General features: G+C 65.1%; 38 protein-coding genes and 1 tRNA gene. 18 read left to right on the forward strand and 21 right to left on the reverse strand.

Going from position 1 to position 50368, the window contains the following annotated elements:
- Positions 1-179: 179 nt before the first annotated feature.
- A complete protein-coding gene (locus ACF07D_RS15455; RefSeq protein ID WP_119276772.1) occupies positions 180-1130 on the reverse strand; it encodes an Lrp/AsnC family transcriptional regulator in 951 nt (316 codons plus the stop codon).
- Between the two features lie 207 nt (positions 1131-1337).
- Here ACF07D_RS15455 and ACF07D_RS15460 point away from each other — a divergent pair, with 207 nt between their 5' ends.
- Together ACF07D_RS15460 and ACF07D_RS15465 are read left to right on the forward strand one after the other, a co-directional pair.
- Positions 1338-2231 carry a nitrilase-related carbon-nitrogen hydrolase gene (locus ACF07D_RS15460; protein ID WP_391505504.1) on the forward strand — a complete coding sequence of 298 codons (894 nt, stop codon included), beginning with the start codon at positions 1338-1340 and terminating at the stop codon, positions 2229-2231.
- 81 nt (positions 2232-2312) lie between these two features.
- Positions 2313-3758 (forward strand): cytosine permease, encoded by a 1446-nt coding sequence (locus ACF07D_RS15465; protein ID WP_255809062.1) that lies wholly within the window; start codon positions 2313-2315, stop codon positions 3756-3758.
- 105 nt (positions 3759-3863) lie between these two features.
- On the opposite strand, the gene ACF07D_RS15470 is transcribed toward ACF07D_RS15465, so the two are convergent.
- The 3 genes from ACF07D_RS15470 to ACF07D_RS15480 form a co-directional block, all read right to left on the reverse strand.
- On the reverse strand, positions 3864-4862 hold the full coding sequence (locus ACF07D_RS15470) for a C-terminal binding protein (RefSeq protein ID WP_391505505.1): 999 nt from the start codon (positions 4860-4862) through the stop codon (positions 3864-3866).
- Complete coding sequence (locus tag ACF07D_RS15475) at positions 4859-6568, reverse strand: thiamine pyrophosphate-binding protein (protein WP_391505506.1); 1710 nt, start codon at positions 6566-6568, stop codon at positions 4859-4861. Before ACF07D_RS15475 ends, ACF07D_RS15470 begins: the two co-directional genes overlap by 4 nt.
- Positions 6569-6667: 99 nt before the next feature.
- A complete protein-coding gene (locus ACF07D_RS15480) occupies positions 6668-8173 on the reverse strand; it encodes a sodium:solute symporter (RefSeq protein WP_391505507.1) in 1506 nt (501 codons plus the stop codon).
- A gap of 164 nt (positions 8174-8337) precedes the next feature.
- On the opposite strand from ACF07D_RS15480, the gene ACF07D_RS15485 reads away from it, so the two are divergent.
- The gene (locus ACF07D_RS15485; RefSeq protein WP_391505508.1) at positions 8338-10026 is read left to right on the forward strand and encodes a PucR family transcriptional regulator ligand-binding domain-containing protein; all 1689 of its coding nucleotides are present in this window, start codon (positions 8338-8340) and stop codon (positions 10024-10026) included.
- Between the two features lie 37 nt (positions 10027-10063).
- Here the strand turns inward: ACF07D_RS15485 and ACF07D_RS15490 are convergent, their stop codons facing one another.
- Positions 10064-10696: a cyclase family protein gene (locus ACF07D_RS15490; RefSeq protein WP_391505509.1), complete on the reverse strand. Its 633-nt coding sequence runs from the start codon at positions 10694-10696 to the stop codon at positions 10064-10066.
- A gap of 157 nt (positions 10697-10853) precedes the next feature.
- Positions 10854-11801, reverse strand: a complete 948-nt coding sequence (speB, locus tag ACF07D_RS15495; RefSeq protein WP_119282026.1) for an agmatinase — start codon at positions 11799-11801, stop codon at positions 10854-10856.
- 128 nt (positions 11802-11929) lie between these two features.
- On the opposite strand from speB, the gene ACF07D_RS15500 reads away from it, so the two are divergent.
- Positions 11930-12511, forward strand: coding sequence for a helix-turn-helix domain-containing protein (locus ACF07D_RS15500; RefSeq protein ID WP_255809056.1), 582 nt, complete (start codon positions 11930-11932; stop codon positions 12509-12511).
- Here ACF07D_RS15500 and ACF07D_RS15505 read toward each other — a convergent pair.
- Genes ACF07D_RS15505 through ACF07D_RS15515 form a run of 3 tightly spaced genes read right to left on the reverse strand, consistent with a single transcriptional unit; the run spans position 12508 to position 15283 of the window.
- Positions 12508-13638, reverse strand: a complete 1131-nt coding sequence (locus ACF07D_RS15505) for an alcohol dehydrogenase catalytic domain-containing protein (protein WP_255809055.1) — start codon at positions 13636-13638, stop codon at positions 12508-12510. The two genes, ACF07D_RS15500 and ACF07D_RS15505, sit on opposite strands and share 4 nt — an antisense overlap.
- A gap of 2 nt (positions 13639-13640) precedes the next feature.
- A complete protein-coding gene (locus ACF07D_RS15510) occupies positions 13641-15116 on the reverse strand; it encodes a purine-cytosine permease family protein (protein WP_391505510.1) in 1476 nt (491 codons plus the stop codon).
- Complete coding sequence (locus ACF07D_RS15515; RefSeq protein ID WP_255809053.1) at positions 15113-15283, reverse strand: hypothetical protein; 171 nt, start codon at positions 15281-15283, stop codon at positions 15113-15115. The genes ACF07D_RS15510 and ACF07D_RS15515 overlap by 4 nt, the downstream gene beginning before the upstream one ends.
- Positions 15284-15500: 217 nt before the next feature.
- Between ACF07D_RS15515 and ACF07D_RS15520 the strand changes: the two genes are divergently transcribed.
- Entirely contained in the window at positions 15501-16430 is a 930-nt protein-coding gene (locus ACF07D_RS15520) for an Lrp/AsnC family transcriptional regulator (RefSeq protein ID WP_391505511.1), read from the forward strand.
- A 32-nt stretch (positions 16431-16462) separates the two neighbouring features.
- On the opposite strand, the gene ACF07D_RS15525 is transcribed toward ACF07D_RS15520, so the two are convergent.
- A complete protein-coding gene (locus ACF07D_RS15525) occupies positions 16463-17656 on the reverse strand; it encodes a dipeptidase (protein ID WP_391505512.1) in 1194 nt (397 codons plus the stop codon).
- A gap of 233 nt (positions 17657-17889) precedes the next feature.
- Positions 17890-19173, reverse strand: a complete 1284-nt coding sequence (tyrS, locus tag ACF07D_RS15530; RefSeq protein WP_391505540.1) for a tyrosine--tRNA ligase — start codon at positions 19171-19173, stop codon at positions 17890-17892.
- Positions 19174-19341: 168 nt separating this feature from the next.
- Here tyrS and ACF07D_RS15535 point away from each other — a divergent pair, with 168 nt between their 5' ends.
- Both ACF07D_RS15535 and ACF07D_RS15540 read left to right on the forward strand, forming a co-directional pair.
- A complete protein-coding gene (locus ACF07D_RS15535; RefSeq protein WP_119282021.1) occupies positions 19342-20046 on the forward strand; it encodes an ABC transporter ATP-binding protein in 705 nt (234 codons plus the stop codon).
- Entirely contained in the window at positions 20043-21401 is a 1359-nt protein-coding gene (locus ACF07D_RS15540; RefSeq protein ID WP_391505513.1) for an FtsX-like permease family protein, read from the forward strand. The genes ACF07D_RS15535 and ACF07D_RS15540 overlap by 4 nt, the downstream gene beginning before the upstream one ends.
- Positions 21402-21483: 82 nt before the next feature.
- On the opposite strand, the gene ACF07D_RS15545 is transcribed toward ACF07D_RS15540, so the two are convergent.
- The 3 genes from ACF07D_RS15545 to argF form a co-directional block, all read right to left on the reverse strand.
- Positions 21484-22137: a hypothetical protein gene (locus ACF07D_RS15545; RefSeq protein ID WP_391505514.1), complete on the reverse strand. Its 654-nt coding sequence runs from the start codon at positions 22135-22137 to the stop codon at positions 21484-21486.
- Between the two features lie 182 nt (positions 22138-22319).
- Positions 22320-23738, reverse strand: a complete 1419-nt coding sequence (gene argH, locus ACF07D_RS15550; RefSeq protein ID WP_391505515.1) for an argininosuccinate lyase — start codon at positions 23736-23738, stop codon at positions 22320-22322.
- Positions 23735-24661 (reverse strand): ornithine carbamoyltransferase, encoded by a 927-nt coding sequence (argF, locus tag ACF07D_RS15555; protein ID WP_119282017.1) that lies wholly within the window; start codon positions 24659-24661, stop codon positions 23735-23737. Before argF ends, argH begins: the two co-directional genes overlap by 4 nt.
- Positions 24662-24751: 90 nt before the next feature.
- Here argF and ACF07D_RS15560 point away from each other — a divergent pair, with 90 nt between their 5' ends.
- Positions 24752-25513 carry an HAD-IIB family hydrolase gene (locus tag ACF07D_RS15560; protein WP_391505516.1) on the forward strand — a complete coding sequence of 254 codons (762 nt, stop codon included), beginning with the start codon at positions 24752-24754 and terminating at the stop codon, positions 25511-25513.
- Between the two features lie 393 nt (positions 25514-25906).
- On the opposite strand, the gene ACF07D_RS15565 is transcribed toward ACF07D_RS15560, so the two are convergent.
- Positions 25907-27418 (reverse strand): malate:quinone oxidoreductase, encoded by a 1512-nt coding sequence (locus tag ACF07D_RS15565; RefSeq protein WP_119282015.1) that lies wholly within the window; start codon positions 27416-27418, stop codon positions 25907-25909.
- A 62-nt stretch (positions 27419-27480) separates the two neighbouring features.
- On the reverse strand, positions 27481-28803 hold the full coding sequence (radA, locus tag ACF07D_RS15570) for a DNA repair protein RadA (RefSeq protein WP_255809048.1): 1323 nt from the start codon (positions 28801-28803) through the stop codon (positions 27481-27483).
- A 94-nt stretch (positions 28804-28897) separates the two neighbouring features.
- On the opposite strand from radA, the gene ACF07D_RS15575 reads away from it, so the two are divergent.
- Positions 28898-28986, forward strand: a tRNA-Ser gene (locus ACF07D_RS15575).
- A 248-nt stretch (positions 28987-29234) separates the two neighbouring features.
- On the opposite strand, the gene ACF07D_RS15580 is transcribed toward ACF07D_RS15575, so the two are convergent.
- A complete protein-coding gene (locus tag ACF07D_RS15580) occupies positions 29235-29768 on the reverse strand; it encodes an FBP domain-containing protein (protein WP_391505517.1) in 534 nt (177 codons plus the stop codon).
- 94 nt (positions 29769-29862) lie between these two features.
- Between ACF07D_RS15580 and ACF07D_RS15585 the strand changes: the two genes are divergently transcribed.
- From ACF07D_RS15585 to ACF07D_RS15595, 3 genes are all read left to right on the forward strand, one after another.
- Positions 29863-30387 (forward strand): TetR/AcrR family transcriptional regulator, encoded by a 525-nt coding sequence (locus ACF07D_RS15585; protein ID WP_391505518.1) that lies wholly within the window; start codon positions 29863-29865, stop codon positions 30385-30387.
- Positions 30388-30539: 152 nt separating this feature from the next.
- A complete protein-coding gene (locus ACF07D_RS15590) occupies positions 30540-30794 on the forward strand; it encodes a hypothetical protein (protein ID WP_391505519.1) in 255 nt (84 codons plus the stop codon).
- Positions 30795-31052: 258 nt separating this feature from the next.
- Positions 31053-32546, forward strand: a complete 1494-nt coding sequence (locus tag ACF07D_RS15595) for a peptide MFS transporter (RefSeq protein ID WP_391505520.1) — start codon at positions 31053-31055, stop codon at positions 32544-32546.
- 147 nt (positions 32547-32693) lie between these two features.
- Here the strand turns inward: ACF07D_RS15595 and ACF07D_RS15600 are convergent, their stop codons facing one another.
- Positions 32694-41471, reverse strand: a complete 8778-nt coding sequence (locus tag ACF07D_RS15600; protein ID WP_391505521.1) for a VWA domain-containing protein — start codon at positions 41469-41471, stop codon at positions 32694-32696.
- A gap of 468 nt (positions 41472-41939) precedes the next feature.
- On the opposite strand from ACF07D_RS15600, the gene ACF07D_RS15605 reads away from it, so the two are divergent.
- The 4 genes from ACF07D_RS15605 to ACF07D_RS15620 all read left to right on the forward strand — a co-directional run bounded on the left by ACF07D_RS15605 (position 41940) and on the right by ACF07D_RS15620 (position 45985).
- Positions 41940-42395 carry a DUF3817 domain-containing protein gene (locus ACF07D_RS15605; RefSeq protein ID WP_391505522.1) on the forward strand — a complete coding sequence of 152 codons (456 nt, stop codon included), beginning with the start codon at positions 41940-41942 and terminating at the stop codon, positions 42393-42395.
- Positions 42396-42417: 22 nt separating this feature from the next.
- On the forward strand, positions 42418-43812 hold the full coding sequence (locus ACF07D_RS15610) for a bifunctional pirin family protein/GNAT family N-acetyltransferase (protein ID WP_391505523.1): 1395 nt from the start codon (positions 42418-42420) through the stop codon (positions 43810-43812).
- A complete protein-coding gene (locus ACF07D_RS15615) occupies positions 43797-44774 on the forward strand; it encodes a TIGR00730 family Rossman fold protein (protein WP_391505524.1) in 978 nt (325 codons plus the stop codon). Before ACF07D_RS15610 ends, ACF07D_RS15615 begins: the two co-directional genes overlap by 16 nt.
- 71 nt (positions 44775-44845) lie before the next feature.
- The gene (locus ACF07D_RS15620; RefSeq protein ID WP_391505525.1) at positions 44846-45985 is read left to right on the forward strand and encodes an AI-2E family transporter; all 1140 of its coding nucleotides are present in this window, start codon (positions 44846-44848) and stop codon (positions 45983-45985) included.
- A 58-nt stretch (positions 45986-46043) separates the two neighbouring features.
- Here the strand turns inward: ACF07D_RS15620 and ACF07D_RS15625 are convergent, their stop codons facing one another.
- On the reverse strand, positions 46044-46559 hold the full coding sequence (locus ACF07D_RS15625) for a CGNR zinc finger domain-containing protein (protein WP_391505526.1): 516 nt from the start codon (positions 46557-46559) through the stop codon (positions 46044-46046).
- A gap of 367 nt (positions 46560-46926) precedes the next feature.
- Positions 46927-47481 carry a purine-nucleoside phosphorylase gene (locus ACF07D_RS15630; protein WP_391505527.1) on the reverse strand — a complete coding sequence of 185 codons (555 nt, stop codon included), beginning with the start codon at positions 47479-47481 and terminating at the stop codon, positions 46927-46929.
- Between the two features lie 387 nt (positions 47482-47868).
- On the opposite strand from ACF07D_RS15630, the gene ACF07D_RS15635 reads away from it, so the two are divergent.
- Together ACF07D_RS15635 and ACF07D_RS15640 are read left to right on the forward strand one after the other, a co-directional pair.
- Positions 47869-48132, forward strand: coding sequence for a hypothetical protein (locus ACF07D_RS15635; protein WP_119282002.1), 264 nt, complete (start codon positions 47869-47871; stop codon positions 48130-48132).
- Between the two features lie 189 nt (positions 48133-48321).
- Complete coding sequence (locus ACF07D_RS15640) at positions 48322-48813, forward strand: S-ribosylhomocysteine lyase (RefSeq protein WP_391505528.1); 492 nt, start codon at positions 48322-48324, stop codon at positions 48811-48813.
- Between the two features lie 99 nt (positions 48814-48912).
- On the opposite strand, the gene ACF07D_RS15645 is transcribed toward ACF07D_RS15640, so the two are convergent.
- Positions 48913-50368, reverse strand: a 1456-nt coding sequence (locus ACF07D_RS15645) for an Ig-like domain-containing protein (RefSeq protein WP_391505529.1), incomplete at its 5' end; no start/stop codon positions are given.

A 50368-nucleotide genomic window follows, 5' to 3' on the forward strand; every position in this document is an offset into this window, starting at 1 on the left:
CCTGCGGTTCAAGTGGGGGTGTTGTGTGAGAGATCCTCGCCGCCAGTCGCGATTTCCGCGCCGGCCAACAGATGAATACATTACGCGGGAAACACACAACACACAAATCCATGCGGGGGCCGCGACCCGGATCCCTGTCACCGCGCCGATCCACCCAAACAGCCGGGCGTGTCACATCGCTACTCAACGCCGCCAGTCGACGTTTCGCTCACAACACTGAGCCTGTCGCCTTCGCCGTACTGCTCTTTGAGAACCCGCAAGTTGGCCCAACTCTCGACCGCGGTGATGCCAGGCTCCGCGCGCAGGGCATCGGTCACAGCGATGAGCTCCGTCGCAGACTCCCGCGAGAAGGTCGCGACGAAGTTGTAGCTCCCGACTGTCACAGCGAGAAACTCGGGCTCCAGGTCGCGGAGAAAGTGAAGCATCTCGCCCGTCGCGAGTCGGCTCCTGATTCCCATGCCGATAGATGGTGTCTCGCGCTGGTGATCTCTGACGGGCATCGCAACCACCTTCACGACGCCCGCACGCTTGAGTCGCTCAAACCTGAGGCGCGCACCTCCCGGCGACAGCCCCGCGGCCTCCCCCAGTTCGCGATAGCTCGCCCGCCCGTTGAGTTGCAGGTGGGCGATCACCGCGCGATCCTGACTGTCGACTTTGAAGTCAGTGTGGCCAGTTCGAAGCGGTGAGTAGCGATTTACCTCGATGCTCTCGTACATGTGCGTGCGCACACTGCGCACCCCCGGAATGCCCTGGATCGTCGCGAGTACGTCACTGAGATGCGGGTCGGCTCCGACCCTGACCTCCACGTCGATCGGAAACACCCCCGCGACGTCTGCGACAAAGCTCGACTCGGGCAGGGCGACAAGGGCCTGTCGCACAGGCTCCACCGCCCCCTCGACTGCGACCTGCAAGTACGCGAACCGTTCAAGCCCAAGCAGGTCAGGGCTGATCGACACCGTTAGTCGCAGCTCATTCGAATCGACTGCCTGCTGCACAACCTGGGTGACGAGCCGGCGCGTCACGCCAAGACTCGCGGCGATGCGCGAGTAACTCGCGCGGCCGTCCTCTTGCAGTGCCCGCAGGATCTCCCCGCGCAGAGCCAACGCCGCCTCACCGGTCACATCTGCCACGGTTGGCTCCCACTTCCATTCTCACTAAATTCGCAAATCATCACCGAACGTCGCTGACCTGGTCCAATTGCGTAGCCATTTGCTCGCTGTTGCGCTCAATACATCAGAGCGTACGCCATTGACGTGCATTTTCGCTCGCGCATCCTGTCTCCCCAACGTAGGCTACGAAGTCGCCCGCGTTTGCGGCACCCAACGAAGGGACTCGTCATGGCAGTGGTGGCATGTAGCCAATTCACCCCGGTACTCGGGGCGGTGCGCGAAAACGTCGATCGCTCACTCGAGCTGATCCGCGACGCAGCCGGCCGCGGTGCGCAGGTTGTGGTGCTTCCCGAGCTCGCAAACTCCGGCTACGTCTTCGCCGACACCGCCGAAGCGGCAGCCGCGAGCGAGCCTGCAACCGGTGAGACTGTCACCCGCTGGCGCGAGGCCGCGGAAGAGCTCGGCATCGTGATCGTCGCGGGCTTTGTAGAAGCGAACCCACATGGTGCCCCATACAACAGCGCCGCGCTTGTCATGCCGGGCGGCGACCCGGTGATCTACCGCAAGGCGCACCTGTGGGATCGAGAGCGACTGATCTTCACTCCGGGTGACGGCCTGCCGCCGGTCGTCGACACCCCAGCCGGGCGCATCGGAGTGATGGTCTGCTACGACCTCGAGTTCCCCGAGTGGGTGCGGATCGCCGCACTGCAGGGCGCCGACCTCATCTGCGCCCCGGTCAACTGGCCAACAGTGCAACGCCCCAACGGCGAGCGCCCAGGCGAGGTCGTTCGGGTGCAGGCAGAGGCGTCAATGAATCGTGTCGCCATTGCGGCGTGCGATCGTGGCGGCAACGAGCGCGGAGTCGAATGGTCGGGTGCCTCGGTCATCGTCGACGCAGACGGCTGGCCCCTCGCGCTCACCGAGCGAGCGGGCGACCGCCGCCGCGCGACAGCGCACCGCGCCGCAACCGACGACGCCGCAGCCGGTCCGGATCGCATCGACGCTCCGACGACCCTCTACGCCGACGTCGACCTTGCGGCAAGCCGGGTCAAGCGCATCGCAACGTACAGCGACGTCATCGCAGATCGTCGCCCTGAGCTTTACGAACGCTACACACACTGACCACGCGCCCCACGCGCCAACGGCCCGGGGCAGATCCCACTTCCCGCAACGATCGCGGGAAACCGATAGTTAAGGATAATGATGTCTTCAGACACTTCAACGCCACGCACGGGCGTGATCGAGACTCGCTCGATCGACGTCGTGCCGCTCGAGGAACGCCACGGCAAAGTCTGGCACCAGGGCCCATTCTGGTTCACCGGTAACTTCGTACTCACGACGATGGTCGTCGGGTTCACCGGGCCGAGCCTCGGGCTGAGCGTGTGGTGGACAGTGCTCGCGGTGGTGCTCGGCGCCGGCTTCGGCACGTTCTTCATGGCGTTCCACGCGAACCAGGGGCCCACGATGGGTCTCGCACAGATGATCCAGTCGCGCGCCCAGTTCGGTAGCCGCGGCGCTGTCGTACCGTTCATCGCGACGGTCTTCGTGTACATCGGATTCCTGGTGTTCGACACGATCCTCGTCACGCAGGGCATCGGCGTCTACTCCGAAGCGACGTGGTTCTGGTACCCGATCATCATTGCGGTCTCGATCGTCATCGCCGTCGTCGGGCACGATCTGCTGCACTTCATCCAGCGCTGGCTCACCTACGCGCTCGTCGCCGTGTTTGCGATCATCACTGTCTTCGCGATCGTGCACTTCACTCAGGCCCCCATTGATCCGGCCGCCGCCGTGGCGACCGCGGGATGGAGCACCTCAGCGTTCCTCATCCAGTTCTCGCTCTCCGCCGGCTACAACATCAGCTACTCCGTCTACGTCTCTGACTACACGCGCTACCTGCCGGTGAACGCCTCGGCCCCGAAGCTCATCTCCTCCGTCTACGCGGGTGCCGGGCTCTCTGCGATCTGGCTGATGTCGCTCGGCGCGGTGCTCGCGAGCTACATTCCGGGTGCGGATCCGATTGGCACCCTCCGCGAGGTCGGCGACATGATCGTGCCCGGGTTTGGCACAGTCGCGGTGCTTGTTTCGGTACTCGCGCTCGTGTCAATCATGGGCGTGAACGCATACGGCGCGATGCTTACGGGCGCGAGCGCAATCGACGGATTCACACCGGTGAAGCCGACAGTGAAGATGCGCGTCATCGCGCTCACCATCGTTGGCATCATCACCCTCGTCATCGCGCTCGCGATCCCCGACAATTACGTCGACAGCTTTAACAGCTTCGTCGGGCTCATGCTCTACTTCCTCGTGCCGTGGTCAGCGGTCAACCTCGTCGACTTCTACCTGGTCCGGAAGGGTCGCTACGCGCTGACAGACATTGTGAACCCGCGCGGCGGCGTGTACGGCAAGTGGGCCTGGCGCGGAGTCGCAGCCTACGCACTCGGCTTCGTCGCGATGATCCCGTTCTTCTCGCTCTCGTTCTACACGGGCCCAGTCGCGAATGCGCTCGACGGCGCTGACTTCTCGTTCGCGATCGGCCTCGTCGTCTCTGGCGTCTCCTACTACCTGTTCTCGCTGCGTCGCGACACGTCGGCCGAGGAGAAAGCGATCGCTCGGAGCCAGGAGGTCTTCGGCACCTGGCACCGCTAGGCCGGTGAGCAAGGGGGTCCGGCAGGAATTCGGGCCCCACGGAGTGGGCAGTTGTTGTCGCTTGCACGATCAGCAAGCGACAACAACTGCCCACTCCGTTTGGGGCTACTTCGCGCTCTTGAGCAGCGGCTCCGAATCGCGACCGGGCACTGCCGCTCGCGACGCGGTTCCGGTGCGCAGCCAGTCGAGCACGTTGCGCGCGGGGTCGAGCGTGTAGTGCTCGAGCGAACCGTCTGAGAGGAACGCGACGTGCGGGGTGACGATCACGCGCGGGTCGTTTCGCAGCGGGTGGTCGGCGGCCGGAGGCTCGCCGTGCAGCACGTCGACGGCCGCACCGCGCAGCTGGCACGAGTCGAGCGCCGCCGTGAGCGCAGCGGGATCAACGAGCTCACCCCGCGAAACGTTTACGAGGCTCGCCCCCGGTCGCATCGCAGCGAACGCGGCCGCATCGATCGCGCCGTGGGTGTCGGCTGTGAGCGGCAGATGCAGTGACAGCACATCCGACTCCGCGATGAGGGTGTCGCGATCCACGAGTTCGACGCCGTGCACGGGCGCACTCACGAAGGGGTCGTGCGCGATCACCCTGGCGAAGCTCGGGCCCGCGACCTGGGCGAGCCGCTGGGCGATGCGCCCGAACCCGAATAGACCGAGCGTGAGCCCGCTGAGCCGGCGCGGCACGGCGGTCACGTCGTCGGTCCAGCCGCCGGCTGCCGTGACCGCAACGCTGCCGCGCAGGTCGCGTGCGAGGGCGAGCATGAGCGTCAGCGCGTGCGCGGCGACCTCCTCGGTCGCGGCGTCCGTGAGGTTCACGACCCAGATGCCGCGCGCCTCGGCCGCCGCGCGGTCGATCATGTCGAAGCCAGCACTCATCGTCGCGATGAACCCGACGTTCGGCAGCCGTTCGAGGAGTGCCTCGTCGATCCGCGCGTATCCAACGACGAGCGCGACCGCCCGCTCGGCGCCCGCTGGAAGCTCCTGCGGTTCGCCCGCGCGCGAGGGGAGCTCTGCGAGAAGCGTCTCGCAGCCAGCGGCTTCGAGGAGCGCCCGGCCGGGCGCCGGGTCGAGGTCGGTTTCGTCGGTGAAGATGACAAGCGGCCGGGTCATGCTGCGGCCCCGTTCGCGCCGGTGAGGCGGTCGAGGTGCGTCGGTGCGAAGAGCTCAAGCACAGCAGGCAGCACGACGACCCGGGGGCCGCCGGCAGCGAGGGCGCGGGCGACTGTCGCCGGGGCGTCCTCGAGCGTCGTCTGCTCGGCCGGGATGCCGAATGACTCGGCGAGCGCGACGTAGTTGGGTCGGGTGAGCTCGGTCGCGGTTGCCGCGCCGAACGCGCCCTCCATGTACTCGCGCAGCACGCCGTATCCGCCGTCGTCGACGATGAGCCAGACGACAGGCAGGTCGTGCTGGGCCGCGACGGCGAGCTCGGCGATGCCGTAGAGCGCTCCGCCGTCGCCGGAGACCGCAAGGACGGATCCGGTCTCGCCATTGATCCTGCGCCCGAACGCGGCACCGAGCGCCGCGGGGAAGCCGTAGCCGAGCCCGCCAGCGCCCTGCGCAGACGCGAACTCGACGCCACGGGCGTCCCACGCCGACCACGCCCAGTAGGCGAGGATCGTCATGTCCCAGTAGACCTTCGTGTCATCCGAGACAGCCTCGCGCAGTCCGCGCACGAGCGCGATCTCGGCTTCGCGGCCCTGGCCTTCGACGCGGCTGAGCACGGTGCCCAGCAGCGATTCGATGCTCGCCGTCGCAGCCTGACGGCGCTCGGGCGTCGACTCGCGACCTGCCGCCGCCACCGCGGCGTCCAGGCTCGCGAGCGCGAGCTTCGCGTCGGCGTGGATCCCGATGCCTGGGTGGTTCGACCCCAGTTTGCCGAGGTCCGCTTCGATCTGGATCACGCGACCGTGGGGGCGGAACGTGTGGTAGTTGCTCGAGAGCTCGCCGACACCGCTGCCGACGATGACGAGCACGTCTGCGTGCTCGAGGAACTCGGTCGTCGCGATGTCTTCGATCCACCCCTGCGCGGAGAGCGGGTGCCCCCAGGGCAGCGCGGTCTTCCCGCTAAACGTCGTGATGACTGGCGCGTCGAGGCGCTCCGCGAGTGCTGCGAGCTCACGCTGGGCACCCGCGCGCACGACGCCGCCGCCGGCGAAAATCACCGGGCGCTCCGCAGCGGCGAGCACGGCCGCGGCGTGGGCGACAGTCTCGGTGATGGGCGCGAGCGGCGCGGGCGACTTCGCGAGAGTCGCGCCTGTGAGCACTGGCACGTCGTGCGCCGAGGCGAGCAGGATGTCCTGCGGTACCTCAACGAGCACGGGGCCCTGCGGTGCCGCGGCCGCGATCCGCCAGGCCTCGGCCATCGCGGTCGGGATCTGCGCCATCGTGCGAACTGTCACGACGTGCTTCACGACGCCACGGAACGACGCTGACTGCTCGGGCAGCTCGTGCAGGTAGCCGTGGCGACCGCCGCCGAGACCTGCAACTGGGATCTGGGCGCTGATCGCGAGGACCGGGATCGAGGAGGCCGCGGCCTCCTGCAGTGCCGCGAGCGAGGTGAGCGCGCCGGGGCCAGTCGAGAGCAGCAACGGCGCGACGTCGCCAGTCACGCGGGCGAGGCCGTCGGCCATGAACCCGGCGTTGTTCTCAACGCGGGCGCTGAGGTAGGCGAGGTCGGAGCGGCGGAGCGCGTCGAACAGGCCAAGCGCGTGCTGGCCAGGGAGCCCGACAACGCCGCGCGCGCCAAGCGCGATGAGCGTCTCAAGCACGACGTCGCCGCCGATGCGCTTGCCGGTGTCTGGTGTCTGAGTGGTCATTGGTTCCTCCGTAAGAACTGTGGTGAGCAGGCACTCAGGGGGAAGGGAACCGGTCCCGCGGGCGTGCCCTCCGCGGGACCGGTGAGGTGTTCTCGAGCGTTAGCGCTCGACGTCCGTGTAGACGACGTCGTTGACTGCGGTGCGGTCGTCGAGGCTCAGCCGGTGGGTCCACTCGTCGAGCACCTGCGGCGCGACGGGCTTCGTGCAGAGGCTCACGAAGACGTAGGTGACGAGGCTCGCAAGCAGGCTGAAGTAGATCGGCTCGTTCGCAAGGATGCCCCAGATGAACATCGAGACGACGACGGTCACGGTGCCGACGAGCATGCTCGCGAGCGCACCTGCGCGGGTCCCGCGCTTCCAGAACAGGCCGCCAACGATTGCGACGAGCAGGCCGCCTACGAGGATGTCGTACGCGATAGTGAGCGCCGCGACGACGTCACTGACAAGGGTCGAGATGAACATCGTGACGCCCGCGAGCACGAAGATCGTGACGCGGTAGCTCACGAGGCTGTCGCCTGCGACGTGCCCGTCCTCGATCTTCGCCTGCTTCGGCTTCATACCGAGCACGCGCCGCATTGCCGGCATGAGGTCGGACGTGAACACCGTCGCCGACGCGATGAGCGCCCCGCTCGCGGTCGACATCATCGCCGAGAGCGCGGCTGCGAGGACGATGCCGCGGACGCCGGGCGGCAGCATCTCCTGCGCCATGAACGCGAACGCGTCGTCGCGGTTCGGCATATCGGGGAAGAGCACGCGCGCTGCCATACCGATGAGGGCACCGGCAAACGCGTAGAGCAGGCAGTAGACGCCCGAGGAGATGCCGCCCCACTTCGCGACGCGCGGGGTGCGGGCGGTGACGACGCGCTGCCAGATGTCCTGGCCGATGAGCAGGCCAAGGGTGTAGACGATGACGTAGGTGACGATTGTCATTCCACCGATCGACCACGGCGAGAAGAACGAGTCGCCGAGGCGCTCACGGATGCCAGCCCAGCCGCCTGCCTCGTCGGATGCGGTCATGAGCGCGATCGGCAGCAGCAGCAGGAACATGCCGACAGTCTTAATGACGAACTGCACGACGTCGGTCATGGTGATCGACCACATGCCGCCCATGATCGAGTAGATTGCAACGATCGAGCCGCCAATCACGACGCCCCACACGTTCGAGATGCCGAACAGCACGTGGAAGATCGTTGCGTACGCGAGGGTCGATGTCACGGTGAGCATGAGCGTGTACAGGAACATCACGATGCCCGAGATAAGCCCGTTCGAGCCGCCGTAGCGCAGGTCGAGCATCTCGGTGACCGTGGTGACCTTGAGCTTCACGATGCGCTTCGCGAGGAACGCGCTCAAGACGAGGATGCCGAGGCCGATGCAGGTGACGAGCCAAGCGCCCGAGATGCCGTACTCCCAGCCGAGGCCGATGCCGCCAACCGTCGATGCGCCGCCGAGCACAATTGCGCTCATCGCGCCCGAGTACATGAAGCCGCCGAGCCTGCGGCCTGCGACGAGGTAATCGCTCTTCGACTTGGAGCGCTTCATGCCCCAATAGCCGACGCCGAGGATGCCGACTAGATACGCGGCAATGATGATGTAGTCCAGGACCACAGTGTCCTCCTTGATCCGGTGGTGTGGATCGACACCGATCCGTGGTGTCGACGCCGACTGCGTGTTTCTTCTAGGGAAGGTACCTAGGATTCGCGCGGAACTCGCCGACGATCTATCCTAAAATTGACCAGCGTTGGGTCAAAACATCTTTTCGTGGAGGCAGTGTGCACGACGAACCCGACTATTTCGACAGGGCAACGGTGCCACTCGCCACGCTCCTCGACGAGCCATCGCTCCAGGCCGAGCTTGCCTCGCCCGCACCTCGCGTACTCGCGACTGACGCCAGACTTGCCGCGCAGATCCGCAGCACACCGGTGGCTGCCGCGATCGTGATCGAGCTTGATGACCCGGGTCAATACATGCTCCCCGGAGACCTGCTCATGGTGACCGGCCTCGCATTTTCAGGCGACGCCGAGCACGACCGCGACTACATCGCGCGGCTTCGCGCGAGCGGGGTCTCCGCGCTCGTCTTCGGGCTCGAGCCGGTGCACGCGGAGGTCCCGCCAACGCTCCTCGCCGCCTGCCGCGAAGCGAACTTCCCGCTCATCGTGCTCCCTCCCCCGATCTACTTCGCGGCAGTCACGAGCATCGTCAACCGCGCCCTCGAGACCGAGCGCACCCGCGCGCTCGAACACATGAACACGCTCGCCAGGCACCTCACCGAGGCAGTGCTGCAGCACCGGCCTGCCGAGCGGCTCGTCGAGCGGCTCGCAACAGAGCCCGGCAGCTGGGCCGCGCTTCGCATCGGCGACGAGCTGTACCTCGGCGGGGTTGTGCCAGACGAGCTGGCGCTCGCCGAGATGTTCACCGAGTTCGACGAGCGCCTCCGCCGCCCACGTGGCGCAAAGGGCGGCGCTTCGACAGCGTTCACGACCCTGCGCACGGCCGGTGCCGAGTACGAGGTCGCTGCGCACGAGGCGACGCCACGCACATCACGAAATCGCAGCGTCGACGGCAACGCGATCCTGACAATCGGCCGCGCCCCCAGGCTCACGAGGATCGACCTCACGGCGCTGCAGCTCGCCGCGAACCTCGTCGGCCTCCTTCTGCAGCTTCCTGCCGCGCAGTCGATGGCGGTCGACCAGCTCCTCATGCAGCTGCTTATGGAGCGGCACGGCTCCCAGCTTCTCGGTGCCGAGCGCGATAGGTTCGCGCGACTGCTCGCGAACTCACTCGGGGGTGGTTCGAAGACAGCGCACGCAGTCATCGCGATGCGGGATCCGAACGCAGCAGCCATCGGCGACCCAGTCCCGGCCGGCGAGACCGTCGCGTCCGACACGAACTGGCTGCGCCAGCTCTTGCACACCCCACTCGTCGAACACCGCTCCAAGCAACTCAGAGCCTTCGTCGCGAGCGCCCCAAGCCAGAGTGAGCTCCAGCACGCGGGGCAACTCGGATGGCTTCTCGCCGTGAGTAAGCCCCATCCACTGCTTGAGCTCCCGACCGCAATGCAGGAGGCAGAGGTGCTCGCTCGAGCCGCGCTCCACATCGGGAGCCACGTTGATGGGACCGCCCCACCCGCTGAGGCGAGCTGGCCGCTCGGCGCGGCCGCAGACCCGGCTGTCGCCCGCGCGGCGGCTGCCCAGTGGCTCGCGCCGATCCTTACGGCAGAGACCGCGGAGCAGCGCGCGGCGCTCACGAGCTGGCTGCACCAACATGGCTCGTGGGATCGTAGCGCCCGCGAGCTCGGCGTGCACCGCAACACTGTCAGGCGACTCGTTGGCGACGCTCAGCTCCGCCTCGGGCGCGACCTCGACGACCCACTCGAGCGGGCCCGGGTACTCCTCGCACTCACTGCGCTCGCGGGGGATTCGCCGCCAGGGGTGCCTCCCGGAGGCAGCTCCGCAACCTAGGCCTGCGCCTCTGCCGGCGGGCCGACTCCCGCTTGCGCTACCCGATCTTCGCCACCGCGCGAATCGGCGAGCCGTCGACCCCCGCGAGCCGAAGCGGCAGGAGCGAGAGCTCCACGGCGTCGGGGATAGTGGCGAGTCCTCTGAGGTTTTCGACGAGAACGCCGTCGCGCCCGAGCCAGTACTCATGGACCGGCATCCCCTGTTCCGGCTGCGCGGTCGGGTCCGGGCTCAGCGTGTCAAGCGCAAGCACTCGGGCGCCGCGACTCCAGAGCGTCTGTGCGAGCTCATGGGTGACGACCGGGTGGCGCAGGGCCTCAGCTGTGCCGAAGTGAGCGTCCCACCCAGTCGCGATACAGACGATCCCTGGCAGCGTCGCGGGAATCGTGAGATCGGTAGGGCGTATCCGCTGCGCCGCTGCCACCTCGGCGCGCAGCACCAGGGCGTCGCCAACAAGACAATCAAGCGGGATCGCATCGACCGTGCGCCCACCGGGGATCGCATGCGACGGCGCGTCAAGATGTGTGCCAGCGTGCGAGCCCATGCTGAGCCGCTCGACGGCAACGCCGTCGTTCGCGACCGTGAGAGCGCTCGCGAACTGCACCTCAGGATCCCCCGGATACACGGGCATCCCGGTGCTCACCGGGTGGCTGAGGTCTACGTAGGTCGCCATGCTCGCCTCTCGAGTCCACGGGTTCGGCTTGGGCCGGGGCGGTTTCCGCGCTCGCCCACCTCAACAGTAGACCGGCAAGCCCAGCGACAACGCACCAACGACGCAGCGCAGGGCCCCCGAGATCACTCGAGGGCCCTGTGCTGCAGTGGGGCAACCCCTAGTCGCGGGCTGCCATCGCGCTGACGAGCTCGTACACGACGTGGCTCGCCGCGACAGCGGTGATCTGCGCGTGGTCGTAGGCCGGCGCGACCTCAACGACGTCGGCGCCCACGATGTGCAGGTCTGCGAGGCCGCGGATGAGGCGAAGCATCTCGCGGCTCGTGAGGCCACCGGCCTCGGGGGTGCCTGTGCCAGGCGCGTGCGCGGGATCGAGCACGTCGATGTCGATCGAGATGTAGAGCGGCTTGTCGCCGACGCGCTTCCGGATCTTCTCGAGGGCGGCGGGCACGCCATTCTCTTCGATGAACTCGCTCGTGACGATCTGGAAGCCGAGCATTGCGTCGTCTTCGAGATCCTGCTTGCCGTAGAGCGGGCCACGGGTGCCGCCGTGCATCGACGCCGTCATGTCAATGAGGCCCTCCTCTGACGCGCGGCGGAACGGGGTGCCGTGCGTTGTCGGGGCGCCGAAGTAGGTGTCCCACGTGTCGAGGTGCGCATCGAAGTGGAGCACTGCGACCGGGCCGTGCTTCTTGTTGATTGCGCGCAGCAGCGGGAGCGCGATCGTGTGGTCGCCGCCGATCGTGACGATCTTGTCGACCTTCTCGCCGAGCTCGGTCGCCGCGGCCTCGACCTGGTCGACTGCCTCGTCGAGGTTGAACGGGTTCGCCACGATGTCGCCGGCGTCGACAACCTGCTTCACGTAAAACGGCGAGACATCCTGCGCGGGGTTGTAGGGGCGCAGGAGGCGCGACGCCTCGCGCACGTGCGACGGGCCGAAACGCGCGCCCGGGCGGAAGCTCACGCCGGTGTCAAAGGGGACGCCGACGACGGCGATATCGGCCGCAGGCACGTCTTCGATGCGGGGCAGCTTGGCGAACGTGGCGATCCCGGCGTAGCGGGGGGTCAGACTCGCGTCGACCGGGCCCTGCGGTGTGTGCTCAGACATTGGTTCCCTTCCAGTCTTGTTGCCTAATAGTAAACTCTTGAATACTATTGGTGAACTTGAGACCAGCATAGACTGGGAACGCTGGAGCGTCAACGCGCTCACAATTCCCTGACGAAAGAGGCCACGTCGTGCGACCGATCCATCCCACAGCGGCCGAAACTCAGGTGCAGATCGGCGCGAAACTTCGCAGCTCGCGCCAGGCCCAGGGGCTCACGCTTGAGCAGCTTGCTGCGGCCTCGGATCTCACCAAGGGATTCATTAGCCGCATCGAGCGCGACGAGACGATGCCGAGCGTGCCGACACTCGTGCAACTCTGCCAGGCCCTATCGCTGCCGATCGGGTCGCTCTTCGAGGAGCCTGATGTGCAGCTCGTTGGCCTCGCAGATGCTCCGCGAATCAACATGGGCGGTATCGGAGCCGACGAGCGACTCGTCACCCCCCGCGCAGAAGAGCGCGTGCAGGTGCTCCGTTCGAGCGTCGAGCCAGGGGGCTCAGGTGGCGACGAGCTCTACACCGTCAGCTGCGACGTCGAATCACTCCACGTCGTCGCGGGCGAGGTGGGCGTGCAGTTTGCTGACCGCGAGGTCACCCTCGCCCCCGGCGACACCCTCACTTTCCCGGGCCGCACGCCGCACACCTGGCGGGCCGGCGAGGCGGGCGCCGAGATCGTGTGGATCCTCGTGCCCGCCGCCTGGAGCGGCTCGCGCTAGTCCGCGCTCGGGTCTGCCGGGAACAGGATCACGCTTCGCGTGCGCTCGCCGCGGCGCATCGCATCGAACGCGTCATTGACCTCGTCCAACGAGACCCTCGAGCTCACCAGCTCGTCGAGCGGCAGCTCGCCAGCCAGATAGGCGGCGGCAACCCTCGGAAAGTCCCGAGCAGGCACAAGCCCCCCGTAATTTGAGCCGATGATTGTCTTCCCGTCGTAGGCGAGCTGCAACGCATCAAGCTCGAGCGTCTGTCCCTCGGGCGGCAACCCAACGAACACGGCTCGCCCGCCGGGGCGGATGAGGGCAGGAAGCTGCGCCATTGTCTGGATGCGGCCGATCGCTTCGAACGCCACGTCGGCGCCACCCTGGGTGAGCGCCGCAACTTCCGCGGCGAGGTTCGACCCCCCGATGAGGCCGTGCGACGCTCCAACACGAGCGGCCTCAGCAAGCTTCTCCTGGGTCACGTCGACCGCGATGATCGGGTGAGCTCCCGCCAGCCGGAGGGCCGAGATAATCGAGAGACCAACCCCGCCTGCCCCAACAACCACAGCAGCTTCGCCAGCCACTACCCTGGCATTGTTGACGACCGCACCGTAGCCCGTGCCCACCGAGCATCCGATGAGGCTCGCGATGTCGAACGGGACACGCTCGTCGACCTTGATCGCGGCGAAATCAGGCACCACAACATGATCGCTCATCGCCCCGACCGCGAGGTAGGGCCAAGCCTCAGCACCGTCGAGCGTCCGCCAACGTGTGGTGCCATCTGGCAGTTGAGAATCGTTCGACTTCACGCGCATGCACGCCCACGGCTTCCCTCCGGCGCACTCGGCGCATCGTTGGCATGCTTGGTGCCAAGCGATAATGACGTGGTCTCCCACGGCAAGCTCGCGCACGCCCTGGCCGATCGCTTCGACGACGCCGGCCGCCTCATGCCCCATGACCGCGGGCAGCGGCACATTCCATTCGCCGTCGATGACGTGACGGTCCGAGCCACACACCCCCGCCGCGCGCACAGCGATCCGCACTTCCCCGTGCCCGGGAGGATCGAGAGTAAGTGTCTCGACAGCGAGCCTGTCGCCACTATCTGCGTGAAATACAGCCGAGCGAACCCTCCGCGATTCAGCCATGATTACTTCCTTCCGGCGGCCGCAAAGGTATCGGTTCCCCCATACGCACCGCGGCCGCGGCGCACATACAAGAGCAGGTTCAACACGAGATAACTCCCCATCGCAATCAGCACGGCAGGGACCGTCGCTGTCGCGAACCGAAAGAGTGGCTGCGTTTCGAGCGTGATTGGGTTGTAGACCCAGAGGTAGAACGCGGAGGCGATAATCACCGCAGCGATGGCCGCGATGTTGACGCCGCTGCTAAAGCGCAGCGGGTCCTGCCTGCCACTCGCATAGAGCGCCCGAAGCGGAACAACCTGGCGCCGCAGGATGAAGTAGTCGGCAATGATCACGCCGCAAATCGCCGCGATGAATGCACCGCTCACCACGACGAAGGTCATGAACTGCTCGTACATGAACCCCGGAAAGAAGCTCAGCACGGCCGGCAGGGCGAGGAAGCCTCCTGCGAGCACAGGCCAGCGCAGGCGCGAGAGCGCCCTACCACTCGATTGCTTCACGGCGAGGACTGTCGAGTACGCGATAGAGGCCATGCTCGTGACGTTCGCAAACCCGACAAACAGGAGCGTGAGAACACCCAGAACGGGCCCTCCGAGCGGCACCATCCACGAGGTCGGGTCGGCCTGCCCGAACAGCAGTCCCGCGGCCATGCCGACAAGCTGCGCAACGACGGTACCAATGAAGATGCCACCGTATGCGGGCCATACCGCTGCACGCGGGCCCCGCGTGAGCCGAGCCAGGGTGCCCATGACAGGCCACCACGATAGGCCAGCTCCAAGATTGAACTCGACCGCCATCATGAAGTTCAGCTGCTCGTCCGCGAACGGCGCGATGGGCTCTGCGGCCAACAGATCGCCCCAGCTGTAGTGGGTCATCAACAGCACCATCATGAGCGCCACAACGATGAGTAGGCCCGGCGCGACGAACCTGTTGAGCTTACTGATCGTGACTGGCCCTCGCGACAGAATGATCCAGCCGATGAAGATCGCAAGCAGCGCGAACACCGTGACGAGGGGGCCAAACTGCGCAAATTCGGTGCCGAAGGCCTGGTTTGAGATCTCTGAGAAAGCGCGACCAAACATCACGCCAAGAAGCGACGTCCAGCCCATTTCGGTCAGCAGCACGACAACGAAGACGACGATGCCGACTCCAATGACACCGAAGACCGACTTCAGAACCTTGTACTGCTCAATGCCGAGCCGTTGACTAAACAGCACACTCCCAAGGACCATGATTGCGAGACCGATGCTGTTGCCGATGAGCATGGCCGCGATGCCGTCGGTGAACCCGACGAGAAGCACCGTCGATCCGCCTGTGAGGAAGGCCCAGGTTGCAATCGCGAGACTCAACGTGACCCAGCTAAAGTCCCCGCCACTCCACGTGCGCTCGTGCTTCAGGAGCGGGAGGGAGCCGTACACCGCCTCCTTCGCGATATCCGCGTCGACGCCAGCCCGCGCGCGCTTGTCACGCACCGAGCTCACAGCAGGACCATCGCAATCGAGACCGCGACGATAGCTGCTGCGACCGTGAGGAAGAGCGCCAGACTCTTGCCGCTCATTGCGGCGTGCACGGAATCTGCCGCCTCATCTGTTTCGAGGATGGCGAGGCGACGCTCGACTTCCGCATCCAGTTCAATAAATTCAGACATTTGGGTCTGACCTCCTTGTGAGTCCCGGTCGTACACCTTCGTAAGTCGGAGAAAGCCTAAGTCCGTCGTGGAAGCGCGCGCAAACGCATTTACACCTGAGAAAGTCCTTTCGTGCGCAAACGCACGGAATCGGTGCAAAATTGCGTCAGCATCTTCGATTAGCATGCCTTGTGGTGCGCAAAGTCTGTACCCAGTCCGATGAATTTGGAGGCCACACGTGGAACCGAAACAGGCTACCGATGGCCTCAGGCCGAAGGTGCTGGATGAGCTTCGCGAGAACGGCCGGGCCAGCTACGCCCAGATTGCGGCCAAACACGGAAGCACGAGACGCCAGGTGACCCACATAGTCCAGTCGGCGCTCGAACACGACGAACTACGCATCACTGTGTCAATCAGCCCAGACCTCTTGAGCCTCGAACGTTTTGCATACGTTCAGATTGCCCTCGATGGCCCGATCACCGCCGCACGGGAGGCGGTCGTCGCAATGCCCGAAACCACGTTCGTCGCCGAGATCACCGGAAGCTACGGGCTCGATGCCGAGATTCGCACCGGGGCCGACCCCCACCTGCGGGAGACGATCGACCGGATTCGTCAGCTGCCCCACGTTCGTGAGCTTCGAGTGCACCACTACGACAGCATCGAAATAAACCTGTACTCACCAATTCGCACCGGTGGAACTGGGTTCGTCCTCGACGACGCCGATCGCGCCATCATCCGGCACCTTCAGCAGGACGGTCGCGCGACATTTCGTGAGCTCGCGGCGGCAGCCGGAATCTCCGCGAGTGGAGCTCGCCTCCGCCTCACGCGCCTGACTCGCCACGGGGCCGTAAAGGTCGTGGGGATCCCTGTTCGAGGCAGTCATTCCGCGGCCGTCACCGTCGGGGCAGGGATTCAGGTGCGCGGCCCGCTCGAGGCCGCCCTCACATGCGTGAAGGACTTACGCCCCGAGTTTCTCGCCGTGGCATCTGGAGGCTACGATCTCATCGCGACGCTCTCAGGATCCTCCAACGACGAGATCCTTGGACTCGCCGACGCACTCCGTTCACGCCCCGAGATCTCCAGGGTGGACACCTGGGCCAACCTGCGGATGCACAAGGAACAGTACGGCGAGGGGGACCGCCTCACTGCGGCGTTCGGAACGCACTAAGCGGGGATCTGGAGGCCGCCCACGGGACTCAGCTATTCCGCCGGGAGGGTCTCAGCGAGCACTCGGATCGTGTTGCCGCCCATGATCGCGTGAATGTCATCATCGTCGTAGCCGCGATTCATGAGTTCTTGCGTGATGATCGCAAGGTGGCTCGTATCCCAGGCAACCTCGGTAGACCCGTCGTAGTCGCTGCCAAGGGCCGCGGTCTCGATGCCGCCGATCTTCACGACGTGGTCGATCGCGTCAACCACAGCCTGCGGTGTGAGTTCACACACAGCCGCGTCCCAGTACCCCACTCCGATCACGCCGCCAGTCTTCGCGACGCCGCGGATCTCGTCGTCCGTGAGGTTTCGGTTCACGTCGCATGTCGCCTGAACTCCGCCGTGGCTTGCGACGACTGGCTTCTTGGCGCTCTCGAGCACCTCGGCGATTGTCTGGTGGCTGGCATGGGCAATATCGACAACGATTCCAAGGTCTTCCATCTTTGAGATTGCCTCGCGGCCCAGTTCTGTGAGCCCTCCCTTACCGACGCCGTGCATCGAGTCGGCAAGCTCGTTGTCGAAGAAATGAGTCAGGCCCGCCATCCGCATCCCGTCTGCATACAGCACGTCAAGGTTCGCAATGTCGCCCTCGAGGTTTTGCAGCCCCTCGACCGAGAACAGCGCCCCGATCACAGGATTCCCCTCAGACCTATCGACGAGCAGCTGCTCGAGCTCGGCGCGCGTGGTGATCACGCGCAGCGCACCGCCGGAGGCTTCAGCGTCTCTCGCGAGCTTCGCCGCGTGGTAGCGCGACCGTTCGAGCAGCGAGAACCAGGTCTTTGGTGGCTGCAGCTGCGCGAACGACAGCAGCGTGATGTTGTCGGTGTCGCCTGTGTTCGAGTCGTAGTTCTGCCCCTTGGGAGACTTCGATACCGATGAGAAGACCTGCAGGGCGACGTTGCCCTCGGCGAGCCTGGGAACGTCGACGTGGCCACGATCAGCACGGGTGTTCAGCGATCGATCCCACATGAGCGTGTCTGAATGCATGTCTGCGACCGCAAGCTTCGAGTGCAAGGCGGCGGCTTCAGCGGACACCTCAGGGATCGGGTCACCGGTGATCTCGTTCATGCTCCGCTCGGCGATCGCAGGGGCAAGCGCGAAGAACGCGGTCAGCGCGAGTGCAAGCACGAGAACGGTTCCGATAATGGTTCGCCGAACCCAGCGACGACGGTGTCGAGTTGTCATAGCGCCAGAGATTAGCAGCGTGCTGCGGGCCGCCCGCAACGCTTTGCGCATTACCCACAAATCAACCCGCGGTCGCTGTGCAATCTCTGTGCGGCCTTGAGCCGGGCGAGGCGTATCGCCACCCAATCGCCGACCTCATTCAGCCGGCCGCCAACGCCTTCCACACGAACACGGGCCGGGGAGGATCACTGATTCTGGCGATCCTCCCCGGCCCGTGTATGCATTGCCGAGCGCTACGCGCGTACCGCCGCGAGCGTCTTCTTGCCGCGGCGCAACACCGCGAACTTGCCGTGCAGCAGATCGGCTGCGGCGAGCGCGGCCTCATCAGACTCAACCTTCGCGTTGTTCACGTACACGCCACCCTGCGCGATCGCGCGGCGTGCCTCGCCCAGGCTCTTCACGAGCCCGGTATCGACGAGCAGCTGCGCGATGCTCGCGCCGGCGGCGCCCAAGGCAGAAGGCAGCTCAGCCACCGCGCCCGCAAGCGAGACCTCGTCAAGATCAGAAAGCTCGCCCTGGCCGAACAGCGCCGCGGAAGCGTCGATTGCCCCCTGCGTCGCCTTCGCGCCGTGCACGAGGGTCGTGACCTCGAGCGCGAGGCGCTTCTGCGCGGCGCGCTTGAAGGGCTCCTCGGCGACCTGGGCCGCGTAGTCTTCGATCTCGGCGCGCGTGAGGAACGTGAACACCTTCAGGCGATCCACGACGTCAGCATCGGCCTGGTTCAGCCAGAACTGGTAGAACGCGTACGGCGAGCACATCTCTGGGTTCAGCCAGATCGCATTGCCCTCGCTCTTACCGAACTTCGTGCCGTCGGCGTTCGTGATGAGCGGCGTGCCGATCGCGTGCACGGTTGCGCCCTCGGCCTTGCGGATGAGCTCGGTTCCGCTCGTCAGGTTGCCCCACTGATCTGAGCCACCCGATTGCAGTTTGCAGTCGTACTGGCGGTACAGCTCAAGGTAGTCGAGCCCCTGCAGAATCTGGTAGCTGAACTCGGTGTAGCTGATGCCCTCATCTGAGTCGAGGCGCTTCGCCACGATGTCTTTCTTGATCATCGTGCCGACGCGGAAGTACTTGCCGATCTCACGCAGGAAATCGATCGCGCTGAGCGGCGCCGTCCAATCGAGGTTGTTGACGAGACGCGCGGCGTTGTCGCCCTCGAAGCTCAGGTACTTCGAAACCTGCTCGCCGAGCGAATCAACCCACTGCGCGACAGTCTCGCGCGAGTTCAGGGTGCGCTCGCTCGTGGGGCGCGGATCGCCGATAAGACCCGTGGATCCCCCGACGAGGCCGAGCGGCTTGTGCCCCTTCAGCTGGAGGCGGCGCATGAGCAGCAACTGCACCAAGTGGCCGAGGTGCAGGCTCGACGCTGTCGGGTCGAACCCGCAGTAATACGCGAACGGCTCACCCTCGAGCAACTCGGACAGCGCTTCGCCGTCCGTGGAAACGTGGATCAGCCCGCGCCACTCGAGCTCCGCCCACAGGGTGGGGAAGCTGTCGTCGATGCGCTGGTTGGCCATGAGCTCGGTGCGTTCGTTCAATTCAGACACGCCTCGCAGTTTACCTCGTTTGCCGATCGAGTCGGGCACCGGTCTGGCCCCGCGGTACCGGGCAGGGGGGTACCCAAGTACCATCGTCCGGCACCGCGGGCCGATCCCTCCGGGCCTGCCCCGCGGAAGCATGGAACCATGACACACGTGATCCTGCAGGCGGACAGCCTCACACAGCAATACGGCAGCACTCGCGCCCTCGATTCCCTCTCGCTCGGGATCGTAGAAGGTACGTCCACAGCGATCATGGGCGCCTCCGGCTCAGGGAAGACGACGCTGCTTCACATGCTCGCCGGCATCCTCACCCCGGGATCGGGCACCGTGACGTACGCGGGGAAGCCGATCAGCGGCCTTCCCGATTCTGAACGCAGCAGGCTTCGGCGAGAGCAGTTCGGCTTCGTGTTCCAACAGGGGCTCCTCATCCCCGAGCTGACTGCAGTCGAGAACGTCGCGCTCGCTCCCATGCTCAATGGCGCGAAGAAGAGCGACGCTATCGGGCCGGCGGCGCAGTGGCTGCAGGCGCTCGGGCTCGCCGGAATGGAAGAACGCCGGATCGGTCAACTCTCAGGAGGCCAAGCTCAGCGCGTCGCGATCGCGCGCGCGCAAGTGACTGGCGCCCGGGTGATATTCGCCGACGAGCCGACAGGGGCGCTCGACTCGAACACGTCCCAAGAGGTGATGACAGCGCTACTCTCGAGCACCTCTGGCAACGGCCGCACACTCGTCGTTGTGACGCACGACCCCGGCGTCGCGGCTCGGTGCCAGCGCGTTGTCACGCTGTCTGACGGTCGTATCGTCGCAGACACCGCGCACGCGCAGGGATCGAACGGAACCCAGTCATGATTCTTCGAGTTCTTCCGCTGCTCTCGCGCCCAAGCAGGCAGGGTGCCGCCGGGCTGCTGCTCCCAGGCATCGCCTTTGCGAGCGTAACTGCCCTTCTTGCAATCGTCATCGGCGGTGCCCAGTCGTTTTGGGTATTCGACGATGAGCTTGCATACCTCTACGGGTTCCTGGCGGGCCTCGCGCTCGCCCTCATGGTTCCGCCACTGATCTCGCTCGGTTCGGCGGCTGCGAGGCTTTCGGCGCGACGTCGCGACGACCGTTTGGCAGTGCTCCGCTTGCTCGGCGCGACCGGGAGAAGCACTGCTGGGCTCGCGATCTTCGAATCCGCTGCGGTCGCGTGTGTGGGTGCAGTGGCGGGAGTCCTGCTCGCGTACGCGCTCTCACCCCTCATCGGCCTCATTCATTTCCGCGGGGCAGCGATCGGGGCAGCGCAGGCCGCACTCCCACTCGGGTGGGCGGCACTGCTGGTGCTCGCTGTCGTCGCCATCGCCGCGCTCAGCGCAATGGTCGGGCTCCGCAAGGTCATCATCTCGCCCCTTGGGGTCGCGATGAAGCAGTCGGCACCGAAAATGCCGTGGGTGCAGGCGATCGTCGCAATCGCTGGAATCATCGTCGCGGTTCTGACAGTGTCGGCACTCACTCAGGCCGACGGCGATGCTGGTCTCGCGTTTGTCCTTATCGGTTTTCTTGTCGCTTTCGCTGTCGCCCTACTCGCGATCGACCTCATTGGGGCGTGGGTGCTCTCGCTTTTCGGTAGGGCACGTCTGCGTCGCGCGCAATCGCCTGTCGACCTCATCTCAGCGCGCCTCGTCCTTGAGTCTCCACGGGCCGCCTGGCGGCAGGTCTCTGGAGTGGCGATGTCGAGCTTCATGGCTGTCTTCGCAGGATCGGGCATCGCGCTTCTCGGCCAGGCTTCTGGCACCGAGGCTGAGCTCACCGGCCCTGAGCAGTTTCTCATGAGCGATATGCGCACGGGCCTCGCGATCGTCGTCATCGGCACTTTCGTGATGGTCGCATGCTCGGTGGGGGTGAACCAGGCCGCGCAGATCCTTGACCGCCGTGATGTTCATCGGTCGCTTGCGATCATGGGCACCCCGTTGTCTGTGCAGGACGGAGCACGGCGCAAGGCAGCTACTCTGCCGCTCGCTGTCGCTTCGATAGGCTCGGCGACGATCGCATCGGTGCTCCTGTTCCCGATTCTGGGTGCTGCGCTCATTTTCGCCCCGTTGTCACTCCTCACGATGCTTTCGATGATCATGTTCGGCTACCTCATCGTGCTCGGGGCGCTCTTCGGGACTCGTCCACTGCTTCGAGACTCGGCACGCGTCGAAGCGGGGGCTGACCACCGCGAGTAGTCCTTTCCCGCGCTCCACTCTCTGGCGGAGCGCGGGAAAGGCTTGCGTCTTCGGAGAGTGGCACCGTGTGCGCCTCTGGCGCTCAGGCCTTTTTGAGTCGGGAACTACTCTCGCCGCCCTGATCGGGATTTTGACCGTGCGACTCATGTCGCAGTTCAGCAATACGCGCAGACATGCTGTCGCGCAGTCGTTCCATACTCTCGTACACTCCGTCGACCCGAACGTTCGCCGAGTCAAAGCGAGTCTCGAGCCTCGCCCGCAGGTCATCGTTGCGCGCGAGCGCTTCCGCCGCACCCGCGTCGATCCGTTCCCGGAGAGTGTCGAAGCGCCGCTCAACCAAGGCTCCGAACGCAGCTGCCCGGTCGTCTGTCCGATCGAGTCGAACGTCGAGCCTGTCAAAACGGGCATCCACGGCGTCAAAGCGGACGTCCACACTGCCAAAGCGGACGTCCACACTGTCAAAGCGGGCCTCCACACTGTCAAAGCGGGCCTCCATCACAGCTGTCGTGCGGGCGAGTCCTTCCTCCAGCTGCTCGAAGTGGTCCGCCGATCTTGCTTCGTTTTTGTCGGACCGCGAATCCATCTTGTCGAACCGCTTGTCCATCCGATCGAGTCGCGCTTCGACACTGTCAATTCGGGCACCGAGCGTTACCTTCGTGTCCCGCGTGCTCCACAGCACGACCGAGATAATCGCGGCTACGCTCGCAAGCGCTGCCAAAAGCTCGAAAAGTCCCACACTCCACCACCTCTCTACTCATCAGCCGTCGCCTAAGTGGTTCCACACTACGTCGGTATCCGGCGCATCGGTGGGAAACGATGGAATCTGTGGACAAAGGACCAGTCGGCACGAAAAAACCGGCCTGTGCGCGAAGGTGCACAGGCCGGTTCTCAGCGGCTCCCCGATGGGGCGGTGGTCAGTTAAGCGCCGAACTCCTGCAGCCGGTCAGCAAGCACCGCGAGCTGCTCGGTTACGCGCACCTGCGCTGTTCCGCCCGCCCCAACTCGAGAATTCACAGACCCCTCGATCGTGAGCACATCGCGCACGCCAGGCAGCAAGTGCTCCGACACTGTCAGCAACTCGTCGTCGCTTGGCTCGTGCAGCTCCATGCCCCGCTCCTCGCAGTACCTGACGAGTTCGCCCGAGATCTCATGTGCGTCGCGGAAGATCACGCCCTGCTTCACCAGCCACTCGGCTACGTCAGTTGCAAGCGAGAAGCCCTGCGGGGCAAGCTCGGCCATGCGATCGGTGTCGAAACGCATCGTCGCGACCATGCCTGTGAAAGCTGGCAACAACACCTCAAGCTGCTCGACCGAATCGAAGACTGGCTCCTTGTCTTCCTGCAGGTCGCGGTTGTAAGCGAGCGGCATCGCCTTGAGCGTCGCAAGCAGGCCGGTGAGGTTACCGATCAGGCGCCCCGACTTGCCGCGCGCGAGCTCTGCAATGTCTGGGTTCTTCTTCTGCGGCATGATGCTCGACCCCGTCGAGTAGCCATCGTGCAAACGAACGAAGCCGAACTCCTTCGTGTTCCAGAGGATGATCTCTTCGCTCAACCGAGATAGGTCGATCCCAATCTGCGCCGTGATAAACGCGAACTCGGCGACGACGTCGCGCGCCGCGGTGCCATCGATCGAGTTCTCGAGCGGGTCGCCGAGGCCAAGCTCTGTTGCGACGAGGCGCGGATCCAGACCGAGTGACGAGCCAGCGAGTGCGCCGCCCCCGTATGGGGATGCGCTCGCCCGCCGCGCCCAGTCGCGCAGCCGCTCAAGGTCGCGCACGATCGGCCACGCGTGCGCTGCGAGCTGATGTGCGAGCAGCACCGGCTGTGCGTGCTGCAGGTGCGTACGCCCGGGCAGGATCGCGCCCTCGTGCGCCACCGCCTGCGCGTGAATGGCACCCGCGAGTTCGACGAGCATCCCGCTGATAACGGCGGCGTGATCGAGCAGGTACATGCGCACCAGAGTCGCGATCTGGTCGTTGCGACTGCGGCCAGCGCGAAGCTTGCCGCCCAGCTGAACGCCAGTGATCTCAATGAGGCCTCGCTCGAGCGCGGAATGCACGTCCTCGTCGGCCTCAGCGGCGACAAAGCGGCCGTCAGCAACACGAGCCGAGAGCTCGTCGAGAGCGGCACGCATGTCTGCGAGTTCAGTAGCCGACAGGTAGCCGGCTGCGGCGAGCGCGCTCGCGTGCGCCTTCGACCCACGGATGTCGTACTGCGCGAGCACCCAGTCGAACTGTGTCGACTTGCTGAGCTTCAAAAGCTCAGGCGACGGGCCGCTCGCGAATCGTCCACCCCACAGGGCACCGTCTTCCGCAGCGCGGTTCGTATTCTCAGTCACTTGCTCTCCTTCAGCAGCCAAGCCATCAGCGCCTTCTGCGCATGCAATCTGTTCTCTGCCTCGTCCCAGACGACGCTCTGTGGGCCATCAATAACCTCAGGCGCGACCTCGTACTCCCGGTAGGCGGGGAGGCAGTGCAGGAAGATAGCGTCCGCCTTCGCTTCCGCCATGAGTTCCGCGGTGACGCGATACGAGCCAAAGGTTTCGATGCGCTCGGCCTTCTCGGCCTCCTGTCCCATAGACACCCAGGTGTCTGTGATGACGGCGTCTGCGCCTGCGACTGCCGCTGCCGGGTCGGTCAAGACTGTGACGCTGCCACCGGTCTCAGCCGCGATCTTCTCGGCGTCAGCAATGATGTCAGCTCGGGGGTGGAAGCCAGCGGGGCCCGCCACCCGGATGTGCATGCCCGCGGTCGCGAACCCGAGTAGGTAGGAGTGACCCATATTGTTTGCGGCGTCACCGAGGTACGTTGCGGTGAGGCCCTGCAGGTCGCCCTTCTGTTCGCGGATCGTCTGCAGGTCGGCCAAGATCTGGCACGGGTGAAAGTCGTCAGACAGCGAGTTGATGACGGGAACGGTCGCGTTCTCAGCCATCTCCTCGAGACCGGCATGCGCGTGCGTTCGCCAGACGATGAGCGACACCATCCGCGACAGCACCTTCGCGGTGTCAGAGATCGACTCCTTCGCGCCGAGCTGTGCTTCGCCAGGATTCACAATGATCGGATTGCCACCAAGGTCTGCGACGCCCGCCGCAAAGCTGAAGCGGGTACGGGTCGACGTCTTGTCGAAGAAGATCGCGGCAGACTGCGGCCCCTCGAGGGGTCGCTCCGAGAATCGGTCCTGCTTCATTCGCGCAGCGAGGTCGAGCACCTCGCGCTGCTCGGATGGGCTCAGGTCGTCGTCTCTCAGAAAGTGCCTAGTCACCCGCCCAGCTTACTCGCCCGCCCCCGGCACGGCGGAACGGGCCGGGTGGCCCTTCTCTGGCCGCGCGGGCGCTATGGGAGAATCGAGGCCATGTCTGTCCCCCGCCTTGTCGCATTCGATCTCGACGATACGCTCGCCCCTTCAAAGTCCCCGGTCCCGCAACGCATGCTTGACGCATTCGCCCGTCTGCTTGAGCAGACAACGGTCGCGGTCATCTCCGGCGGCAACTTCGAGCAGTTCGAGTCGCAGCTCGTCTCTCAGCTCGACGGCCTGGAGTCCGTGTCCGAAGCGGCGCTCGAGCGGCTACACCTCCTACCAACGTGCGGGACGAGATACGAGCGGCGCGAAGCCGGGGCGTGGCGCACCGTGTACCGGGAGTACCTCTCCGAGGAGGAGCGTGACGGGGCGCTCGCTGCCCTTCGCGAGGAAGCTGGGCGGCTCGGCCTCTGGGAGGCGGAGCCGTGGGGCGAGATCCTTGAGGATCGCGGATCCCAGGTCACATTCTCCGCTCTCGGCCAGCGTGCCCCCGTCGACGCCAAGCACGCATGGGACCCAACGGGCGAGAAGAAGAACACTCTGCGAGCGGCGGTCGCCGAGCGGCTCCCTGGCCTCGAAGTGCGCAGCGGCGGATCGACCTCGGTTGACATCACCCGGCGAGGGATCGACAAGGCCTACGGCATGCGCAAGCTCGAACAGCACACGGGCATCCCGCTTGACGACATGCTCTTTGTCGGCGACAGGCTGGATCCCGACGGCAATGACTACCCGGTGAAGGCCATGGGTGTGAAGTGTCACGCGGTCACTGGGTGGGAAGACACCGCAGACTTCATTGAGGCGCTGCTCGACGCGTAGGCGGTGTGGGGGCTGGCCAGAGGCCTCTCACACGCCAGGCCCTGCCACACACCTGCGCACAACCGAGCCCAGCCGAGACCGACCCAGCCGAGCCCGCCCAGCACGAACATCTGTTATCTGCAGTAGACATGGAGAACCTGCAACGTCTGAGCATTTCTCCTGCAGATCACAGGCACACGAGGCGAGCGGAGCAGAACCGGCCCATCACGAACATCTGTCATCTGCAGTAGACATGGAGAACCTGCAACGTCTCGGCATTTCTCCTGCAGATCACAGGCGTACGAGGCGAGCGCCCCAGAAGCCCCCTGGAGCCAAACCCCTATACATACACGTGTGGCCCCACCAACCGATGGGGCCACACGTGTATGTATAGGGCGCTGAGGCCCGAGAAGGCTAGGCCTCGACCGCCGCGTCCTCTGCGGGGGCTGCGACGCCGAGCTGCAGCACGCGGGTTGTGCGTTCGAGCGATTCCTTCGCGGCTTCGGGGCGACCGTTGAGGCCCTGGCCAAGAGCGGGCACCTGCTCCTTGAAAACGTTCTCCCACTCAGACGCGTACTCGTCGGGGAAGCAGGTCTTCAGCACACCGAGCATCGCGTGGACCGCTGTCGAAGCGCCGGGCGAGGCTCCGAGCAGGCCGGCGATCGAGCCCTCTGCACCGGTGATGACCTCGGTGCCGAACTGCAGGATGCCGCCGAGCTTGGGATCCTTCTTCATAACCTGGACTCGCTGGCCAGCAGTGACCATCTCCCAGTCCTCGGTGCGCGCGCTCGGCAGGTACTGCCGCAGGGTCTCCATCTGCTTCTCGCGGCTCGCGAGGAGCTCAGACACGAGGTACTTCTCGAGCGAGAACTCCGTGAGGCCGACCTTGATCATCGGGCCGAGGTTGTGCGCACGGATGGAGCCGGGAAGATCCCACCACGAGCCCTTCTTCAGGAAGTTCGGGCTGAACCCTGCGTACGGCCCGAAGAGGATGCTCTTCTTGCCGTCGATGATGCGGGTGTCAAGGTGCGGGACAGACATCGGGGGCGCGCCGACCGCGGCCTTGCCGTAGACCTTCGCGTTGTGCTGCTCGACAATCTCTGGGTTCGAGGTCTTCAGGAACTTACCGCTGATGGGGAAGCCACCGAAGCCCTTGATCTCTGGGATGCCAGATGACTGCAGCAGCGGGAGCGCCCCGCCGCCTGCACCGACGAAGACGAACTTGGTGTTCGTGATCGAGGTGCCGTAGCCGTTGCGGCTGCGAACGTGCACGTCCCAAGTTCCGTCTGCCTTGCGCTTCAGCTTCTGTACCTCGGTCTCGAGGTGCATCTGGGCTCCCTCGCGCTCGAGGTAGCCGAAGAGCTGGCGGGTGAGGGCGCCGAAGTCGACGTCCGTGCCGGCTTCAGACCGGGTGGCGGCGACAACTTCGCTCTTCGCGCGGCGATCGATGACGAGCGGCACCCACTCGGCGATCTTCTCGGGGTCGTCGCTGAACTCCATGTCAGAGAACAGCGGCTCAGTCTTCAGCAGCTCGTAGCGGCGGCGAAGGTAATCAACGTTCTCCTCGCCACGCACAAACGTCATGTGCGGGGTCGGGTTAATGAAGCTTGTCGGTTCAGCGAGGATGCCACGCTCGACGAGGGTTGACCACCACTCGCGCGAGAGCTGGAACTGCTCGTTGATGTTGATCGCCTTATCGGCGGAGAGGCTGCCGTCTTTGCCCTCGGGCATGTAGTTCAGCTCGCAGAGCGCGGCGTGGCCGGTGCCCGCGTTGTTCCACCCGTTGGTGCTTTCGGTGGCGACTTCGCTGCGGGACTCGAAGACCTCAATGGTCCAGTCCGGGCGAACCTGCTTGATCAGCGTTCCGAGCGTTGCGCTCATCACCCCGCCGCCGATTAGTACGACATCTACCGTGTTTGTGCTCACGATCTTGTAGTGTACCTCGGTTACCGGGGCGCCCGGGTCTCACGGCGCTCAGGGAACCGGGTTTAGCCGATTGCGAGGCGCCGGGCTTCGGCGAGCGTTTCGGCTCTTGAGTCGACGATTCGCGTGTATCCGAGGCGTTCTGCCTCCGCGAGCCGCTGTGGCCCTGAGGTGACCGCGCGAATCTCACCGGCCAGTGAAATTTCACCGAAGGCCGCGAATTCGAGTTCGAGGGGCTTATCAGCGACCGCTGAAATCACTGCAAGCGCGATTGCCAGGTCTGCGGCGGGTTCGGTGAGTTTCACCCCGCCGACTGTCGATACATAGACGTCTTGGTCGTGGAGCCTGACGCGCGCACGGCGCTCAAGCACCGCGAGAATCATCGCCACTCGCGAAGGATCGACTCCGCTCGTCACGCGTCGCGGGTTCGGCGTCGCACTCGACGCCACGAGCGCCTGGATCTCGACTGGCAACGCGCGCCGCCCCTCCATCGCAACAGTCGCGCATGTGCCGCTCACGGGCACACTCCCTCGACTGAGAAACAGCCCGCTGGGGTCACTCACTTCGGCGATACCGCCGCCAGTCATCTCGAAGCAACCGACCTCGTCGGTCGGCCCAAAGCGGTTCTTCAGCGTACGCAGGAACCGCAGTGCGGTGTTGCGGTCGCCTTCAAAGTGACACACCACGTCGACGAGGTGTTCGAGGAGTCGCGGCCCGGCAACAGACCCGTCTTTCGTGACGTGACCGACGAGGATCACTGGCGTCCCGCGATCCTTCGCCACCCGAATGAGAGCGGCCGCAACCTCGCGCACCTGCGATGGGCCGCCCGCGATGCCCTCGACCTGGTCGCTCGCGAGGGTCTGCACTGAGTCGATGATGATGAGCCCCGGATCGACAAGCTCGATGTGCCCAAGTACCGAACCCAGGTCAGTCTCGGCGGCGAGATACAGGGTGTCAACGAGCGCGTCGGTACGCTCGGCCCGCATACGGATCTGGCCCGTCGATTCCTCTCCGCTCACGTACAGCACACGGGCACCGTGGCGGGCGATGCGCGAGGCGACATCGAGCAGCAACGTTGACTTGCCCACGCCAGGCTCACCTGAGAAGAGAATCGCGGCGCCCGGTACGATGCCACCTCCCAGCACGCGGTCAAGCTCAGTGATGCCCGTCTGCCTGTGCTTGACGGAGGCGCCAGAGAGTTCGGTGATCGGCCGAGCCTCACGCCCAGCTTCTGGCGCGGTTGCCTTGGTTGTACGCGCGAGCGAGGCCTTGGCCGCACCACGCAACTCGACGGTGCCCCACTGCTGGCATTCACCGCAGCGACCAACCCATTTCGCAGCCTGCCAGCCACACTCGCTGCAGGCATACGCGCTACTCGTTTTCGCCATGTGTCGAGACTAGCGGCGACCTCCGACACTCCGGCGCGCTCACACCTTTTACCCCGATTAGGTTCTGCAGACACTTTCCCGTAAACTTTTCCGCGGTGACGTGTCCGAGCGGCCGAAGGTGCAACACTCGAAATGTTGTGTAGGCAACCCCTACCGCGGGTTCAAATCCCGCCGTCACCGCCACAGTGAAAACCCCCGTTAGATCGAATGGAAACATTCTGATCGCGGGGGTTTTCCGCATTCTGGCCAGCGGGACGGGCCCACCCTTCGCAAGACAGCCCCTTCCCCGCAAGACAGCCCCCTGCATCCCGTTGGCTAGGTACTCACTTGCAGAAAACGGACTATCCGGCGGCCCGTAAAGGGCCCAGGCTACCGGGCGGACCCCGACCTCCGGGCAAGCCCGAGTCAAAGTCCCGAGGCTTAGACCACTTTCACCGCAATGCAGAGCCTGTTCGTCGCGTAGCCGGCAGTTCCGCGCGCTCCAACACCTCTGTCACGAAGGCCGTCACGCGCTCCGTGAGCTGGGCCCGATGCGCGGCCACCATCACATCGGCCGGCGGGTCGAGCGGCCCCATTGGCCTGAGCGCATTCACCCTCGCATTGCAGTCGAGGTCGATGCACAGGTAGGTCCCGAACGTCGAGCTGTCTTTGTGCTTCGGCGACGTGGGCGCGGTGAACAGCACCACCTGGTCGAACCGTCGCGGGATGCGACAGAATTCACACATCACGGCCCGCCGCACCGAGTTCCGCGTGCGAGTGGTTGTGAGCATCACACCCTGCAGGCCGTGCTCACCCTCGATGAAGAGGTAGCCGCGTTGCGGGGCGCTTGGGTCTCGCCAGCCGAGATAGTCGCGATCCTCCACTACAGGGGTGAAGCCGTCCCGCGGCATTCTGGCGGTCCTCCGGGTCGACGCGTCGACATTACCCAGTGCATTGCGCAGGGTTGTGAGCGCGTGGGGGCGCATGATTTCTCCTTCGTGAATCGCAATCTCAAGCAATTTGTACACACGTACAGATTACGCAGATAGACTACACGGAGTTCGCGAGAAATGAGGATCAATGGCCTATCTGCCCCGGGAAGAGCGCCGCGCGGCGATCATCGAGGCGACCGTCCGCGTCATGCTCGCGGACGGCCTCGAGGGCGTATCTGCGCGTTCCATCGCGACAGCAGTCGAAGGATCGCCCGGCCTCATCCACCAGCACTTCGAGAGCGTCCCCGAGCTCATCGCGAGCGCCTGGAAGAAGTTCGTCGCCGACAGCCTCACCGAGTATGACCAGGCTGTCGTCACTGACGGCAAAGACCCCATTCGCGAGTTCTTCGGCAACCATGTCGACCCCGAGCGTGCGGCAGAGGTCAGCCTGTGGGTGAGCGCCTGGGCCTACGCGCTCCGCTCCCCCGAGTTCGGACCCGTCTACGCCGAGACCCTCGGCCAGCTGACCGCGGCCCTCCGAAGCGCAGCCCCTGCGGTCTCTGAACTCGCCGCTGAGCGCACGGTGCTCCTCGGCGTCGCGCTCGCAGGCATGCAGCGCATCGCCCCGGAACAGTATGGCGCCGCGCACCTCGATGACCTCATCGCCGGCTGACCAGACGTGCACACATCGCACATCACGCTTGGCCACGACTACCTGCACTGGTTGACGTCGCCGCGCACCTGCTGTGGACTAGGGGCATGGTTCTCCTCGCATGGGCTGTCACGTGTGCGGGATTGGCCCTGCTCTTCATCTCCATAAGGATCGTGTTGCGCTCGCACCCCCACGAGCACATCCCGCTCACCGGGCAGCTCGATCCGATGCCGCCTCACGCAGAGTGGACCTACACCGTCGGCCTCGTCCTCACGGTGTCGAGTGGGCTCCTCATTTCTCGCGACGTCGGCCCGTGGAACTTCGTGCTTCTCTTTGCCGCTGTCATTGCCGCAGTCCTGGGCTTCTCACTGCACAATCGCCGGATCGACCGCCGCAATGCCGCTGGGTCCGAGGGCGGCGACGCCTAGCAGCTAGCCGTCGCGCACCACGGGCAGGGATCCAGCTCGCCCCAGACCACATTCCGCGCCCGCGACGCGCCCGAAATCTCAGACAGTGATACGGTTTTCACTGGCCCCGCACACTGGAGCGCGGTACGAACGGCACTGGTCGCCGGGGTACGGAGCGCACCGGCGGGGTCTTTTTCATGTTTTTGATTTTCCGCAGCGGTGCGCCCCTCGCCAGCGCTGCGAGGGCCATCGCACGCGGTATACCCCAGGGGAGAACCCGTGTCATCACCCACTACGCAGCCCGATAATACGGCGCCGGCGAGTCAGTCACAGCCGCGCAAGGGTGGCTTCTTCGGCCACCCGTGGGGACTTGCCAACCTCGCCGGCGTTGAGATGTGGGAGCGGTTCAGCTTCTACGGCATGCAGGCGCTCCTCGCCTTCTACATTTACTACTCCGTCACCGACGGCGGCCTGGGAATGTCTCAGGCCGCCGCGACGTCGATCGTTGGCGCGTACGGAGGCCTCGTCTACCTCTCTGCTGTGCTTGGTGGCTGGGTCGCTGACCGCGTGCTCGGCGCCGAGCGCACCCTGCTCACGGCCGCATGCCTCATCATGGGAGGCCACCTCGCACTCGCGCTCGTCCCGGGCGTGCTCGGTCTCGCTATCGGCCTTGTTGGCGTTGCGCTCGGCTCCGGCTCGTTGAAGACGACGACCTCGACGGTACTCGGCGACCTGTACGACAAGGGCGACCAGCGACGCGACGCCGCGTTCTCGATCTACTACATGGGCGTAAACATTGGCGGGTTCGCTGGCCCGCTGCTTACGAGCGCGCTGTGGGGCTGGAAGGGCTTCCACTGGGGCTTCGGTCTCGCAGCCATCGGCATGGCGATTGGCCTCGTGCAGTATGTCGCGATGCGCAAGCACACGGTGAGCGAGTCGAGCAGGAAGCCGGCGAACCCACTGTCTCCGGCTCAGAAGCGTGTGTGGTCGGTCATCTTCGGTGTCGCCATCGCGCTCATCGCTCTCGCGCTCTCGCTTGGCGTGATCACCGCAGAGAACCTCTCGACGGTTGTTGTTGTGCTCATCGTGATCGCTGTTGTTGTGCTGTTCACCGTGATTCTTTCAAGCCGCCAGGTCTCCGCCCCCGAGCGCCGTCAGGTGTTCTCGTTCATTCCCCTGTTTCTCGCATCGGCGGTCTTCTGGTCGCTGTCGCAGCAGCAGTTCACGGTGCTCGCGATCTATGCAGACCAGCGCCTGAACCGCAACATCTTTGGTTGGGAGATGCCCCCAAGCATGGTGCAGTCGATCAACCCGATCTTCATCATTATTCTTGCGGGAGTCTTCGCAGCGATGTGGGTGAAGCTTGGCGACAAGCAGCCAAGCACACCGGTGAAGTTTGCGATCGGTACTGCCCTCATGGGCGTCGCTTTCCTGTGCTTCATTCCATTTGCGGGCGGCGCAAACGGCACCGTTCCCTTCCTCGCCTACGTGGTGATCATTCTGCTGCTCACGCTCGCGGAGCTCAGCATCTCCCCCGTCGGGCAGTCGCTCGCGACGAAGCTCGCGCCCCGAGCGTTCCATTCGCAGATGGTTGCGCTGTTCTTCCTGTCGATCTCGCTCGGTTCCGCCGCCTCCGGATCGCTGTCGCGCTTCTACACTCCCGAGAACGAGGTCCCGTACTTCCTCGCGCTCGGTGGCGCGTCGATCGCGGTAGGCGCGATCCTCTTCCTGCTGCGTAAGCCCGTGCTGCGACTCATGGGCGGCATTCGCTAGCGCGAACCCGCGTCACCGCGCGTCGAAGGGCCGGGCAGAAGCTTGAGCTTCTGCCCGGCCCTTCTTGCGTCGCAGCGGGGATACATGGGGCATACGTCGAATGGATTCTTGGGGGAAGCCTCGACGTCCGCGCTGCGGGTCAGGTGGCTAGGGTGTCACGCCGCGCTTCTTCCGCCAGAGCAGCAGTGCTCCGCCGAGCACGAGAAGTCCGCCCGCAACTCCGCCAATGCTCCCGAGCTGCGCACCAGTGACGGGCAGGCCCCACAGCAGCACTGTGGCGCTGTCTGAGTCCCGGCCCGAGTCATCCGGGTCACCGAACGTGTGGTAATCCACCGTCGCGGTGTTCGTGACGTCGGTTCGATTCGATCCGGCGTTAACTGTCACACCGAGTGTGATCTCGGGTGCCTCGGAGGCTCCCTCGGCAGATCCCTTCGGCTGCAGCGGACCGAAGAGCTCGCAGCGGAGCGTTCCACCGTAGCCTCGCTGGTCCTTGCCAGTCACATCGCACTCGCTCCAGTTCGGGAAGGTGTCGGCGTTGCCCTTGCCTGCCCACTCGACCGAGTCGACCCTCAGATCGGCTGGGATCTTGTCGGTGACGACGACACCCTCGGCGGCGCTGTCATCGCTCACGTTCTTCACCGCGAGGGTGTAGTCGAACGACTTGCCCGGCTGCGTGCGTGTGACGCTCGCGTCCTTCTCAATCTCGACCTGCGAGTGGCGCGCGACGCCACAGCCAGCGGTTGCCGGTGGGTAGCTCGCGTTGAACGTCAGCTCGGGGTTGACCGAGAACTGAATCGTCGTGTCACCGCGCCAGGAGAAGTCAAGCTCGCTCGGGTCGAGGATCAACCCGTTGAATACGAACTCTGCCTGTTGCGCCGGAGTCATGACTGTCGAGGTGCCTGGCAGCAGGTAGCCACCGCCTGCGGCGAAGTCGGACGCCTTGAGTGCACGCCATCCTGGGTAGTCGATGCTGACACCTGACGGTGTGAATGCCGATCCAGGCCATGCCTGTGTGGAGGTCCAGCTCGTGCTTCCACCGGGCTCGGTGAGCGTCACCTCAGCCGGTACCGTTTCTGCAGTCGCCCCGTCTGGAGTCCACCGGAAGTTCACCGGCTTGTCCTCAAGCAGCGCTGACTTCGAAACCGACCAGCCAAGCATCGGCGCGTCAGCCACGCAGAGCGTGTAGACGGTTGCTGTGAGATCCCGTACGGGAACCTCTGCCTCGTCGCAGTTGTTGTTTGCATTCGAGTCGCCTGCCATCTCGACGCACGCCGTGTTTGTGAGTTCGTCGAGCGCCGCGGGCGCGGCGGGAGCCGGCGAACCTTGCAGGATCGGTTCCGTCTGCAGGTTCGCTGCTGGGAGGAACTCGACACTGATGCGCACGTCGACTGATTCGCCGACACCGATCTCGCCGATCGTGAGCTCGACATCGTTGCCGTCGTATCCGGGGGCCTCCGTCCACGCGACGTCGGGGTCGACTGTGAGACCCGTGATCCTCAGCCGCTCGTTGATGTCGGAGTCTGTCACCTTGACGTCAGTCGCCGGGGCGGTGCCGTGGTTCGTGACAGTGAGCACGTAGTCGAACGAGTCGCCTGGCTGCACCGAGGTTTCACCCTCTGCGAGCACCGCAGTCTTCTCGATTCCCACGTCCCTGAAGTTCACAGTCACGCAACCGCCATCCTCGGCTGAGAATCCGCCAGAGGTGGCGATTCCGAAGTTCGGAACAACGATCCCGGTACCCTCGGTGTCTTCGCAGACACCTGGCTCACCGAGCTCACCGGGAACAACCTTGACGGTAGCCGAGACGAGGTAGTCGAACTCTGGAATCGATGACTCGCCGTTCTCCTTGACGAACTGTGCTCCGTCCACGAGTCTCCACTCGCCAGTCGCCGGCCGGCGCGGGTTCTGCGGAGCTGGGGTCTGGCTGTTCGCCGCTGCTGCGGACCAGCCGCCGACGGTCTCGACGCCAGCTGGGAGCTGCGGTTCGTCGGCGAGCGAGAAGCTCACGCCAAGCGGGTAGCCCGATTCGATCTCCGGGTATGTCACCGAAACGTTGTAGGCGATGTCGAACGTTCCGTCGCCATTGTCGACCGATGATGCGCCAGTCTTCTCGATTGTCGGGAAGATCGGTTCTGCACAGGCCGTGACTGGCGTCGTGTCGCCGCCGGAGGTGAGCTCGGCGGTGTTCAGGAACCCGCCGTCCCCGCCCTCGGTCGCGCACGCAGTGGAGCCGAACTCGATTGCTGCGGCAGTCACATCGGCGACGACGGAGACCCTGTACTCGTGGGTCGCGCCCGGCGCGATTGCTGCACCCTTCGCGATGTCTGCGCTCCAAGTCGCCTCAGCGAAGTCTCCTCGCGCGCCCGCTGGCCCTGTCCACGAGGCCGACTTCACGTCGATCCCGTCTCCGAAGGCGAGCACGTCGCTGAGGTCGTACTTCGAGGCGAGCCCGTCAGGGTTGTCCTGGCCCTTCGCGGCGAGCGCGACCACGAGGTTGTAGTCGATCCTCCACGTGCCGTCAGCATTCTGGATCGCCCCCGCCACAGTCTTGGAGACCTGCGGCGTCACAGCGTCTGGAACAGGCAGGCATGCGGTGTCGTCACCGATGACTGTGTCGCCCTGGGAGAGCGCCGCGGTGTTGAAGAACCCGGTTCCGGGGCCCTCACAGGCCGCAACGGTCGTTTCCCCGACGCGCGCCTCCCACGTGACGAGCCACGTGTGGGGTGCATCGCCGGCACCGATTGGAGTGGGCTCGTCGCTGAATGGCGCGCCAGCGGCGATCCCGAGCTCCGCCCCTGCCGGGTCGGTGTCGGTGCGCTGCGCGGTGCCGTCACCGAGGGTGACGCCACCCGAGAACTCAGGGGTATCGCTGAGCGTGTACGACGAGTCGTAGTCGCTCGGGGTGACGGTGAGCGTGTAGCTCACGCGCCACAGCTCAGGATCCATCGCGTCCTGTTCAGCCCCAACCGCGATCTTCGTGATCGTTGGCAGGTCAGGCTCTGCGCAGGCCTCGACAGGTGTCGTCACAGCGCCAGAGACGAGCTTCGCGGTATTCAAGAATCCGCCAGCTTCGCCGCCGGTGAGGCACTCACCCGCGCCTTCCTCGAGGGCGCCGACTGGTACCTCAGCCGCGACGCTCACCTTGTAGGTGTGCGTGCTTCCCGCCTTGATTCCCTTGCCTGTCGCGATGCTCGCGCTCCAGCCGGCCGCGTCGAAGTCGCCCGAGGCGTCGGCTGGACCCGTCCACGATGCCGACTTCACGTCGATGCCGGCGCCGTAGGCGAGAACGTCGGTGAGGTCGTACTTTGCCGACAGGCCTGCCGGGTTCGCTTCGCCCTTTGGTGCGAGGGTCACGACGAGATCGTAGTCGATCGTCCAGCTCCCGTCTGGCTGCTGCGCGGTCTGCGTCACCGTCTTCGAGACCTGCGGGTAGACCCGATCTTCGACTGGCGCGCACGCGCTGTCGTCGTCGATGACTGTCTCTCCCTGCGTGAGCTCTGCGATGTTGAAGAACCCGGTTCCTGGGCCCTCGCACTCGTTGAGCTCGCCTGAGACGTCCGTTCCGACTCGCGCCTCCCACGTGACTAGCCACGTGTGGGGTGCGTCGCCGGCGCCGATCGCTGTCGGTCCAACGCTGAACGGCTGGCCCGAGGAGATCGCGAACGCGTCCTGCGCAGGGTCGGTGTCAGTGCGCTGGGCGGTTCCATCGCCGAGCTGGATGCCCGCCGCGAAGTCGGGGGTATCCGTCAGCGTGTAGGAGGCGTCAAAGCCGCTCGGGGTCACGGTGAGCAGGTAGCTCACGCGCCAGAGATCAGGATCGGCTTCGTCTTGCACTGCGCCAACCGCGGTCTTCGTGAGTGTTGGCAGCTCAGGCTCTGCACAGGCCTCCACAGGGGTTGTCTTCCCACCGGAGACGAGTTTTGCAGTGTTGAGGAAGCCACCTGAGTCACCCTCGGTGACGCACTCGGTCGTACCGTTCTCTACAGCCTCGCCGGTGACCCGTGCGACGGCTGTCACAGTGTATGTGAGCGCCTCGCCCGCGGCGATTGTCGCCCCGGTTGCGAGGTTCGCCGACCACGTCGTGTCATCGAAGTCGCCCTCGGCGCCCGCCGGCCCGGTCCACGCAGCCGACTGCACGGTGATGCCGGCACCGTACGCGAGTGTGTCGCTGAGGTTGTACTTTGCCGAAAGACCGTCGCGGTTCAACTCGCCCTTGGCGGGGAGCGTCACGGTGAGGTCGTAGGTGACTGTCCAGTCGCCGTTCGGCTCCTGGCTCGCCGACGTGACGTTCTTCGTGACTGTCGGGTCGGCTGGCTTCGGCACGGGGATGCACGCGTCGCTCTCGCTCACGACGTCGTCGCCTTGCACGAGTGCAGCCGAGTTGAAGAAGCCCGACTCTGGCTCGCCGCACGCTGCGTCTGCGGTGGCGACGTCACCAAGACGTGCTTCCCAGCTCACGAGCCACGTGTGCGGCTCGTCGGTTGCGGCGATCGCCACCGGGTCGGCGGTGAACTTTTCACCACTCGTGATGCCCACCGCGGCGCCGGCAGGGTCGGTGTCTGTCCGCTGCGCCGTTCCAGCTCCGAGTGTCACCCCGTCAGCGAACGCCGGCGTATCAGTGAGCGAGTAGAAGGAGTCAGCTGATCCTGGCGTGACTGTGAGCGTGTAGCTCACGTGCCACAGTTCAGGGTCGGTCGCATCCTGCTCGGCGCCGACCGCGGTCTTCGCCACTGTCGGCAGGTCTGGCTCAGCGCACGCACGCACGTCTGTCGTCTTTCCGCCAACGGTGAGCGTTGCAGTGTTCAGGAAGCCCGAGGCTGATCCGTCTGACTCGCAGGTGAGTGTCGATTCCTCGGCCGTCCACGCAGCCGGGTCGATGCTCGCGATTACAGAGACCGTGTACTTATCTTGCGCACCTGCGGCAAGCGCGCGGTTCGTGGCAAGCGTGGCGGTACCGGCTGTATCAAACGCACCTGTCGTTCCTGCAGGGCCAGCCCATGTCGCTGTGTTCACGGTGATGTCGCCGCCAAACTTCAGCGTGTCAGCAAGGGAGTAGGTCGCAGTCACCGGGCTGAGCAGGTTGCTCGCGGTCACGTCGTAGACGATCTCCCACGTGCCGTCTGCAAGCTGCGACACACGGTTCACCGTCTTCGTGATGTCTGCACTACCCGACGGGATCTCCGAACAGACAGTCGACTCGTCAGTGCCGATGCCGTTATCAACGACGGCGGTGTTCCAGAGCCCCGTTTCACCGCCCTGATCGCACACCAGCGCGGCGGCGTCTGTGCTTGCCGGGAAGATGAACTTGACCGTCACGGTCGCGGTGAGTGCGCCCTTCGGCGGGACGAGAGCGTCGGTAACGAGGGCACCACTGCCGTTCCAGGCGGACGTCAGGGTTCCGCCAGTGCTGCTCACGCTCTGCACTTCGAACGTCGCACCATCGGGAAGCTCGCCAAGCGTGTCAGCAAGGTCGATACCCAGGGGGATGTCTGACGGATTCGTCACCACGATCTTGTAGTTGATCGTCCAGGACCCGTCTGCGTTCTGCACTGGCTGAGCTGCGGTCTTCTCAACGGTCGGTGTGGCAGGTTCGCCACAACCGGAGTCGCTTGCCTCGCCGCCGGGGAATGCGATCGTGGCGGTGTTGAAGAACGCACCGCCCTGCTCAGGATCGCATGTCAGCGACGGTTCTTCGGTCGAGCTGTCAAAGCTCGCGATCACTCGGTACGTGTACTCGTGCGTCGCGCCGGCCGCAATCGGCTTGTCGGCGACGGGCGCAGGTGCGCCCACCCAGTTCCCCGACACAACTGTGAATCCTGCCCCCAGATCCGGGGTGTCAGTGAGCGTGTAGGTGCTCGCGACCTGGCCGGGGTTCTTCACCGCGATTGTGTAGTCAATTTGCCAGTCGCCGGTGGCGAGCTGCGCGACGGTGCCGTCGCTCTTCTCGATTGTGAGCGGCGATGGAAGCGCCGTATTCACGATCGTGCAGACTGCATTGTCACCTGCCCCGAGGTGGAGCGTGTCGTCTGAGTCGACGTCGATGAGCTTCGGCTCGTCGCCGTTCACGACGCACGAGAAGGCAGTGCCGTTCTCGAACCCGGCGGTCGCCGCAGACTCAGTCAGCGAGTACTCGCCTGGCAACACCTCGGTCGCGGCGAAGCCGCCCGCGCCGGAGAGCGCCTCCTGGGTTGCCGGGTACGGTGTGATCGCGCTTCCGTCGTTACCGGTTGCGACGGGTGCGGTCCAGCTCGCGCCGAGCGTCCAGCGCTCGTCGCCGACAGGCACGATCTCGACTTCGTCGTCGATCTGCACCTGCTTGACGAGCTGCAGTGTTGGCTTCGGCTCGTTCACTGCGGTGCACTTCATCCAGCCACCGGGCTGCACGGTCACGCCGCCGTTACGGCCGTCGCTCTGGTTGCTTGCCCACACCGGGTTTCCGTCGACAACTGAGGTTGCCGCGACGCAGACCCACGAGCCTGTCGAACCGGCGCCGTGGTTCGGGCCCCACTGGTTCTGTAGCGTCGGGCGCCACTGCTGCGTGTACTTCTTCGCGGCCGGCGTCAGCGCCTCCTCCGCAAGCGGGTAGACAACGCCGGGGGTCACTGCCGCCGTCGCAGCGCCTGAGCCCGAGACTCCCGAGGGGCCAGTGGCCGCACCGCCTGGGGCGATCGCGTCGAGGTTCCAGTCGGTTGCGGGGGTCTTGCCGTCGGCAACCGACTTTTCGAGAGTGAGCTTCGTCTCACACGTCACTGTGTTGGTGATGGTGACGGCGTTCACGCCTTGGTCGCTCGCGAGCGTGAGTTTCACCTTGCCGCCTGGGAGCTCGGGAGTGAACGTTGCAGTGTTCGTGCAGAGCGGCGGCAGTCCGTTCACTGTCTCAGTGACCGCAACTGTCGAGTCGAGCGCAAGGTTTGAGACTGTCTGGCCGAAGTTCACGACTCCGCCTGGAAGCCTGGTGTTGTCGCTGAGCTGCAGGCCTGCGCTGAGCCCGGGGATTGCCGTGGGAGCAACGTTCGGGTCGGTCACTTCTTCGAAGGTGCCGTCTCCGTCAGCGTCGATCTTCCACACTTTGTCCACGCGCAGCTGCGCAGACCTGTCCTGCGCCTGGTTGTAGATCGTGCAGGTCACCGTTGCGTTCTGGATCGGGTCGACGCTGAAGCCTGGATTCGTCGGACTGTCAATGTTTGTGACTGCCACGCTCGCGCCAGTGTCGGTTCGCGTACAGACTGCGTTCTTGCCGTTCTGCGGCGCGAGCGTGTGCTCGAGGCCAAGTGTCTCGGTCACGCTCATGCGCCGGTTGGCTTGAGTCGTACCTTCAAAGTTCGAGCGGAAGCCGAGCACACCGGTCGCCCCCGTCAGCCCGGAAGCAGTCGTCGCGAACGTCGTTCCGACCTCGTCGATGCGAACCGCCGCGGCGCCTGTCTGTGCGGTGAACCCCCAGTTGTTCTTGGGCTGCGCATTGGCAACGGTCCCGCCAACTGGAATGACCTGCTTGACGACGTTCACGGTGCCGTCACAGTTTGCGGAGGCAAGTGCCCGGAGCTGGGCCTCGAGGTTGTTCCAGTTGCTCACTTGGTAGTAGTCAGAGTTGGCCGTCGGGCCTGAGATTGCCTGAAGGTTGTACGAGTCTCCAGAGACCCCGAGGCCCACTCCGACGGCCATAATCTTCACGTTCTGGGCCTTGATGGCGTTCGCTGACGCGATCGCGTTCTCCATCTCGAAGAAACGCGTCGCCCGTGCGCCGTCGCCATTCTGACCGTACACGGTGGGAAGACCGTCGGTGATCATGATGACGGCGTCGAGTTGTGGCGCCATCGTGTTCAGCGACCAGAGGCCCGCGTCCCAGTTCGTGTACTGGGTCGAGCTGCTGATTGTGAGGCCGTTTGCCTTGTCCTTCACGGTTTGGGCCTGGGCCGCAGTCGCGACGCTCGTGAGGCCCAAGAAGCTGTTGTTTGCCCCTGGCGCCGGAGACACGGTTCCGAAGGTGTGGAGGGCGACTCGCGATGGGGTGCCTGTGAGCGCACTCACGACTGCCGAGGACGCGTTACGGATCTGCTGGAGCGCACCACTCGTCTGTGAGACCGATGTCGAGAGGTCGACGAGCAGGGCAACGTCGATGCCGCACTCGGCGGGGATCGACGGGTTGTTGCGCACGCTCGACCAGGTACCGGAGCTCGCACGGAGGCTCGAGCCTGTCGGGGGCCTGAAGGTCCGGTCGGCGGCCGAGCCGCCGCTGCGCGCCGCCCCGGTGTAGAAGCTGTAGGGCTCTGCCGTGCCGACTGAGAGGCCATTTGATGAGGTGTTCATCGTCGAGAGAATCGACCAGCCGCCAGGCGCTTCGACTGACCTCACGAGGTACCCGGGGGAACTCGATCCAGATCCCCGTGTTGGCACCTTCATCCAGCACTGGCCAGTCGCGTCGGTCGTACATGTCGCTACGGCAGTCTGGTTCGTCACGTTCGTGAGGCTTGTCGCCTGGAATGCGCTGAAGGCGACCCCTGCAAGGTTTTCACGGCTGTTCAGTCCGTTCCTGTCGCCTGTCGCGGCGATCTGGATCAGCCACTCCGAGGCCCCGGGCGGCGTTCCCGTTCCAGGGCCGCCGTTGAGTGTCGGAACCGCAGCCGGTGCGACGTCTGCCGCTGCCGCTCGCGGGGCAGCCGCCTTGGCTTCGCCTCCCGTGGAACCGTCTTCGCTCGGCGCCTCCGCCTGGGGTTCCGGCGTGCTTTCCTCGTCGCTTGGAGCAACGGGAGCTGCGGGCGGTGTCTCGCCTGTCTCGCTTCCCGAGTCAGTTCCTGGGTCGGTCTCCGGCGCCTCCGTCGTTTCCGGCCCGGTTGTCTCGACTGTTGGCTGATCAGCGGGGGGCGTTGTCACGGCGTAGGCCGCTGTCGGCAGACCCGTGTAAATCACCGCGCCCGCGAGGACCATCGCAACCAGGCGACCAATGCTCCGCCTTCGCGCTCTGGCAGACGCTCCCGCCAATCGAAATTGCTGACCCCGTCGTGACATGCGAATTCCCCATCCCCAATGATGCTGCAGTAATCGTTGGGCCCCAGAGAACCCATAGCGTACTCGTTGACGATAAGCGTCAGGATTCACAAAATCAAGTCCGATGATTCCGCCTTGTGAGTGAACAATCGATGATTGGTAATCGTGACACATGTCTTTCATACTCACCGATATAGGCGGGAGGTGTCCATTGAAACCCATTATGAACTGGGGTTTCTATCCACACACAAGCAGTTCCGTAGCCCGGAACTTCTGGGTTCAGTTCATTCATTCCGCCCAGCAGAACTCGCCTCTGAAGTCTCTACGGAAGTGGTCGGCGTGTCAAGATCGTTACCAATGGCGAATCGAGGAAGTTCCCAACCCCGATCGGGCAAGATGAGGAGCACTATGAGCCCAAGAAATCTGTTCCGCCTGTTCGCGACCGCGGAGGTCATCACCTGGGCCGGCCTGATCGCCGCGCTCATCCTCAGGGCGACTGGCATCACCGCCGGCGCGGTCCCGATCGCCGGCGGCATTCACGGCTTCGTATTTCTCGCCTACTGTGTCTCGACAGTGTTTGTGTGGATCAACCAGCGCTGGAAGCCCGGTCTCGGCGTCACCGGCCTGCTCCTTGCCATCGTGCCATTTGCGACCTACCCGTTCGAACGCGCCGTCGACAAGCGCGGCCTCCTTGCCGGCCCTTGGCGCCTCGCCCCCGGCGGCGAAGCCCCAAGCGGCTTCGTTGAGCATGTCCAGGCGTGGATCCTGCGTCGACCGATCCTCTCGATCGGCCTGATCGCGATCCTCGTCGTGATTGTGTTCCGTGTACTCCTCTGGTTGGGCCCCCCGGTGCCCAAGGGTTAGGATCTCCAAAAGGAGCACAATCATGAGCAATCTTGAGGCACAGCCCGAAGAAACTGTCTGCGCTGCAGGCCCAGGCACCGCGGGCGCTGTAGAGGTACTTGAACCGAGGGAGGTGCCGCTTGGCGGCCTCCGAGGCATGCCGGTGCGCCGCACACTCCCCCAGCGGGGTCGCAGCCTCATCGGCGCCTGGTGCTTTCTCGACCACTACGGCCCCGATGATGTCGCAGAGTCAGGCGGCATGCAGGTTCGCGCACATCCCCACACGGGACTGCAGACCGCGAGTTGGCTCTTTTCGGGCACCATCGAGCACCGCGACAGCGCGGGCAACCACGCGATGGTTCGCCCCGGCGAGCTGAATCTCATGACCGCTGGCTCAGGAATCAGCCACTCCGAGCGGTCAACCCCCGACACCACGCTGCTGCACGGCGCACAGCTCTGGATCGCGCTCCCCGCACACGCGCGCGGCATCGCAAAGCGGTTCGACCACTACGTGCCACCGCTTCTCACCGGCGACGGCTACACGGCCCAGGTGTTCCTCGGCTCGCTGCTCGGGCAGCACTCCCCCGTCGAGACACACACGCCGCTCGTTGGGGCCGAACTCACCCTCGAGGCGGGAACGAGCCTCACTCTCGAAGTTGACCCGACCCACGAGCACGGTCTGCTCGTTGACACCGGCTCGGCAACGCTCTCACCTGACAAGGCCGAAGGTACATCGCTCCGCGCAAACGACCTCGGCTTTGCCGCTGCCGGGTGCGCTGAGCTCACGATCACCGCTGGAGCAGACGGCGCACACCTCCTCCTCATCGGTGGCGCGCCATTCGAGGACGAGCTCGTGATGTGGTGGAACTTCATCGGCGGCTCCCACGAGGAGGTCGCCGCCGCCCGCGACGCGTGGCAGGCAACGATCAACAGCTCCGAGCCCGCCGACTCCGACCGATTCGGATTACCAGACAACGAGCCTGAGCCGCCACTCCCAGCCCCAGAACTGCCGACAGCGCGACTTCTGCCCCGCAGTAAGCTCGGCCCGCTCCCGCCAGCGACGGGAACGCTCGCCACGGCAGGTCGCGACGCTTCAACTTCGCACTCGTCTTCCAAGGAGGCCCCCATGTCTGATGCAGCAGAACACATCCGAGTCGCCCACGAGCCAGACTCCTCAAGATACGCAATCTACGTCGAACAGGCCCTGGCGGGCTTCACTGAGTACCGGGTGCCAGCTCGCGGCAACGCCCGCGCGTTCGTTCACACCGAGGTCAGCCCCGAGTTCGGCGGCCGCGGCCTCGCCGGTACGCTTGTCACTGAAGCCATGGCTGACACGCGCGCCGCTGGAATGCGCATCGTTCCGTATTGCCCCTACGTGTCGGCGTGGCTGAAGAAGCACCCCGAGTACGAGGAGATCGTCGATTGGCCGAACACCTAGCCGAGCCCATTCGGGTCAGCGCTGTCGTCATTCGCGACGCTGAGGGCAGGGTCCTCAACGTCAGAAAGCGCGGAACCGATTCGCTCATGCTTCCCGGCGGAAAACCGGAGACCGGCGAGGATCCCCGAGACACCGCAATCCGCGAGTTCCGAGAGGAACTCGGAGTGGAACTCGATCCGCTCCGTCTTCGCGGCCTCGGGCAGTTCCGCTCCCCAGCCGCCAACGAGCCCGAGCGCGACGTCATCGCGCACGTGTTCGAGCATCCCTACGTCGCGGTCGACCGCCCACTCGCCGAGATTGAACATCTCGAATGGGCAGACCCACACGAAGAGAACCCCGCGATGGCGCCGCTCAACATCGAGCACGTCTTCCCAGCCCTCGCCCGACCCGAACGCCCAGCGCAGCGCCTTGCGGTGTTCACAGGGTCGGCGTTCGGTAACTCCGACGCCTTCGCCGCTGGTGCGCGCGAATTCGGCGGTGCGATGGCGCGAGCGGGCATCGAACTCGTTTACGGTGGCGGCAAGGTCGGCCTCATGGGCACTGTCGCCAACGCCGTGCTCGACGCAGGAGGCAGCGCGTTCGGCGTCATCACGGAAGCGCTGCTCAACGGCGAGACCGGACACACGGGGCTCACCCGTCTTGAGGTCGTTGCGTCGATGCCAGATCGCAAGCGCCGAATGGCTGAACTCACCGATGCCTTCGTCGCGCTTCCGGGTGGCCCGGGAACCCTCGAGGAGATCTTCGAGGTGTGGACGTGGGTGACGCTCGGCATCCACACGAAGCCTGTGGCGCTCTACGACATCGAGGGGTACTGGCAGCCGCTCATCGGCGCGATCGACGCGATGGTCGACGCTGGGTTCTCGAAGCCTGAGGCAAGGGGCGCACTGATCGTCGCGACCGAGCCGGCCGAGCTCTTCGCGAAGATCGGCGAGTGGCAGCCACCGCGACCCAAGTGGTCGTAGCCGCAATTTCTCATCTCGTCGAGTAGCCGCTTTCCTGACGCAGCCGGCGTAACTTCCATTACGCTGAGTGCATGAACGACGCTGCGCACCAGCCTCATCCCAGCGCCTCGCCCGCACACGCGGAGACGCCAGCCTCCCTGGCGCCGGTACGCACACAGACTGGCATACCCCCGTCGCTCACCGTGCTGCTCGGTCTCGCGGCAGCCGTCATCGTGCTCGCTGGGGTGTCGTTTGCGCGCGAGGTGATTGGCCCGCTCGCCCTCGCAGCGGTGATCGTCATCATCTGTTCACCGGTGCGGCGCCCGCTCGACCGCCGCGGCGTGCCGAGCTGGGTGTCGACATCGGTCGTCGTTGCGCTCTCATGGGCGATCCTGCTTGTGCTCGCCGCCATGCTTGCGTTCGCGACTGCCGAGTTCACGCAGCTCGTCATCGCCTACAGCGCAGACCTGCGGGCAACTGCCGACGCGCTCTTCGAGTTTTTCACCTCGCTGGGCCTGAGCGATCAGTTCACCGACGCCATCACCTCGGTGCTCACGCCGTCAACGATTGTCCAGTACGCGACGTCGCTTGGTAGCAGTATCCTTGGCGTGCTGACGGCGCTGTTCTTCATCTTCGCCTACGCGATATTCATGGCTGCCGACGCCGGCCGCTTCGCACGGGCCACGCGAGAGTTTGGGCCCTCGGCCGGCCCTCGCGTGCGGCGCTTCGCAAACTTCAACAGCAACGTGCGCCGCTACTACGTCGTGAACGCGGCGTTCGGTCTCCTCGTCGCGGTCGTCGATGGTCTCGCCCTCTGGGCACTCGGCATCCCAGCTCCCCTCGTGTGGGCCATCCTCTCGTTCGTTACGAACTTCGTTCCGAACATCGGCTTCGTGCTCGGCCTCGTGCCGCCCGCAATTCTCGCGCTCGTTGTCGGCGGGTGGCCGCTGATGCTCGCGGTGGTCGCGGTCTATGCAGTCGCGAACGTGCTGCTCCAGGTGCTTATCCAGCCCAAGTTCGTCAGCGACGCCGTGAGCTTGAGCCTGACGCTCAGCTTTGTGTCAGTGCTCTTCTGGACGTTCATCATCGGACCACTCGGCGCCATCCTTGCGATCCCGCTGACGCTCCTCGTCCGCGCGCTCATCCTTGAGCGCGACCCGAACATGGGGTGGCTGCGCTGGCTTTCTGGCGACAACCTCACCGCCGAATCCGGTAGACCACCCGCCGACTAGCTGCGGCCGGAGCACGGCGTGCCATCGGCAGATCCTTCGCTAGCTACGTGCGCCGGGTTTAGCCGCGGGCGCGATGCCGCCGAACCGCCGCGCGGTTTGCGCACCGCACCGAGCAGTAGCGCTGCCTGCCATTGCGGGTCACATCGACGACCACGTGGGTGCACGGTTCCGCCGCGCATCGTCCGAGTCGGGTGACTCCGCGCGTCGTGAGATGCAGGGCCGTTCCGACAGGGATCACTGAGCGCAGTACCCCTGGGAGTGATTGCCTGTCGTCGCGGTAGTGGAGGTGCCAGCCCTCGCCGTCGTGGTTCACGAGCTGCGGAAACGCGGCCGCGTCGGCCATCTGCCGATTGAGAATCTCGGCGCGGCGCTCTGGGTTCTCGGCGTCGACAACTCTGAGCCATTCATCGATCACGGCACGTACCGCTGCATGGTCTCCGTCATCCACGGCGAAGCGCATCGTCATGCCGAACTCGCGCGTTCGCTCCTCGACCCCTGAGCGATCCACCGGCCAGTCGTTGGCGAGCGAAGCCGCGAGCAGCACAGCGTAGGTGCCGTAAGGGTTGAGATGCATAAGGGCATTACATCACGCTTGTCTCATGAGCACCACCGCACCAACCACTAGCCAGCCCGGCACCACCCCGCACGCGACTTCCGCCGAACCTGGCACGCAACCTGTCGCCAACGGCTCAGGCGCCCCACAGACCTCGCACACAGCCGAACAAGCCCGCCGCGCACACGAACACTCGTGGCGAACGGAGTCGCACCATTCGACGTCAGAGGGCATCGTGCGCTACGTGCGCTGCGCTCGCTGCGGCGCGCATCGGGTCGAACTGCGCCCACTCGCCCCCAGCCGGTTGCACGCATGACCGCTTGACCGGGTGCCAGCCCTCGCAGACCAGGCAGCCGTGGAACCCGCATATGGGCGTGTGGTTTGGCGCCTAGCGCAGACGGTCCTCCCAGAACGCGCGCAGCTGGCGGCTCTTCGTGAAAACAATCTCGTCCCACTCCTCGTCGGTAGTCGAGCTGTCAGCAAAGTCGGACGGAACCTTAAACACCTGCAGCGGCACCTCAAACCGGGCGCACAGTGCCCCGTAGGCGTACCCCTCCATGTCGACGAGTTGAGCACCGAGGCCGGCAATGTGGGCACGCTGCGCATCATCCTTCACAAACTGGTCCCCAGTCGCCATGGTGGCGGTCTCCTCAAGCAGCACAGTCCCACCCGGAATGAGAGTCTCAGACGGCAACGAAAAGTCGTGCTGCACGAGCGCAGTCACCTGGTACACAGTGTCGAGAGATAGCCGATCTGTGCCCTCCCCAACGACGCCTGCGGTTCCGAGCACGACGACGCGCCCCACGTCGCCGACGCTGAGCTCCTTGGCGAGCGACACAGCAGCATTGATCTTGCCGACGCCGGTCACCAGGTGCGGCACGTCAGCGAAGGCAGACGCCTCGTCACCGTGAGCAAACACGAGCAAGGTACGGTTGGCTGTCATGAAGTCTCCTCATAGTCAAAGCGGCGAAACGCTGCAGCGCGGGGGCTTCGAGCGGTTCTCTCAGGCGCGATCGCAAGCCCCGGAAACCAAGGCTATCGCGCAAAGTCAGCCGCTGATTTGCGCGGGCTGCGCAAGCGAAGCGAAATCATCACTGGTGTTTTTCGAAGACTTGTTCTAAGATATTCAACAGAGCTTGCAAGCGACCGCGATTTCGTCCAGTGCAGGGCCAGTCTTCATTCCAGCGAAGTGCGCAGCAGCTCACCAAGATCCGCATGGATCGACCGCCTCAATCGAGGCCAAGCACGCACATGTGTCTGCACTCAGCACAGCGTGCTCATTACCGCCGCTCGTCATGACGACGACGCGGCTTCGAAAGGACCTATCACTATGCATACGCAGAACATCACCCCCATCCGCCCAGCGCCGCGTACTCCGTACCACTCGCTCGGCGAAGGCGCAAAGATGCGGATTCCCGCGTGGGCACAACACCGCTCCGTGTACCGCAGCGCGGGCCGCACGCTCTACGTTGTCGAGACCGACACACTCGCAGACGCCCGCCGTGACCTCGTCCGACTGGACAAGGCAGGCTGGGACGTCGCTGTCGAAGCAGCCGGCACCAACGCGCGCATCGCGCTCAGCCGCGCCGCGTAGTCGAGCCGATCAACCACTGGTCGTGTAGCGACGCAGCCGCGTAGCCGCGCAACCGCTTGAAATGCCCCGTCGATCCTGACCGGATCGGCGGGGCATGTGCGTTCCCACCTCCTGGGTGCTGCTCCGGTCGCCCCGTAGCTGCGCGTCACATTCGGCTGCGCGCCCCACCCGCGAGGCTACACTTGCGGCATGAGTGACGTTGAGCTTGCCGCAGTAGAGAGTTTCGCCCTTGACCACACGAAGGTGCTCGCGCCGTACGTCAGACTCATCGGCGTCGAACGCGGCCCGAAGGGTGACGCGATCTCGAACTTTGACATTCGCCTCGTGCAGCCAAACGCCGGCGAGATCCCGACAGCCGGTCTCCACACCATCGAGCACACAATCGCCGCGCTCCTGCGCACACGGTTCGACGGCCTCATCGACATTTCGCCCTTCGGCTGCCGGACGGGCTTCCACATGATCGTGTGGGGTGAGCCAAGCTCAGCGGAGGTCGCGTCGGCTATCAAGACCTCGCTGACCGACCTCGTCGAGAAGGTCGAGTGGGAAGACGTGCCTGGCACCACCGCCGAGAGCTGCGGCAACTACCGAGATCACAGCCTGCACTCTGCCAAGGAATGGTCGAAGCAGGTGCTCGAACAGGGCATCAGCGTCGACGCGTTCGACCGCAGCGTCATCGCGTAACCAGCACGCGCGCGGCCGCGGTGAGTGGCGACCCGCTCCCCCATTGGCAGCAAGATGCGCAGCGCCGGAACAGTGTTCCGACGCTGCGCATCTTACTTCTTAGGCCGATTCCCGTACACCCGACCGCCTCCGGAGGATGAGAGCAGTCGCGCCGCCTGCGAGAAGCAGGAGTGCCGCCGCGCCGCCGATGAACGGCAGCTGTCCGCCAGTGCCCGGCAGGCCCGGGTCAGGCTTCGGCGGCGTCACTGCGACAACCTCGAACGGGAGCTGCAGGAGCTCGGAGTCTGCCCCGTCAAGGAACGCGGTGTGGTCGCCGAGTTCGAAGTCAGCTGGGATCTTGAATTCGAACACAACCTCGCCGTTCTCGTTCGCGACCTGAGTACCGAGCTCGACGGTTTCAGATTTGATCGACCCCGCGACACTCTCGCCAGGCGCGAACCAGTGGCCAGTGATGACGAGAGTCTCGCCGCGCTTCAGCGTCTTGGCTGACAGCTCCATCCAGGGGCTGCCGACCTGGATCACTGTCGGCTCCGAAACGTTGCCGTGCGAATCCGTAGCGGTGACTGACAGTGACGTGCCCGGCTGCACAGGTGGCTCGAGCGTGCAGCTCCACTTGCCATCTGCCGCTGCGACAGTCTCACAGACGACGTTGCCGTCCTTATCCTTCACTGTCACTGTTGACCCCGGCTCAGCGGTGCCGCCGACAGTCTTGCCGTCAGTCGGGTTGACAACTGGGGGCGCCGGCGGAGTCGTATCCACGATGACCTGCACCGGGGCCGACTCGTTGCCGTCTGGATCGATCTGCACAACTTCAAAGGAGCCGTCACCGATCGGGCCACACTCGAACGTGCCGTCAGGCTTCACAACGGTGGAGCACAGCACCTCGCCCGTGTCCGGATCGCGGACCTCGATCGTGTCGCCGGGCTCACCCTCACCGGTGACGACGCCACCGTCGGTGGAGTCAACCTTCGGCGGCTTCGTCACCGTGATCTCAATCGGGGCCGACTCGTTCCCCTCCGGATCGATCTGCACGACCTCCAGGTCGCCGCCGCCCTCAATCGGGCCGCACTCGAATGTGCCGTCAGGCTTCACAACGGTGGAGCAGAGCACCTCGCCCGTGTCCGGATCGCGGACCTCGATCGTGTCGCCGGGCTCACCCTCACCGGTGACGACGCCACCGTCGGTGGAGTCAACCTTCGGCGGCTTCGTCACCGTGATCTCAATCGGGGCCGACTCGTTCCCCTCCGGATCGATCTGCACAACCTCCAGGTCGCCGCCGCCCTCAATCGGACCACACTCGAACGTGCCGTCAGGCTTCACAACGGTGGAGCACAGCACCTCACCCGTATCCGGATCGCGGACCTCGATCGTGTCACCAGGCTCACCCTCACCGGTGACGACACCGCCATCGGTGGAGTCAACCTTCGGCGGCTTCGTCACCGTGATCTCGATCGGAGCGGACTCGTTCCCCTCCGGATCGATCTGCACAACCTCCAGGTCGCCGCCGCCCTCAATCGGACCACACTCGAACGTGCCGTCAGGCTTCACAACGGTG

Origin of the sequence: Leucobacter sp. NPDC015123, from assembly GCF_043080205.1 — a bacterium.
Classification (GTDB): domain Bacteria; phylum Actinomycetota; class Actinomycetes; order Actinomycetales; family Microbacteriaceae; genus Leucobacter; species Leucobacter aridicollis_A.

What these genes read in the sequence shown, in the direction of transcription:
- ACF07D_RS15465 (WP_255809062.1), top strand. Translation starts at nt 2,313, where the DNA reads ATGTCTTCAGACACTTCAACGCCACGCACGGGCGTGATCGAGACTCGC.
- ACF07D_RS15620 (WP_391505525.1), top strand. Translation starts at nt 44,846, where the DNA reads ATGAACGACGCTGCGCACCAGCCTCATCCCAGCGCCTCGCCCGCACAC.
- ACF07D_RS15490 (WP_391505509.1), bottom strand. Translation starts at nt 10,696, where the DNA reads ATGGCGACCTACGTAGACCTCAGCCACCCGGTGAGCACCGGGATGCCC.
- ACF07D_RS15475 (WP_391505506.1), bottom strand. Translation starts at nt 6,568, where the DNA reads ATGACCACTCAGACACCAGACACCGGCAAGCGCATCGGCGGCGACGTC.
- ACF07D_RS15515 (WP_255809053.1), bottom strand. Translation starts at nt 15,283, where the DNA reads ATGTCTGAATTTATTGAACTGGATGCGGAAGTCGAGCGTCGCCTCGCC.
- ACF07D_RS15635 (WP_119282002.1), top strand. Translation starts at nt 47,869, where the DNA reads ATGCATACGCAGAACATCACCCCCATCCGCCCAGCGCCGCGTACTCCG.
- ACF07D_RS15605 (WP_391505522.1), top strand. Translation starts at nt 41,940, where the DNA reads ATGAGCCCAAGAAATCTGTTCCGCCTGTTCGCGACCGCGGAGGTCATC.
- ACF07D_RS15540 (WP_391505513.1), top strand. Translation starts at nt 20,043, where the DNA reads ATGATTCTTCGAGTTCTTCCGCTGCTCTCGCGCCCAAGCAGGCAGGGT.
- speB (WP_119282026.1), bottom strand. Translation starts at nt 11,801, where the DNA reads ATGTCTGAGCACACACCGCAGGGCCCGGTCGACGCGAGTCTGACCCCC.
- ACF07D_RS15560 (WP_391505516.1), top strand. Translation starts at nt 24,752, where the DNA reads ATGTCTGTCCCCCGCCTTGTCGCATTCGATCTCGACGATACGCTCGCC.
- ACF07D_RS15460 (WP_391505504.1), top strand. Translation starts at nt 1,338, where the DNA reads ATGGCAGTGGTGGCATGTAGCCAATTCACCCCGGTACTCGGGGCGGTG.
- ACF07D_RS15625 (WP_391505526.1), bottom strand. Translation starts at nt 46,559, where the DNA reads ATGCATCTCAACCCTTACGGCACCTACGCTGTGCTGCTCGCGGCTTCG.
- tyrS (WP_391505540.1), bottom strand. Translation starts at nt 19,173, where the DNA reads ATGGCCAACCAGCGCATCGACGACAGCTTCCCCACCCTGTGGGCGGAG.
- ACF07D_RS15535 (WP_119282021.1), top strand. Translation starts at nt 19,342, where the DNA reads ATGACACACGTGATCCTGCAGGCGGACAGCCTCACACAGCAATACGGC.
- ACF07D_RS15585 (WP_391505518.1), top strand. Translation starts at nt 29,863, where the DNA reads ATGGCCTATCTGCCCCGGGAAGAGCGCCGCGCGGCGATCATCGAGGCG.
- ACF07D_RS15640 (WP_391505528.1), top strand. Translation starts at nt 48,322, where the DNA reads ATGAGTGACGTTGAGCTTGCCGCAGTAGAGAGTTTCGCCCTTGACCAC.
- ACF07D_RS15470 (WP_391505505.1), bottom strand. Translation starts at nt 4,862, where the DNA reads ATGACCCGGCCGCTTGTCATCTTCACCGACGAAACCGACCTCGACCCG.
- ACF07D_RS15600 (WP_391505521.1), bottom strand. Translation starts at nt 41,471, where the DNA reads ATGGTCCTCGCGGGCGCGGTGATTTACACGGGTCTGCCGACAGCGGCC.
- ACF07D_RS15505 (WP_255809055.1), bottom strand. Translation starts at nt 13,638, where the DNA reads ATGGCTGAATCGCGGAGGGTTCGCTCGGCTGTATTTCACGCAGATAGT.
- radA (WP_255809048.1), bottom strand. Translation starts at nt 28,803, where the DNA reads ATGGCGAAAACGAGTAGCGCGTATGCCTGCAGCGAGTGTGGCTGGCAG.
- ACF07D_RS15610 (WP_391505523.1), top strand. Translation starts at nt 42,418, where the DNA reads ATGAGCAATCTTGAGGCACAGCCCGAAGAAACTGTCTGCGCTGCAGGC.
- ACF07D_RS15630 (WP_391505527.1), bottom strand. Translation starts at nt 47,481, where the DNA reads ATGACAGCCAACCGTACCTTGCTCGTGTTTGCTCACGGTGACGAGGCG.
- ACF07D_RS15525 (WP_391505512.1), bottom strand. Translation starts at nt 17,656, where the DNA reads ATGACAACTCGACACCGTCGTCGCTGGGTTCGGCGAACCATTATCGGA.
- ACF07D_RS15580 (WP_391505517.1), bottom strand. Translation starts at nt 29,768, where the DNA reads ATGCGCCCCCACGCGCTCACAACCCTGCGCAATGCACTGGGTAATGTC.